The organism is Ruegeria sp. CDSB114 (genome assembly GCF_059611025.1).
Genome location: NZ_JBXWOT010000001.1, coordinates 1 through 56,702, shown reverse-complemented (window position 1 = coordinate 56,702; position 56,702 = coordinate 1). Strand labels below are relative to the sequence as shown.

The window sequence follows — 56,702 nt, the reverse complement described above, 5'->3', positions numbered from 1 at the left end:
TGCAAGCGCTGACGGCGGCCCATGCGATTCCGATCAACGAACTGGGCGCGCCCTATATCGTAACAACTGGTCGTCGCATCCGGGACGAAGGATGGCCGGAAACCGCAGAAAACGTGGCGGTGATGCTGGATGGCGAATGTTCCTTCCAAAACCTGGACATGGAAGACTTGGACATTTGGTGGGGCGCATATGTCGGCATGAAAGAGGAAATCCTGATCAAAGGCCCTTTGGCCGAGGTTGCGCAGCAGATTCTGGACCGTCGCGCCCATGCCCGTGCCGACCATGGTTGGATCATGGATATTTATTTGCTGAAAAAGCGCATAATCTGACACAATACGTCGCAAATGATGATTGCACCGCCACAGCTATAGCGGCTAAATGGGGGTGTCTGGTCCTGCCGGAGAAATCCGGATGCTAAGAGGGAATTTGGTGCGACTGCCTCGGTGGTCAACTCCAAAGCCGCCCCCGCGACTGTAAGCGGAGAGCCCCTGTTCAACCAGCCACTCCCGGTTCTCCGGGGGGAAGGCGAACAGAGGCATCGACCCGCAAGCCAGGAGACCTGCCAGGCGCAAAAACGAAACACCGGCCGTCGGGTGCGGCGGCAGAGGAGAATACAAAATGGCAACACAAACGAAAACAGCATCCGCCGCGCGTACAGGCTTTGTTCCGGTCATGTTTGCAGTGGTTCTGGGTCTGGGCCTCATCACGCTGACCGGTCACGTTCAGGCAGCGGCCCTGCATGATGCAGCGCATGACGTGCGTCACGCGACCGGCTTCCCCTGCCACTAAGACCGTGTTCAGTCGTATATTGACCAGCGCGTTGTTCGCTGGTGCTGCAGCGGGGCTGATTGCCGCCTTGCTGCAGTTGGTATTTGTGCAACCAGTATTGTTGCATGCCGAGCTTTATGAATCCGGAGAGCTGGTGCATTTCGGGGCCGAGACCGTATCGGCTCATCCCGAACTGCCGCGCATGTTCTCTGAACTGACGCGTGATGCGCTGAGTGTCATCTTTACCATGCTGACCTATACCGGCTATGCGTTGGTGATGGTTGCGCTGATGTCGGTAGCCGAAGGTCAAGGACATCAGATTGATGGCCGGACCGGCGTCCTTTGGGGGTTGGCCGGATTTATCGCCTTCCACCTTGCACCAGGTTTCACCCTGGCGCCCGAAGTGCCGGGTGTCGCGGCAGCCGATGTCTATGCACGTCAGGTCTGGTGGTTCGCAACAGTTGCAGCAGCCCTTGTCGCCATGTGGTTGATCGCCTTTGGAGGTAACCTGATCAGCTATGTGATCGCCGCGGTACTTCTGTTGGTGCCACATCTTATTGGTGCACCCGAGCCCGATGTTTTCACCGGCCCTGTGCCGACTGAAATTGGCGCGTTGTTCGCGGCACGAGCTTTTGGAATCGGTCTGGTTGCATGGGTTCTGGTTGGCTCGTTCGCTGGCTATTTCTGGCAGAAAGAAGCGCAACCTTCCGAAGCAACGGCCTGATCGCACTTCGATTGAACGCGCCGGGTGTAAACTTGGCGCGTTTCCCTATGTTTTCAAGGAAATACAATGACCCGTTCACTTGCTCTATTCGTGATCGGTCTGGTCTTTGGCGGCGGTGCAGGATTTGTAATCGCTGCTGCAAATGGCGTCACATTTGATGGCCACGACCATTCTGATCCGTCTCTTCACGGAGCCTCACACACTGAGACCATGGCCCACGATCATTCCACGGCCCTGAACCTACCGGCAGGCGCAGATGCACCTACACTGGACATCGCTCTGACACAGGATCCTATGTCTGGCTGGAACCTGCATGTCATGCCAAAAAACTTTACCTTCGCACCGCAGAACGCATCTACCGCTGACATGGCAGGCGAAGGGCACGCGCATGTTTACATCAACGGAGAAAAGCTCGCCCGGCTTTACGGCAGTTGGATGCATATTGATCAGTTGCCCAAAGGCGAGGTCGAGGTTTCGGTTTCGCTGAATTCCAACAGCCATAGCCCGCTTTCGGTCGATAACGTGCCGGTTCGTGCTGCGGTTACGGTTCAGGTCGACTAAAGCGCCGGAATACGCGCACGCAAACACATCCGAAGCCGCCCGCAGGGTCGGGCGTCTTCGATCCAGCCCTGTGGGCTGTTCAGGTAAGTACGGCAAGTTTCAGCGATATCCGCGGCATCCGCCACCACATCGACACCCGAAAACACATAAGATGCGCGCCCCTGCGCCTGTATAGCCAGCGCCGTGGGTTCCGCGCAGCCGCTGAAACAGGCGTGTTCGCTCACTTCGACCTGATCCGTCAATCCAGCCCTTTTCAGTGCGTCCTGCACAGCCTGTACCTCGGCCGCCCGATCGCGTGCGGTGCCACAGGTTTTGCAGATCATCAGGCGCATCCGATCCAGACCTTCCCCTTCGTCCTGCGCCCGTTTCTGCGGCTTTAAGCGGCGCGGCGCAATCCCGAATGCGCACAAGATTGTGAGTGCGACGCCCCCGCATTTCTGGCAGGATTCCTGCAGACACTTTAAAAGGAGGCCTCTGGATGAAACTGCTTTGGACTGTCTTCGCCCTGCTGGCCCTGCCCGCCTGGGCCGAGGAATCGCTCTCGGGATGGGCCGTGTATCCAACGGGCAAGAACTATGATGAATTGGTCTCGGACACCAAATCGGCGGTTAGAGCAAACGGTCTGATCGTGGTCACGCAGGCCGGCCCCACCAAAGCCGCCGCCGCGCGGGGAATTACAATCCCAGGCAATCTGGTGATCGGCGCCTTCAACAATGACTATGCGGTGCGCGTGCTGGAAACCTCGGTGCGCGCAATGATCGAAGCACCGATCCGGTTTTACGTGACCGAAAACGAAGACGGCACCGCCACCCTGTCCTATAAAACGCCCAGCTTTGTATTCGCGCCCTATATCTATGAGGGCGGAGACCCCCTGAGGGACATTGCCCAGGAATTGGATGACACCTTTCAGATCGTGGCCGAAGCCGCTGTCAAATAGTCACACTGGCGTGATGCGCCTTGCGTCCGGGTCTGTCCTCCGCAATCTGCGTTGAAACAGTTTTCGGAGCTTTACTGATGCAGGACTCGTCGCCCCGCGCTGCGGACATTCTGGCCCAACGGCTTTATGAGGCTGGCTGCCGTCACGCTTTTGGCATGCCAGGTGGCGAGGTGCTGACCCTAGTGGATGCGTTGGAAAAGGCGGGGATAACCTTTCACCTGACCAAACACGAGAACGCGGCCGGCTTTATGGCCGAGGCGGTGCATCACCGCGACGGCGCCCCGGCCATTCTGGTGGCCACGCTCGGTCCAGGCGCGATGAACGGGATCAATGTGGTCGCCAATGCGTTGCAGGACCGGGTGCCAATGATCGTGCTGACCGGCTGTGTCGACGCAGATGAGGCGCTGACATACACCCATCAGGTCATGGATCACGCACGGGTCTATCGCTCGATCACCAAAGGGACGTTCATGCTGACCGCCAAAGGCGCGGATATTATCGCAGACAAAGCGGTGTCGCTGGCCAATCAGCCGCGCCCAGGACCGGTGCATATCGACGTGCCGATTTCGGTTGCGGATGCGCCTGTGACCGATGTCAAACGCCGCCGTCTTGTCAAACCTGCCGCCGTCGCGCCCGAGGGGGATTGCGTTGAAAAAGCCCGCCGCTGGGTGGCACAGGCCGAACGGCCCATCGCGATTATCGGCCTGGATGTTCTGTATGACGACTCGCGCAAGTTGGTGCAGGCGTTCCTTGAACATTTTGGCATTCCTTTTGTGACAACCTACAAGGCCAAGGGCGTGGTTCCCGAGGATCATCCACTGTGCCTTGGCGGCGCGGGCCTGTCGCCGCTGGCTGACACCCATCTGGTGCCGCTGGTTGAACAGGCCGATCTGGTGTTGTGTCTGGGCTATGACCCGATCGAAATGCGCCCAGGCTGGCGCGAGATATGGGACCCCGAAGAAAAGCGCGTCATCGACATTTCGGCGGTTCCGAACGATCACTACATGCATCAGGCCGGGTTGAACCTGGTGGCTGATACCGGCGCGACCCTCGAGGCCATTGCAAAGGGCAACCCTGCCCGCGCCACCTGGCCCGGCGGCGAACCCGAACAGGTTCGGGCCGCCCTGGCGCGAGCCTTCCCTACTGATGACGTATGGGGCCCCGCCGCGGTAATTGCGGAAACCCGCGCGGTTCTTCCTGCCGAGACATTGGCCACCGCTGACAGCGGCGCACATCGCATCCTTCTCAGCCAGATGTGGGGATGTTCCGAAGAACGCGGGCTGATCCAATCTTCGGCGCTCTGCACCATGGGCTGCGCTCTGCCAATGGCCATCGGGCTGAAGCTGGCCGAACCCACGCGTCCGGTCATCAGCTTTTCCGGTGATGCCGGGTTCCTGATGGTCGCCGGAGAACTGTCGACCGTTGCCGAGATGGGTGGTAACCCGATTTTCCTGGTGTTCGTCGACGCCAGCCTTGCCCTGATCGAATTGAAACAGCGTCAGCGGCAAATGGGGAACGTAGGCGTCGATTTCGACCGCCACGACTTTGCAGCTATGGGCCGGGCCTTCGGCGGGAATGGTCACACGGTGCGCACCCGCGCCGAACTGAGGGATGCTCTGGAAGCGGCAACCAAGTCTGATAGGTTCACCGTAATCGCTGCTGAGATTGATCGCGGAGGATATGATGGCCGGATCTGAAGGACCGCTGAAGGGCGTCAAGGTTTTGGACCTGTCCCGCATTCTGGCCGGACCGACCTGCACACAGTTGCTGGGCGATTTGGGTGCCAGCGTTATCAAGATCGAAAACCCTGCCACTAAAGGGGACGACACGCGCCAGTGGGGCCCACCCTATGTCGCTGATGCCGACGGGGTTCCATCGGATCTTAGTGCCTATTTCATGTCAGCCAACCGCAACAAGAAATCGGTCGCCATCGACATCACCACACCCGAAGGTCAGGCGGAAATTCGGCGGCTGGCCTCGTTTGCGGACATCCTGATCGAGAATTTCAAACCCGGCGGGCTTGCGAAATACGGGCTGGATTACAAATCGCTCTCGCAGGAATTCCCTAGCCTCGTCTATTGTTCGATCTCAGGCTATGGGCAGGATGGGCCTAACGCATCAAAGCCCGGATATGATCTGATGGCGCAGGGCTATGGCGGTGTCATGTCTCTGACCGGCGATCCCCAAGGGGCGCCGATGAAAGTTGGAGTTGGTATCGCTGATGTCATGTGCGGTATGTATGCCTGCGTTGGCATTCTGGCAGCATTGCGCCACCGGGACCAGACCGGAGAGGGACAGCAAATTGATCTGGCTCTGGTCGATTCCCAGATTGCGTGGCTGATCAATGAAGGCGTGAATTATCTGACTTCCGGCAATGTGCCACAACGCCGTGGGAATGGTCATCCAAATATTGTTCCATATGACGTTTATGAAACCGCCGATGGCCATGTGATCCTTGCTGTAGGTAATGACAGTCAGTTCCGCCGGTTCTGCGAATTCATCGACCAACCTGATCTGGCGGATGACGTCCGCTTTGCGACGAATCCGGCGCGGCTGGAAAACCGGGATGCGTTGAACGCCCTATTGCGCTCTGCGGTTCAGTCATATGACACCACAACCGTCATCGCAGAACTGGAGGCACGCAAAGTACCAGTTGGGCCGGTCCAGACCCTGGATCAGGTTTTTGACACCGAGCAGGTCGCGGCGCGGCAAATGCAGATCGCGATGCAGGCCGCCCCGGCCGAGGTAAAACTGATCGGAAACCCGCTGAAATTGTCGCGGACACCGGTTACCTATCGGACGGCTCCGCCACAGTTCGGAGCGGACACTGCAGCAGTCTTGAACGCTAAGAACCCATTTGAAGATTGAAACACAATGCCTTACTAGGCGGCATATTGCTGAAACATGCCGTTGAATCGGCGGATTTTTTCACGTTTTCCACACACAGCTTTTCACCAATTCGAGAGCAGGGCCGATACTGATACGACCCCGCCTGACTCTCTGCTAAATCGAATAAAGTAATAAATCGCAAATGGATTGGATCCCGCGCATGAAACAAGATGTTTTCGGACAGATGAACACTCTTTGCCATTCGGCCAGTGTCGAGGCGTGGAATGGTGTTCTGCTTGGTTTCATGGCGCATTCAGCTGTCACACCCCAGCATCTGGGCAAAGTGCTAGAGCTTGAGCCCGATTTCGCGCTTGGTCACGCCATCAAAGGTCTGTTCCTGGTCCTGCTGGGCCGGCGCGAGATGATGCCAGTTGCAGCGGAAGCGTTGAATGCTGCCAACACCGCTATGGATCGCCAACCGGTAACTGAGCGCGAGCGGCTTTATGTCGACGCGTTGGCCCTTTACCTGTCCGACCTGCCCTCACATGCAATCCAGAAGTTCGAAGAAATTCTGCGCCTCCACCCACAAGACTCGCTCGCGATGAAACTCAGCCACGCAACACGGTTTGTCTTGGGAGATGCCGCTGGTATGCGACGGTCGATCGAACGTGTCCTGCCCGCTTATGAACCCGACCACGCCGGTCGCGGATATCTTCTGGGGTGCCATTCCTTCGCGCTTGAGGAAACCGGGGCCTATGAAAAAGCCGAAATCGCCGGACGTCAGGCCCTGTGGATGGTGTCGGATGATGCCTGGGGCCTGCACGCAGTGGCCCATGTGCACGAGATGACCGGCAATGCGCAGCAAGGTCTTGATTGGCTGGCCGGACGCGAGGATGCCTGGGCGCATTGCAACAACTTCCGCTATCATGTCTGGTGGCACAAGGCGCTGATGCATCTGGACCTGGGCCAGGTCGATCAGGTTATGGAACTGTATGACCAGTATGTCCGGCAGGACAAAACCGACGATTACCGTGACATATCGAATGCCACGTCGCTTTTGTCCCGGCTCGAGCTTGAGGGCGTCAAAGTTGGAAACCGCTGGGAGGAACTGGCCGACCTCAGCGCCGCCCGGACCGAAGATGGCTGCCTGATCTTCGCCGATCTTCACTATCTGCTGGCCCTGACCGGCGACAACCGGACCGAAGCGACCGGCAAAATGCTGCAACGCATCCAGAAAGATGCCCAGCGCAATCAGGGCGACACTCCGATCCGGATGTCGGATCCCGGTATTGCCGCAGCCAAAGGGCTTGAGGCTTTTGGCGACGGCCTTTACGGCGAAGCATTTGATTTCCTGTCGAATGCACGGGACGGAATGCAACTGGCCGGTGGTAGCCACGCCCAACGTGATGTATTCGAGCGCATCACTATTGATTCCGGCCTGCGTGCCGGCCGTTTGGATGCTGTCGAGCGCATTCTAGACGACCGCCGTGCCAAGCGGGCCGGGGGTGAGGACAATTATGCTATGGCGCGCCGCGCATTGATCGACGCGGCTCGCGATAACCAAGACGCACAAAGCGTTCCGGCAGAATAACAAAACAAAAAGACTGAAGAAGGACAGAACTCGTATGGCGACTCTATCGCCCGCTTCTGATTTTGCACCTGTGGCAGCCACCTCGGCCGCCCCTGTTAGTACGCGCGACCCGCGTCTGGATTTCTATCGCGGAATTGCGATGTTCATCATCCTGATTGCGCATATTCCCAACGACTCCTGGGCCAAGTGGATCCCTGCCCGGTTTGGTTTTTCGGATGCAACCGAGATTTTTGTTTTTTGTTCGGGCATGGCCTCGGCCATCGCCTTTGGCGGCGCGTTCCTGCGCAAGGGCTGGTGGATGGGCACTGCGCGGGTATCATACCGGATCTGGCAGGTTTACTGGGCGCATATCGGCCTGTTCTTCTTTGTCGCGATGACGATGGCTGCGCTGAATCAAACAGGCCTGTTTGAGAAGAACTACATCTCGTCCCTGAACCTGCAGCATTTCTTCAATGATCCTGCGCCGCAGATCGTCGGCCTGTTCACCCTGACCTACGTGCCGAATTATTTCGACATTCTACCCATGTATCTGGTGGTACTTGCAATGATGCCGCTGTTCATGGGCCTGTCCCGCATCGGATTCTGGGCGGTTGCAGCCACATCCGTTGCTATCTGGCTCGTGGCGCAGACCGACGTTCTGGACCTGCCTGCCGAGCCCTGGTCGGATCGTCAGTGGTTCTTTAACCCTTTTGGCTGGCAGTTGCTGTTCTTTACAGGCTTTGCATTCATGCGCGGCTGGATCCCGGCCCCTCCGGTGTCAAAAACGTTGATCTGGGCAGCGGCGCTGTTCCTGATCTTTTCAATGCCCTTCGGGTCGTGGAAAGTGTTCACATGGGTGAATGCCGCAGCCCCGGACTTGGCCGATGAAATCCGCAAAGTCTGGCCCATCACGAAGGAATTCCGCGACAAGACCGATTTCGGTCTGTTTCGCTACATGCATTTCCTGTCGCTGGCCTATCTGGGCTGGGTCGCTGCTGGCGAGCATGGACACCGCCTGATCGCAACCGGTCAGAGCGCAGGCGCCAAAGCTTGGCAAATCGTGCTAACCCTGGTCACCAAAGTGGGTCAGCAATCACTTGCCGTATTCGTATTTTCCATGGCAGCAGCACGACTTATCGGCGTTGGGCTCGATTTGTTTGGGCGGGATTTTGCCACTGTCTTTGTCGCTAATATGATTGGCTTTGCCATGATCATCAGCGTGGCCTATTTGGCCGCGTGGTTTAAGTCACAACCCTGGAAATCAAAGAAATGAAATTCACACGTCGCGCATTTCTGGCCACGACTTCGGCGCTTGCCTTCGCCCCGGCTACCTTTGCCGTGGGCGGAGAGGTCCCGTTTGACCGCAGTGACGTGATCTCGCTGGCCCGCGAGTTGGCCGCAAAGCCCTTTGCCGAGCGCGAGATGGTCCCGCAGGAATGGCAGGACCTGACCTATGAGCAATACCGCTCGATCCGGTTCCGCCTGGATCGTGCGCTTTGGTTCGAATCTGAGACGCCTTTCAACGTAGATTTCTTTACGCCCGGGCTTTATTTTCCGCGTACGGTTCAGGTCTCGACCGTCGAAAACGGCATGGCAAAACCCGTAGCCTTCGATCTGTCGATGTTTGACAAGTCGACCGAGGTTCCTCAGTTGCCCGTCGACGACACGCTGGGTTTTTCGGGCCTGCGCCTGCGGACTGAAATGCACCGCCCCGGAAAAACCGATGAGTTCTGTGTGTTTCAAGGCGCCAGCTATTTCCGCGCCATCGGCCTGCACGAGGTCTATGGCCTGTCGGCCCGCGGTTTGGCCCTGAAAACCGGCGACCCGGACGGTGAGGAATTCCCTGAATTCATCCGTTTCTGGCTGGAACGTCCCAAGCCCGGTCAGCGCAACATGGTGGTTCATGCCCTGATGGACAGCCCCAGCGTGACCGGTGCCTATCGGTTCAACGTCACGGCCGGCGCGGATTGCGTTATGGAGGTCGAGGCCACTCTGTTCCCGCGTACGGAACTGACCCATGTCGGCATTGCACCCGGCACGTCGATGTTCCTGTTCGATCAGACCAATCACAGCCGTTTCGACGATTTCCGCCCTGCTGTGCATGACAGCGACGGGCTGCTGATCCGCAACGGCGCTGGCGAGGTCCTGTGGCGGCCTCTGGCAAACCCGACCCGCCTGCAGTTCTCGTCCTTTGTCGACATGAACCCGCGCGGGTTTGGCCTGATGCAGCGCAAACGGGCGTTCTCGAATTATGCCGATCTTGAGGCGAGTTACCACAAACGCCCCGGCCTCTGGGTCGAGCCAACTGGCGATTGGGGCAAAGGCGCGGTCACTCTGGTCGAAATTCCGGCCGATCAGGAAATCTACGACAATATCGTCGCCTATTGGCGCCCGATGGAGCCCTATGCGGCCGGAAGCCAGGTGGACCTGTCCTACCGCCTGATCTGGGGTGAAGAACCACAGCGCACCCCGATGCCACGCGTGATCAACACCGCGATGGGTGACAACACATTTGGTCACGGCCGTCTGGCAGTGATTGACTTTGAGGCCAGCGAGCTATTCGACGAACCTGAGGCGATGACGATCTTTGTGGACTCGCCCCATGCAGAGACCTCGGAAGGCGTCCTGCAGCGCAACCCCGATACTGGCGGCCTGCGGTTGGCCTTTTCCTTCGAGCCGGGAGACCGGAACCATGTGGAACTGCGGGCACAGTTGCTGAAAGACAAGCAGCCTGCCTCCGAAGTCTGGCTGTATCGTTGGACATCATGAGCAACGATCTGCATATCATGCCGCCTGAGGCACCCCTGGCGATGCCGGAGCAGAATTTCAGCGCTGGGTTCCGTGACGCTCAGGCGCCCCGCAGTAGGCAGGCATCTGCGGGATTCTGGCGTGCGCTGGCGTTCTCGCCTGCGATGGCGGCTACGCTGGGCATGCTTTGGGTCATGACCGACTGGTTCGGAGCCGAAGGGATCAATCTAATCGAAGCGATTCTGTTGGCTCTGATCTCATTCAACTTTTTCTGGATCTCTTTCACGGTCTGCACCGTGTTGTTGGGTATGATTTCCCTGTCGCGGCAGGAACAGCCCAAACGTCAGGGCCGCCCACAGGCGCTGCGCGTCGCGCTTCTTATGCCGGTCTATAATGAAGTACCCTGGAACGTGCTGGGCAACGCCCGCACGATGCTGGAAGACCTGCGCGCGCGGGATGGTCAGCACCACTATGCGATGTTCATCCTCTCTGACACCCGCGACCCCGAGATCGCGGCACAAGAACAAGCCAGCGTCGAAGCGTTGCGCACCACCCTCGCGCCGGGACTGGAACTGTATTACCGTCGGCGAGAACAGAACACAGACCGCAAGGTCGGAAATATCGCAGATTGGGTCAGCTGTTGGGGTGCGGATTGGGATGCGATGCTCGTGCTGGATGCCGACAGCCTGATGACCGGCCGCGCCATCCTGCGCCTGACAAATTCTCTGGCGCGCGACCCCGGTGCGGGCCTGATCCAGAGTTACCCTCAGTTAATTGGCGCTCAGTCGGTTTTTGCCCGGATGCAGCAATTTGCCAATGGTGTTTATGGTATCGCCTTCGCCGAAGGTCTGGCCCGCTGGTGTGGTCAGGAAGGTAACTATTGGGGCCATAACGCGATCATCCGCACCAAGGCTTTTGCCAACTGCGCGGGGCTGCCAAGACTGCGCGCAATGAATGGTCAGGAACAACTGATCATGAGCCACGATTTCGTCGAGGCCGGCCTCATGCGTCGCGCCGGATGGGGCGTGCGGTTCCTACCGCGCATCCGAGGATCCTATGAAGAAACCCCACCAACGCTGATCGACCACGCGTTGCGTGACCGGCGCTGGTGTCAGGGCAATTTGCAACACCTGAAGTTGCTGGGCTCAACCGGATTCCGCGCTGTGTCGCGGTTCCACATGTTCCATGGAGCAGTCGGATATCTGATGTCGCCGCTGTGGTTTGCCTTGCTGGTGATGTGGGCGCTGATCGGTCAGGGCGAGGATGCCTCGGTCCTGCATTATTTCAGCCCCGACAATCCGCTGTTCCCGCAATGGCCCGAGATGTCGGAAACCCGCCACGTGCTGATCATTCTGGTCATGTATGCCATGTTGCTGGCCCCCAAGGTACTTGGCGTGCTTGCCCTGCCTCTTAGCGGTGTGCGCTATGCGGATTTCGGTGGCGCAGGTAAATTCATGACCTCATTCATCTCGGAAGTCATCCTGTCGATCCTCTATGCGCCGATCCTTATGGTGCAACAGATGATCGCCGTCTTCCGGACAATTCTTGGTATTCAAAAAGGCTGGTCTCCCCAGGCGCGCGATGGTGGCAGCTATGGACTGCGGACGCTGATCTTATGTCACACGTTGGAAACTATCAGCGGTACAGCCTTGGGCGCCGGCATCCTATCGGGTCTGGTGTCAATCTGGCTGGCTCCGATTGCCATAAGCCTGGCCTTTGCCATCCCGCTTTCCGCACTCAGCGGCGTTTCAACCTCACCGGCGCGGCGCATGGTCGGAATGAAAGAAGATGTTCAGGAACCGGCAATCACCCGGTCCGCCCGTCTCCACAGGGATGAATTGAAGCGCCTGGTCGAAGGCAAAACTGTCATGACTCCTGCCGAGTGATCAACCACCCGGCAGGCCCTCGTACCACTCTATCATCATATCCGACCACCCCTGCGGCACATTGTGACCACCGGGGAAAAGTGCGAATTCCAACATCGCCCCATCGGCGCATCCGGTCCATCTGCGGCGCATGAATTGCCCGGTCGTGGAAAATCCGCTGGGTTTGGTATCGGCGCATTCGTTTGCGACCCGCCAGATTTCCAGACCGGCAAAGATATCGCCCTGATGGAATCGACCACCGCCCAAAAGGCGCCCTTCCAGCGGGACTACATTGTCGGTCCAGCCATGGGTGTGAAACATACGCACCGGGCCATCGCAGGCCTCGGGATGCGGTCGCCAAAACCCACCTGAAACCGGAGCATAGGCCGAAAACGTATCCGGCGCCGCGCAAGCGAGGTAGTAGACCATGAAGGCCCCCGCAGAAAACCCGCCCAACACGACGCGGTCATCATCGACCCCGAACCGGTCCGACGCATCCTGAACCACCTCGCGCAGAAAAGCCGTTTCGTCACGCCCTTCCCAACCCGGGAAGAAATTCCAGCTTTGGCGGCCGTTACGCTCGGACCCCTCCGGTGCCATAACCGCATATCCGCGCGCAAGCAGAGGATCAACCAAGCTGCGGTTCTTCAGCGTTCCGGTCGCAGTCCCGCCATAACCGTGCAGAAACACCACCAGCGGTGGGTTTTCGGTTTCGGGAAGTTCGATATGGTACCCACCCGACGGCGTTTCGCACATGTCTTCCTGATCGACACAGGCGGCCATTCCTGCATTCGCGATCACGGCCATCCCAACCGACAGAAACAAGCTTCGGATCATTCTGCTTTCCCATCATAGTGTTGAACCGGCAGGCCTGCCCGGACCCAGCCCGGCCCTGCTGCTGAGCCTAACATACCCTCGGGCACGTCGATGATATTTGCGAACCCCGCCTCGGACAGCCGGTTGCTCAGCCGGGCCGAGCGCACACCGCGCGCGCAGATCAGGGCGATTGGGGCATCGAGGTCTCCGCCGACAATCTGCAGCAGCGCCTCATCAAAATCATCGCGACGCATGTCTAGGGGATGCGCGCCTTCGCCCACGCCTGAGGCATCCCATTCGCGTGGGGTACGGATGTCCACCAAAAAAATATCTCCCAGCCTAGCTTGCTGATGCGCATCCCCGACACTGATCCGACCGCCCGCATAGCTCTGCGGGATCAGGCGGTATTCACGGATTGCAAAACCGCCCAGAACAGCAGCCGCACCAAACAGCAGAACCTTTCGCCGTGTCCGGTTTGCCCCAGCAGCCACTGTAATCCCTCCTGATCCGATGCGGTCCTATGTATCACAGCAGCTTATCCAATTCCGTGTCGAAATTAACCTGCCTGTTCAAGTTCGTGTCATCGCCGCTTTACCTGTACCATCCTCTGCCTTGGGGCCCCTGAACAGGCAGAATGGCTTGCAATCGCTGGACACTCCGCGAATTATCCTTACAAAATCAATAGCACTTTTGACCGCCCAGACCGGAGTATCGCAGTTGTCCCTATTCCTCATCGCGGCCCTTCCCTTCCTCGGAGCTGTATTCCCAGCCCTTTTGATCCGGGCTGGACGAAACGCAGCAGCCTCGGCCGCTGGGTTGACCACTTTTCTGGCGCTGATGGGGCTGTTGATTCACATCCCAACCGTGATGCGCGGCGAGGTCGTTACCGCCCGGTTCGACTGGATTCCGGCACTGGGCCTAAACGCCAATTTCATGTTGGACGGCCTTGGGTTTCTGTTCGCGCTGCTGATCCTTGGCATCGGTTTGCTGATCATCCTCTACGCCCGGTTCTATCTATCGCGCGAAGACCCGATGGGGCAGTTTTACACCTATTTGCTGCTGTTTCAGGGAGCGATGGTGGGAATCGTTCTGTCGGACAATATCCTGCTTTTGCTGATATTCTGGGAACTTACCTCGCTTAGTTCATTCCTTTTGATCGGATATTGGAAACACCTCCCCGAGGGACGACAGGGCGCGCGTATGGCGCTGGCTGTGACCGGCTCTGGCGGCTTGGCGATGATTGCGGGGATGCTGATCCTGGGCAATATCGTTGGCTCTTATGACCTAAGCGTCATTCTCCAGAACAAAGAGCTGATCCAGTCTTCACCCTATTACATGCCAGCGCTGATCCTGATTTTGCTGGGGTGTTTCACCAAATCGGCACAGTTCCCCTTCCATTTCTGGCTGCCACACGCGATGGCCGCCCCTACGCCAGTATCAGCCTATCTGCACTCGGCCACGATGGTGAAGGCAGGGTTGTTCCTGATGGCCCGCATGTGGCCCGTTCTGGCGGGTACTGATGCGTGGTTCTACATTGTGGCCACAACCGGCCTGGTAACCATGCTGATCGGGGCCTGCATCGCCCTGTTCAAAGACGATCTCAAGGCGCTGCTGGCGTTTTCGACCGTGTCGCATCTGGGTCTGATAACCATGCTGCTGGGGTTTGGAACCAAGATAGCCGCCGTTGCTGCCATCTTCCACATCATCAACCATGCGACGTTCAAAGCAGCCCTGTTCATGACCGCCGGGATCGTGGATCACGAGGCCGGGACCCGCGACATCAAGCGACTGGGCGGATTGCGCCATTTGATGCCCATCACCTTCACCATCGGGACGATTACCGCACTTTCCATGGCCGGTCTACCTCCGCTGAACGGGTTTCTGTCCAAGGAGATGATGCTGGAGGAAACGGTCCACACAACCTGGCTGCATTCGCATTATCTTGTGCCCGGACTGGCGCTGCTGGCGGCCTTGTTCTCTGCAGCCTATTCGTTCCGCTTTGTTGGTCACGTGTTCCTTGGTCCAGTACGCGACGATTACCCAACCCATCCACATGACCCACCGGCCGGGCTTTGGCTTGCACCCGCTTTCCTGGTCGTGCTTGTCGTCCTGATCGGTCTTTATTCCAACGCCATCGTAGGTCCGCTGGTGGCGGTTGTTTCAAGTGCGGTAATCGGGGGCGAGAAACTGCCCTATTATTCGCTGAAACTCTGGCACGGGTTTACGCCTGCCCTATATATGTCCGCGTTCGCGACACTGGGTGGCCTGGCCTTGCTGGCACAGCATCGGCGCGGTGAGTTTATCTGGAATGCGCTGCCCAGACCCGAGGCGAAGACCATTTTTGACGCAGTGATCGCTGCGCTTACGACAACCAGCCGCTGGGTCACAGATACTCTGCATAACGGGGTCCTCAGCCGGTATGCCGCCATCCTGATCGTCTTTACAGTTGGGCTGGGATATTATGCATTCGCCACCGGATCTATTGGCGTTGAAACACGCACGCCCCTACCCGTTCAGATCATTCCGTTCATTGGCTGGATCTGCCTGATCGCCGCGACGCTGGCCATCATGTGGTTTCACCGCAACCGGCTGTTGTCCTTGGTGCTGATCGGGGTCGTGGGCCTGATCGTCTCGATGGCCTTCAACTATCTGTCCGCACCCGACCTTGCCCTGACACAGATTTCTGTCGAGGTAGTGACGATGATCCTGCTGTTGTTGTCACTGAACTTCCTGCCCACGGACACGCCCTGGGACAGCAGCGCGGCGCGGCGTTGGCGGGATGCGGCAATTTCGGTCGTGGCAGGCATCGGATCAGGTGCGTTGATCTACGCGTTGATGCTGCGGGATTTCGGTTTCCCGAGCATTTCCGAATTCCATCTGGCCAACTCCTATAAGGGCGGCGGAGGCACCAATGTGGTCAACGTGATCCTGGTGGATTTCCGTGGCTTTGATACCTTCGGCGAAATCATCGTTCTGGGCATTGCCGCCCTGATCATCTTTGCCCTGACCGAGGCGGTTCTGGAAACCAATGTCCGGGGGTATTTGCTGAACCGTAAACCGCACTGGCCGCAATCGGGTGACTCTCATCCGTTGATGATGGTCGTGGCGACAAGAGTGATGATGCCGATCGCGCTGATGGTCGGGGCCTATATCTTTTTCCGCGGCCATAACCAGCCAGGCGGAGGGTTCATCGCCGGTCTGGTCGTCGCCATCGCCTATCTGATGCAATATATGGCCAGCGGCTATACCTGGGCCATCGAACGGCAACGGTTCTATTATCACGGCACAATCGGCTGGGGCGTTCTGATCGCCGCAGCAACTGGAATTGGCGCATGGTTCAATGAACGTCCCTTCCTGACCAGTGATTTCGGATATCTGACCTGGCCGCCGCTGGAAGAGTTCGAATGGGCAACCGCCATGCTGTTCGATACCGGCGTGTTCCTTGCGGTTTTGGGCGCGGTGATGCTGGCACTGGATAGCCTGTCCCGCTTGGCCTGGCAGCCCGGCATGGCGCAGGAATTCCCGATGGATATCAACCCGCTGCGGGACGATCCGCCTGAAGAAGAACAAGAAGAAAAGGAGCAGGTCTGATGGAAGCGCTCGTAGCCTCTGCGGTTGGCGTGATGACCGCCGCCGGGATTTTCCTGATCCTGCGTCGCCGGACTTTTCCAGTCATTCTGGGACTGTCTCTACTGACCTATGCGGTGAACGTCTTTTTGTTTGCCACCGGGCGGCTGGCTTTGGACGCGCCGCCGGTTCTGAACAAATATGAAGAGGTCGCCTATACCGATCCCTTGCCGCAGGCCCTGGTGCTGACCGCCATCGTGATTTCATTCGGGATGACTGCGGTGATCGTGATGATCTCGCTTTCGGCTTACCTGTCGGCCAAGGATGACCACATCGACATGGCCGCTCATGACAATACGGACGCGCCGGGAGAAGACGCATGAACCATTGGATCGTTGCGCCAGTCGTCCTGCCCGCGATTCTGGCTCCGTTCATCATCATGGTCCTGCGGTACCACCTTGATTTGCAGCGTATATTCTCGGTCGCCGGTGTCGTGGCCCTGCTTGGCATCGCCCTGACAATCACCGCACAGGCCGCAGGTGGAGACATTCTGGTCTATGAGTTGGGCAACTGGCCAGCGCCCTTTGGAATCGTGCTGGTGCTGGATCGGTTATCTGCCATGATGGTCTTGCTGACCGCGCTTTTGGCCCTTCCGATAGTGCTTTATGCGATTGCCTCCGGATGGGATGCACGCGGCAAGCACTTTCATCCCTTATTCCACTTTCAGCTTATGGGCGTATGCGGTGCCTTTCTGACAGGTGACGCCTTTAACCTGTTCGTGTTCTTCGAGGTATTGCTGATCGCGTCCTACGGTTTGATGACGCACGGCGGTGGAGCCGTTCGGCTCAAGGCAGGCGTGCAATATGTCGCCTACAACCTTTTGGGCTCAACGCTGTTTTTGTTTGCCCTTGGCACGCTCTATTCAGTGACCGGCACGCTGAACATGGCGGATATGGCTGTGCGGATTGCCGAGCTTCCGCTCGAAGACACCGCTCTGATAAGAGTGGGTGCTGCCCTGTTGCTGCTGGTATTCTGCATTAAGGCTGCAGTTCTGCCGCTGCATTTCTGGCTACCGGCCAGCTATGCGAATGCTCCTATGCCAGTTGCCGCGCTGTTTGCGATCATGACAAAGGTCGGGGCCTACTCGATCTTGCGCATGTACACGCTTGGCTTTGGCCCCGAGGTATTGGTTGCGCATGATCTTGTGATCAACTGGCTGCAACCTGCCGCTTTGGTAACTCTGGCCGTTGGTACAATCGGCATATTGGGCTCACGACACATCGCGCGCCTTGTAGCCTTTTGTGCAATCGCGTCGATGGGTACCCTGCTGATCGCGATTTCCCTGTTCACCGAAACAGCAACCGCCGCCGCTTTGTTCTATATCTACCATTCGACGCTTGCGACGGCGCTGTTGTTCCTGATTGCTGATCTGGTGATCGAGCGGCGCGGAGGCGCAATTGCCCCAAAGCACCCTATGGCACAGACCGGACTGATTTCCGCACTGTTCTTTATTGGTGCGATTGCTTTGGCCGGGATGCCGCCCCTGTCTGGGTTCATCGGCAAACTGCTGGTCCTGGACGCCGCGCGAGATGCACCAGACGCAAATACGGTCTGGGCTGTGGTATTGATCGGCTCATTCGTAACCATAGTAGGGCTGGCCCGCGCCGGAACTTTGATCTTTTGGAAAAGCCATGACGCCAGCTTGGCCACCGACCAAGCCGATACAACTGACGGCGAGACCGCCTTTCAGACAGCCCCGGAACCTTCGCCCGGGTTGGCCTTCACGTCGGTATTTGCTTTGATCATCGGTCTGGTCATGCTGACATTGTTTGCCGGGCCTGCAATGAACTACGCTACCAGCACAGCGGAACAGTTGTTTGCACCCGAAAACTACATCTCGGCCGTGTTGGGAGTGGAAGAATGAAAAAACTGCTTCACCGGATATTCCCGCACCCGCATCTGACTTTCCTGCTGACGGTCGTGTGGATTTTGCTGGCAAACACACCATCGCTGAATTCACTGGTGTTTGGCCTTGTGCTGGGGATTATCATCCCCTTCGTCACACAGCCGTATTGGCCAGACCGGCCCGTTCTTCGGAATTGGCCGATGATCACCGAATACATATTGGTGGTTCTATGGGACATTGTTGTCGCCAATATGACAGTTGCCAGGATCATCCTGTTCAAACGGGATTCCGACCGTGAACCGAACTGGGTCTGCATTCCGTTGGAACTGCGCACACCCGAAGCGATTACGGTTCTGGCCGGGACAATCACCATGACCCCCGGCACCGTCAGTTGCGATCTGTCCGCGCAGGGTCACAACTTACTGGTACACTGCCTCGATGCGCCAAACCCGGACGAAGTACGGGATCAGATCAAGCAACGATACGAGCGCAGGCTAAAGGAGATTTTCGAATGATCGAGCTAGCAATCTACTTTGCCTTTGCCTGTTTCGGCGCAGCCATCATGATGTGCCTGTGGCGGATCATTACGGCCGATGGAGTGGGCACCCGGGTTCTGGCGCTGGACACGATGGTGATCAACACAATCGCCCTTATGGTGCTTTACGGGCTATTTCTGGGGACCGAAATCTTCTTCGAGGCTGCCATGATCATCGCCATGCTCGGCTTTGTCTCAACCGTTGCCTACGCGCGTTTTATGCTGCGCGGCAATATCATCGAGTGAGGGCGATATGTCGGTAATCTTCGAATTCCTGGTCGCCTTCTTCCTGGTTGTTTCAGGCATATTTGGTTTTGTCGGATCGTACGGGATGATCAAGCTAAAGGACCCGATGTCCAGGCTTCACGCCCCCACCAAAGCGACAACGCTTGGGGTGGGTGGCGTTCTGATCGCCTCAATCATCCATTCCGTATTGATCGAACATCACCTGTCTCTGCACGAGCTGCTGATCACGCTGTTTCTGTTCCTGACTGCTCCGATCACGGCCCTGTTTATTGCCAAATGGCATATTCACCGCCATGAAAAGCCGCAGGATCTGCCGGACGCGGGTGAGGACAAAATCTGGGCCACACATGCGGTCGAACAAGTCGAAGACGTTCCTGATCACAGAAACACCTGATACCTATGCATAGACCTCCGTTACCCCTGACCCGCGATCTGGTTCTTATCGGCGGCGGTCATACGCACGCGCTGGTGTTGCGAAAATGGGGGATGAACCCCCTGCCTGGCGCGCGCCTGACGGTCATCAACCCCGCGCCTTCAGCCCCCTATTCAGGGATGCTGCCCGGTTTCGTTGCCGGTCATTACCGCCGGGATGACCTGGATATTGATCTGGTGCGCTTGGCTCGCTTTGCCGGGGCACGGGTGATATTGGGTGCCGTCGAAGGGTTAGACCCTGACCGGCAAGAGGTACATGTGCCCGGCCGACCGCCCGTCGCCTATGATGTAGCCTCGGTTAATGTTGGCATTACATCCGACATGCCGGCCCTGCCTGGATTTTCCGACCATGCGGTCCCCGCAAAACCGTTAGGGTCTTTTGCCGCCAGGTGGGCCGAGTACCAATCTGGCGCAGGCGCCGCCTCGGTTGCCGTGATCGGTGGTGGTGTTGCCGGGGTCGAGTTGATCATGGCGATGGCGCACGCTCTGCGCTCTGCTAACCGCAGCGCCCGGCTGACCCTGATCGAAAGTGCTCGGGCCTTGAGCGCGATTGGCGCCAAGGCGGCTTCGATCATTCGCACTGCAATGGCTGAGCTGGGCATCGACGTGATCGAACAGGCCGCCATCGTTGAAATTCATGCGGATCACATCCGGTTGGAGGACGGGCGCCAGATTGCGGCTGAATTCGTAACGGGGGCGGCGGGGGCCAAACCCTATGGTTGGATGGCGCAGTCCGGGCTGGATCTTCACAATGGCTATATCACGGTGAATAGCAGGTTGCAGTCCAGCAATCCTTTTGTGTTCGCAGCCGGCGATTGTGCCCATCTGTCAGAAAACCCCAGACCAAAAGCAGGTGTCTATGCCGTCCGAGAAGCCCCGGTTCTTTACGACAATCTTCGGGCCTCACTGGGTGTCGGAAAGATGCGCCCCTATCATCCGCAAAAAGATTACCTCAAGCTGATATCGCTGGGTGGGAAATCCGCATTGGCCGAGCGATTGGGAACCTCGCTCAGTGGTCCGTTGATGTGGAAATGGAAGAACCATATCGACCAGAATTTCATGAATAAGTTCCGGAATCTGCCGCAGATGAAAGCAGCAGAGTTGCCCCGCGACCACGCTTTGGGCGTGCCCGAAGTCCTGGGTGAAAAGCCTATGTGCGGTGGGTGCGGCGCAAAGATTGGGCGTCGCGCTTTGCGCAGTGTTCTGTCTGATTTACCGCCCCCCGATCGGCAAGACGTAATACCGCTTTCAGGTGACGATGCGGCTTTGCTTCTCACCGGCGGCGCGCGACAGGTGATGACCTCGGACCATTTGCGCAGCTTTACCAATGATCCGGTTTTGATGACACGGATCACGGCCATTCACGCATTAGGTGATATCTGGGCGATGGGTGCGGCACCGCAGGCCGCCACCGCGACGATTATTCTGCCTCGGATGTCACCCGCACTGCAACAACGTACCATGTCAGAAATCATGGCCACCGCCAGTGACGTCATCCGCGCAACCGGGGCCGAAATCGTCGGAGGCCACAGTTCGATGGGGGATGAGATGACCATCGGGTTCACTCTGACCGGCCTGTGCGAAAACGACCCGATCATCTTGTCCGGGGCCCGCAAGGGCGACGCTTTGATCCTGACCAAGCCGATTGGCAGCGGCGTGATCATGGCCGCTGAAATGGCCGGTTTGGCCAATGGCATCTGGGTCGCAGAGGCGTTCCGCCACATGGTTCAGCCGCAAGGCGAAGCCGCGCGCATTCTGTTCAGCGCCCATGCGATGACCGATGTGACCGGGTTTGGTCTGGCAGGGCATCTGCAGGGTATTTGCGGTGCCTCGGGTTGCGGTGCGGTAATTGCTCTGGATGCGGTTCCCGTGATGGCCGGGGCCGTAGAGCTCAGCGCAAGCGGTGTTCGGTCCACGATCTTCGAGGACAACCGCGCCATCGCGCCTGAACTCGCCAACGGACCCAAGGCTGATCTTCTTTTCGATCCTCAAACCGCCGGAGGGCTATTGGCCGCTGTCCAAGCCGATGACGCGCCAGGCCTGTGTGCAGACCTACGTGCGGCTGGATATCCGGCAGCAATCATCGGCATGATCGACGATACGCCGGGTTTAAAACTTCAGAGCTGATCCAGGACCTGTTCGACCCGCACAGCGACCTCTTTCAGACCGGCACTTGCCAGCGAGGGCACCTGGATCGAGGCTACAATTTCGGCGCTGTGTACGCGCGCGGACTTGGCATAAGCCGGGTCGTAATGCTGTTCCATAAGTGACCGTGTAAGGGCCAACTTGTTATCCCCGTCAATAAGCGCAAACCAACTATCCACCACCTCATGCCCACGGTGAGACCTCAGCGGCGACAGGAGATCTTTCAACCGCTCGGCATCGCTGAGGACATCGTCATATGCCGAGACCAGATATTCCGCGCGCGCTTCTATCGGGGCATCAATCTGAATACGCACGGCCGCACACATGGCGGACCAAAGCCTCGGCGGCAGGATCAAAGAGCCGATTTTGGACGATTCCGCTTCGACTACGACAGGACGGGTGGGGTCAAAACCACAAAGTTCTGCGGCCAGCGCGGATTCGAATGCCTTTTGACTGGGTTGTCCGCCCGGTATTGCCCCCAGCAACGACCCCCGGTGATTGGCAAGCCCTTCGAGATCCAGAACCTGGACACCACGTTCCTGAAGGTGTGTAAGCAGCTCGGTCTTTGCTGTGCCCGTATACCCATCCAGAAGGACGAATTGAAACGGCAACGGATCGTCATACAGATACCGGCTCACCAAGCGGCGATAAGCCCGATAGCCGCCCTCGACAACCTCGGCCCGCCAGCCAATCTGTTGTAGCATCCAGGTAAACGAACCAGATCTCTGCCCACCGCGCCAGCAATATACAAGGGGTTTCCACCCTCCTTCGTGATGGGACAGGCTGTGTTCAATGTGGTTGGCCGCATTCCTGAAAACCAGAGCCGCCCCCAGCTTGCGGGCCAGAAACGGGCTTTCCTGGACATAGATCGTCCCGACGCGCGCCCGTTCGTCGTTATCCAGAACTGGCAGGTTGATAGACCCGGGCAAATGATCCTCCGCAAATTCAGCCGGGCTGCGCACGTCTATGGTTGTGTCGAACTCATGCGCGTATAACTGCTGAAGGCTGGTGATTTTCAGAACCATGTCAACGATCTAACCCGCGTTGAACCGGATGGAAAGGCACGGTGTCAATCTGCGATGGGATCGACAAGCGTCGGTCCACTGGCCCGATTGGAATTGACGCCCGGATCGACACGATGAAAGGTAAGAATATCTTCCTGCCCCGGAGACAGCAGCCGCGCAGCCCCTTTGCCCACTTCACCCAACCATAAAGGCCAGTTTTCGGGTTCAACAATCAGGGGCATGCGGTGATGAATTCTGCCCAAATTGCGGTTCGCTGGTGTCGTAACGATAGCGCATGTTCCCTTCTGGTCGCCCTCGGGGCCCCAATCTTGCCATACCCCGCCAAAAGCAATCGGGGCCCCGTCTTTTCTGAAAATATACCAGGGCAGCCGGTCTCCGCTCTCGGTTTTGGTCCATTCATAAAACCCGCTAGCAACGATCAGACATCTGCGTTCTCTGCAGACCGCCCTGAAAGCCGGTTTTTCAGCTAGCGTTTCGGCGCGGGCATTGATCAACAATGGCCCAGCGGTTTTAGACTTGTACCAGTGTGGTAAAAACCCCCAACGCAAGGCATCCAACTGACGCCCGGTTTCGCCTGCCCTGACCACATGCACCTGACATGTCGGACAAACGTTGAAATTCGGGACAACAGGCAGAGCATTGGCCGGGCGCGCAGAAAACAACTGGGCCATGGCATCATTTGGAAGGGTTATTGCAAACCGTCCGCACATAGGTAATGAACTTTCAACAATCGTTTTCTACAGGCACAGGTTCTCACGGGGTCATATGCAAAATCAAACGGCGAAAACCTTAAAAGTCAAAGCTGTCGCAGCGCTGGAAGAAGGCAAATTCCAGGCTGCGCTGAAAAAGGCTCAACTTGGCGTAAAAAAGTTTCCGACCGACTCGGATTTTCATGCCATTTCCGGTTTTGTTCTGACCGAGATGAAACAGTATAAAAGGTCGATCCCGCATTTTGTCGAAGCCGCGCGGATGAAACCTGACGATCCGCAATTCGTCGAAAACCTCGCCAATGCTCTTATGCAAACCGGCCAGATGGCCAAAGCCTTGGAATATGCCGAACTCAAGGCCGAAAAATTCCCAGCCAGCAAGGAACTGAACCGGGTCATTGATGAGATTACGCTGAAAGGACAGAATTGGCGCCTGATCATTGATCACGTGACCAAAAAACTTCAAAGCGACCCTGAAAATGTCAGCCTGTTGTCGACTCGTGCCCGCGCCTATGGCCGCATCGGTTATATCGAGCACAACTCACGCGATATAACCAAGGCGTATGAATTGGCACCGGACAACGAAAAGATAGCCTTTCAAAAAGCCGTAAATCTGCACCAGAGTGGCGACAAAAAGGGATGCGCCAATATTCTGCAGGGCATCTACGCCAAAGAACCTTTCCATGTTGCCACCCTTCTTCAGCTTTCGACAATGTCCAGCAAAGAGGGCGCCCCGAAACTGATGGAGGCGGTAGAAGCAGCGATATCCGAAAGCGTACACGAGTTGTCGGAACTGGAATTTGCCAAGGCCCACCTGATCCAAAAAGCCGATAGCCTTGGCGCAGCACTGCCGCAATTTGCACGTGCCAATGCCATCCAACACAATGTCAAACCCTATGATTTAGAGGCGGAAGAACAGAAGTTCGAACGTATCACTGGCCTGTTCCCTGTAGGGGGAAGAGTTCCTTGGTCCGAACAAACCGATCAGCCGGTTCCGATCTTCGTTCTGGGCCAGCCGCGCTCTGGCACAACGCTCATGGAAATGATGCTGAGCTCCGCGCCAGACATTGCTGGCTGCGGCGAACTGACGGTTGGGGCCGATCTTTCGCGCGACTACGCACAACATCGCAAGACCTTCGATTCCACTGCCGCAGCGAAATATGCCAAAGAGTTCCGAGAGTTGATGCCGCCGATCCCCGATGGCTCGACCACTTTTGTTGACAAGATGCCCCACAATTTTCAGCGGGTCGGCTTCCTGTTGTCGGCATTCCCAAACGCCAAGATAATAAACATGCTGCGTGATCCGCGCGATGTCGGTCTTTCGAAATGGATCCGCCGGTTCCCTGCGGGGGGCATGAACTATGCCTCGAATCTTGAAACCATCGCCCATTCTGCCAACCTGTATCGTCGCTATATGGCGCATTGGGATGCTGTTTTTGGCGACAAGATCCTGACCGTTCCATATGAAAAGCTTGTCGCGGACCCCGAAACCTATAGCAAGCAGGTCGCCGCTTTCTGCGACCTCGAATGGACCGAGACGATGATGCATCCGGAAGAGAATACCAAACAGGTCCGGACTGCCAGTATCGACCAGGTTCGCAACAAAATCTCAACCAAATCCATTGGGGGATGGCGATCTGTGTCGGAACATATCCAGCCCATGCTTGCGGGTTTTGATACAGGGCTTTGGCCGGAATACGACATTGATCAAGGCTGAAGGTTAGCTGAATGAAATAGGGCCGCATCCCAAGGTGCGGCCCTTTTCGTTTCGCTCTGGTCGCCTTACTTTTGCTTGATGCGACCGTCCAGATAAGGCTGGTAAGGCGCGTTTTCGGCTAGGTATTCCGCCGTGACATCCGCCAGATCCGGGCCAAAGTCATAGGCATTTTTATCGTCGCCTTCGAACATACTGTACCCGTCACCGCCATTTCTGACGTAGTTATTGGTAACGACAAGGTAAGTCGCCGCCGGATCAATCGGGGTAAGCCCATCGCCGTTAGATACCATGACCTCTGATACGCGCCCTTCGTTTGGTGCCACCGATGCGTCCCAAACAAAGGTCAGACCGGCAACCTGCGGAAAGCGGCCCTTGACCTCTTCTACCTGGCTCACGCCATTTTCAAGCGCGTCAACGATGCCTTGTCCGCTGATCTCAAAGGTTGAAAGCGTATTCTGGAACGGCAGCACGGTCAGAACTTCACCCATGGTCACATCGCCGGGGTCAATCGAAGCACGCAAGCCGCCAGAGTTCGCAATCGCGATATGAACGCCCTGATCTGCAACCCGCGCAAGCATGGCATCAGCGACCAAATTGCCCATCTGACATTCCTGAACACGACAGATCGAACGGTCACCCTCAATCGCCTCAGACGTGCTGGCCACGACCTTATTGCGGATTTCGTCCAAAGGAGCGGCCAGTTCCGCGATACGGTCCAGCGAGGCCTGATCTTCGGCCACGTTGTTGTCCATGATCAGCGGCTCACCAGCCGCCGCGACAACATTTCCGTCGTCATCAAAAGTGACATTCAGCTCGCCCAGGAATTTGCCATAGGCATAGGCCTGAATGATCTGCACGCCATCGACCACTGTCGGATAGGGGCCAACAGCCTTGTCAGAAACGTTGGACAAATATGTATTGGAATGCCCACCTACGATTACGTCAACGCCGGTCGTTTCCTGTGCAACACGCTGGTCGACAGCATATCCCGAATGGCTGAGAACGATGATCTTGTTCACGCCTTCCGCGGTTAGCTTGTCCACTTCGGCCTGAACCGCGGGAACCGGGTCCGAGAATGTGATGTTCGGGCCAGGAGAGGCCAGTTCATGCGTGTCTTCCGGCGTCAGGCCAACAAGGCCAACTTTTTCTCCGCCGACTTCAATCACTGTAGACTTTTTGATCTTGCCATTCAGCAATTCTTCGCCGGAAAAATCCGCGTTCGACATCAGCACCGGGAAATCAACCGTGTCGATAAAGCCGCGCAGGACTTCCGGGCCATCATCGAATTCGTGGTTGCCCACGGTCATAGCGTTATAGCCCAGTTTGTTCATGAACTCGGCCGCGACCTTGCCCTTGTAATAGGTATAGAACAACGAGCCCTGAAACTGATCGCCGCCATCTACCAGGATCGAGTTTTCGGCACGTCCGCGGGCTTCTTCCACTGCTGTCACGAGACGGGCAGATCCGCCAAAACACTTACCTTCGGCGTTGTCATCTGAACTACAGCCGCTGTCATATTTGTTGATCGGCTCGATACGCGAATGAAAGTCGTTGGTGTGCAGAATGGTCAGTTTATATTCGGCGGCGGCCATTCCTGCAGTCAAACCCAGCACAGCAGCCGAGGCTAGGAAACGGGTGAACATATTTTAACTCCCTTTGTTAATTGCCAAGATGTTGCGCCGCCTTCAGCAAAGAGTCAAAGGGGGAAATCCGGCTTGAATCTAGCCGCAGCGCGGGGCATGACCGTTCTATGCTGATTTACAAGATTTTCCGCGCCAACGAATGGACGGCGCTGCAGACCGATGGCGCCACGGATGGTGCTCCGATTGATGTTTCGGACGGTTTTGTCCACTTTTCGACAGCTGAACAAGCTGCGGAAACCGCTGCCAAGCATTTTGCTGGCGCCGAAGGTTTGACGCTGTTGGCCTGCGATGCTGACGCGATGGGCGAGGACCTGAAGTGGGAGGTTTCGCGGGGGGAGGCTCTGTTTCCGCATCTCTACCGTCAAATCCGTATGACCGACATTATCTGGTCTTGCCCCCTGCCCTTTGACGGCAAGGCGCATCACTTCCCGGACGACATGAAATGACGGGGTATATAGACCCGGATCGCGCCCAGTTTGAGGCCTTCAAGGTACTGGATCGTGACCAGCCTATTGAGATGCTGAACCTGGTGAGGTTCCGCGACCGGGCCGAATATCCATCGGGGCACGAACTGGCCAAAAGCGGTCTGTCGGGCGCTCAGGCCTATCGAAATTATGGGATCGAAACCGCGCCGATCATTACCCGCCTTGGGGCAAAGATCATTTGGCGCGGCGCGTTTCAGACTACGTTGATTGGCCCAAAGGATGAGCTATGGGACGCGGTATTTATCGCGCGTTACCCATCGGCCCATGCCTTTCTGGAAATGATATCCGACCCTGATTACAAACAGGCGGTCGTGCATCGTCAGGCTGCGGTGAAGACCTCTCGCCTGATCCGGTGCGCGCCGACCGAAGGCGGAGAAATGTTTGGATGAAACTGACTGAAAAGCTGGGGCTGGCTGCCCTGCACCGGCTGGATCCGGAAACCGCACATACCCTGTCGATCAAGGCCCTGAAAGCGGGGCTTACGCCTGCGCCGGGGCCGGTCACCTCGCCGCGTTTGCGGACCAAAATCGCCGGGCTGGATCTGCCCAATCCGGTTGGTCTGGCAGCTGGGTTCGACAAGAACGGAGAGGTTCTTGGCCCCCTGTCTCGCGCCGGGTTTGGGTTCATCGAAGTCGGTGCCGTTACCCCACGCCCGCAGCCCGGCAATCCCAGGCCGCGCCTATTCCGCCTGACCGAAGACCAGGCTGCCATCAACCGCTTTGGCTTTAACAACGAAGGGATGGAGGCAATGGCCCGTCGTCTGGCAGCGCGCCCCAGGGATGCGGTGATCGGACTGAACCTTGGTGCGAACAAAGACAGCGATGATCGACCCGGCGACTTTGCCAAGGTACTGGCCCATTGTGGGGCGCATCTGGATTTCGCTACGGTCAACGTGTCATCTCCGAACACTGAAAAGCTGCGGGATTTGCAAGGCAAAGCGGCGCTGAGCGCTCTGTTGAGCGGCGTGATCGAAACCCGAAACACCCTAATGCGCCCTCTACCAGTATTCCTCAAGATCGCCCCCGATCTGACCGAGGATGAGCTGCGGGATATCGCCGAAGTGGCCCATGCATCGGGCGTTGATGCGGTCATCGCCTCGAACACCACTTTGTCGCGCGATGGGTTGCGCAGCGCACACAAAGACGAAGCAGGCGGCCTGTCCGGCGCGCCTTTGTTCGAAAAATCCACCCGCGTTCTTGCCCGGTTTAGCCATTTGACCGACGGTCAGATTCCGTTGATCGGCGTTGGTGGCATCAGCACAGCAGAACAGGCCTATGCCAAGATATGCGCCGGTGCTTCGGCCGTGCAATTCTACACCGCGATGGTTTTCGGTGGTATCTCACTTGCGGCGGAAATCGCGCGAGGCTTGGATGACTTTCTGGCGCGCGACGGGTTTGAAACAGTTGCGCAGGCCGTTGGAAGCAAAAGACAGGACTGGATATGATCGAATACTGGCACAATCCAAGATGCTCTAAGTCTCGCGCAGGGCTCGCTTTGCTTGAGGAAAACGGAGCGCAGGTCGAAATTCGCAAATACCTTGAGGATACGCCCTCGGCAGACGAAATCCGGGCCGTACTTACACGCCTTGATATCCCCGCCATCGACCTGATGCGGACTAGCGAAAAGCTGTTCAAGGAACTGGGCCTAACCAAGAATACCGCTCAGGATGACCTGATCACAGCAATGGCGGCCTATCCGATTTTGATCGAGCGTCCGCTTGCAATCAAAGGGGACAACGCAGCCATTGGTCGCCCTACTGAATCCCTTCTGGACCTTCTTTAGGCGACCAAAGCCTCAAGCTTGGGGTATCGCCATCCCAGCGTGCAGGCACGCGCGATGTTCAAGATCATCAGCGCGGCCCAAAGGCCGTGATTGCCGAGCGCAGGCACCAATATGAACAGGGCCAAAACATAAATCGCAACCGAATGGATCATCGCATTGCGCATTGCGCGCGTCCAGGTCGCGCCTATGTAGATGCCGTCAAACATCCAGCTTGCCACACCGATCACCGGCGCCAGCGCCGCCCAGACCAGATACTCGCGTGCGGCTAGTCGCACCTCAGGTGCAGTTGACATCAGGTCGATCAACGCTGGCCCGGCCAGATAGAAAACCGCACCAAGTACAAATGCACCCCCTACCCCCCATTGCGAAGCCATGGCCGCGGCTCGGCGCACCTGATGCCGATCCCGCGCGCCAATGGCGCCGCCGACCAGTGCTTCGGCGGAAAAGGCGAACCCATCCAGTGCAAAGGCGGTGATTTCGAGAAACTGCAGCAAGACCTGATTGGCTGCCAGATTAACATCCCCCAGATCCGACCCGACGAAGAGGAATGTGGTAAAGGCGCCGGTCAGCAATACCGAGCGGACCATGATGTCACCATTCACCTGCATCATCCGACGCAGACGCGTGGGATCGAAAATTCGCGGCCAGTCACGCCATTGATTCCCGGTAAAAGCACTGCGGCAGAGCCAGAGACCCAGTGCCAGCCCGCTCCACTCGGCGATGAGCGTCGCGATGGCCACCCCCTCGACGCCCCAACCCAGACCAAGCACAAACCACAGATCCAGCAGAATATTCAGCCCGTTCATCCAGACCTGCAGGACAAAGACCCCACGCGTACGTTCAATCGCAATCAACCAGCCAGTGATGGCGAACAGCGCAATCGTTGCCGGCGCACCCCAGATGCGTATCCGCAGATAGTCGCGGGTCAGCGCCTCAACCTCGGGGCTGGCGGGGGAAAGGGCAAAAGCCCCTTTGAACAAAAGGACTTGGGCCAATATGAAAACCATACCTGCCGCACTGCCCAGCAATATGCCCCGCATCAGCAGCGCACCGGTTTCTGCAGTGTCACCTGCCCCGCGCGCCTGCGCCGCCAGGCCGGTGGTCCCCATCCTCAGAAAGCCGAATATCCAGTAGATCGAGGCCAGAATCACGGCCCCCATCCCAACAGCCCCAATCGGCGCAGCCAGACCCATCTGCCCGACTACGCCAGTATCCACGGCCCCAAGGATCGGAACCGTGGCATTCGACAGCACGATGGGTGCTGCAATTTTAAGCACGCGCCTGTGCGTGATGGGTGCCGAGGCGTCTTGCATGGAAATCTACTCAGCTTTCGATTTGGACTGCGGCATCAGAAAATGCCCGCTGGCCTGTGCGAAAGGACGCTGATGATTGTCCTGCCACGCTTCGACACGAACCGACGCATACCGGCGCCCTAATCGGCGAACAAAGGCACGCGCATAGGCATCCCGAGGCAAGCCCGATCGCAGGTAATCAACGGTGAAATCGACTGTTTTTGGAAACATGATGGTTTCATCTTGAAAGACCGTGCTGGCATCCAATTCGCCGTTTTCGATCCGGGGAAAGAAATACTCCCAACTCAGGGTGATAACCGCGGTTACTTCCAGAAAGGCAGCCGTCACACCACCATGAAGCGCCGGAAGCATCGGGTTTCCGATCAGCTTTTGGTCAAAGTTCAGTACCCCGGTCAACTCATTTCCCCGCCGGTCAAATTCGATTCCGAGAAACTGAATATATGGAACACCATCCACGATTGCCTTCAGTGCTGCATCGCGACGCTGTTCGATGAGCTGCATGGCTTCGGGCCGAGGTCGTGACATCATCGGCTCTCCACTGTGAATGAACCGGTGGCGGTTGCCACGGGCAGGTCCTTGTCCTCATCCATCGCAGTTGCGCGGACAAAGGCCACGTTTCTGGTGATGTGATAACAGACAGCATGTGTCGTAATGCTCTGCCCTGGCGTCGCCGGGCGCATGTAGTCTATCCGCAGATCTATTGTCGCGGTGGCGCCGGGCGAAGAAGGATGGCACATGACCGCGGAACCGCAGCAGGTGTCAAGCAGGGCAAAAACCGCCCCGCCATGGATCACACCCGTGCGTGGATCACCGATCAGTTCGGCCTTGTAGGGCATCGAAATCTCGGCCTCGCCATTACCCATTTTGGTGAGTGTCAAACCCAAAGCTTTGGCATGCGGAATGGCCTCAATAAACTGTCGTGCTATAGCAGCTTTGTCGACCATCTACTTGTGTCCTCTCTGTTTCTCCCTTTATGAGCGTCAGGCTAGCAAAAGAGCAAGCCCGCCTGTTGCGCTTGAAGTCGCCACGTCCTACGCTGTTTCGAAGGAGACCAGGAATGCCCGACAACCGTTTGTCATTCAAAGAGATGTGCGCCGAGTTTGACGTGACTCCACGTACCCTGCGCTACTATGAATATATCGAACTTCTGCAGCCTGACCGCGAAGGCCGAACTCGCTATTACGGGCCTAGGGAATGCGCTCGGATGACGCTGATCATGCGGGGACGGAAATACGGATTTCCACTGGAAGATATCCGCCAGTGGCTGCTGATCTACGAAGATCAGGGGAATCAGGCACAGATGAAGGCCTTCATCGAAATGGCCGAACATCAGCTTGTCGAACTGAACAATCAGAAAAAACAGTTGGATGAAGCCATAGATGCCTTGGAACAAATGCGTGACCAGACCGCGAAATTGTTAGACTAGGCATTGCTGCCCGGCTGACCGCGTTTACTATCGGATTTGCCAAAGCCAAAAACAGACCCTTCCTGGGCTCTTTTACCCTTTCAGCATGCTTTTTCGTGTTTGGAAAATTGCATCTGGAAGGTGATCTGACGTGACGTCCTGAAATTCCCTGCAGTAGAAACCTTGACGCGAACGGAAGTTACGTCAACTTATTTGTGACGCAGCGTTCGCGTTACGTGAACGGCATCTACGTGCTGTAAGACGCGCATCGACTGCGCAAATCAGCTTAACGAAGGCCAGTTGCAAGAGTGCAGAAACCATGACCGAAGATCTGATGACCATTCGTGAAATGTGCGAGACCTATGATGTAACGCCGCGCACATTACGATTTTACGAGGCAAAGGAACTTTTGTTTCCGATCCGCGAAGGGCAGAAACGACTGTTCACCAAAAGCGACAGGGCGCGTCTCAAGCTGATCCTGCGAGGCAAACGCTTTGGCTTCAGCCTGGAAGAAATTCGCCAGCTTCTTGATTTGTATCACGTAGGTGATCAGCAGGTTACGCAGATGACCCGCACCTATGAGATCGCGTGCGAGCGGCTTGCCGATATGGAATCCCGGCGTGAAGAGCTGACCCAGGCCATTGACGATCTAAAAGAACAGTTGAGATGGGGCGAGAAAGTGATCGCCTCGATCAAGAGCGACAAAAAGGCCGCAGAATAACCCCGGCGGCACCCACCCACCGGACAAGCGAAACTAAGGAAGTTCCCAATGCCCGTATACAATGCACCAACCAAAGACATGCAGTTCGTATTGCACGAAGTGCTCAATGTATCGGGATCGGACATCCCGGGTTATAGCGAGCTTGAACCTGATTTTACCGGCGCTGTTCTAGAAGAAGCCGGTAAGGTGGCGACAAATGTTCTGCACCCGCTGAATACAATCGGTGATACCGAAGGATGTCGTCTGGAAAACGGTGTGGTATATACCCCTACTGGCTTTAAAGACGCATTCGGTCAGATGAAGGAAGGCGGCTGGACCGGCTTGGACATGCCCGAAGAATTCGGCGGCCAGAACATGCCTTATGTCATCGGCTCTGCCGTGGCCGAGATGTTTTCCGCCTCGAACCAGGCGTTCACCATGTATCAAGGTCTGACCCACGGCGCAGCCTCGGCCATTCTGGCGCACGGCACCCAAGAGCAGAAAGAAACCTATCTGCCGAACATGGTTAGCTGCGATTGGACCGGCACCATGAACCTGACCGAACCGCATTGCGGCACCGACCTGGGTCTGATGCGCACCAAGGCTGAACCGCAGGCGGATGGCTCCTACAAGATTTCCGGTCAGAAGATCTTTATCTCGGCTGGTGAACACGACATGGCCGACAACATCATTCACCTGGTGCTGGCCAAGATCGTGGGCGGCCCCGAAGGCATCAAGGGTGTATCCCTGTTCATCGTTCCTAAATTCATGGTGAACGAAGATGGCAGCCTGGGTGAACGCAACGGCGTATCGGTCGGCAACATCGAAGAAAAGATGGGCATCCACGGCAACTCGACCTGCGTCATGAACTATGACGAGGCAACCGGCTATCTTTTGGGCGAAGAGCATAAAGGCATGCGCGCGATGTTCACCATGATGAACGAAGCTCGTATGGGTGTAGCCATGCAGGGTCTGTCCCAGGCCGACGCGGCCTATCAGAACGCGGTGGAATATGCCAAGGACCGCCTGCAGGGCCGCGATGTGACCGGCGCGAAAAATCCGGACGGTCCAGCCGATCCGCTGATCGTGCATCCCGACATCCGCCGCAGCCTGATGGATCAGAAGAGCTTTACCGAGGGTGCCCGTGCCTTTGTTCTGTGGGGAGCCACCATGATCGACAAGGCCCACCGCTCTGGTGACGATGACGCCGATGGCTTGATCTCACTGCTGACGCCGGTCCTCAAAGGGTTCCTGACCGACGAAGGCTATGACATGACGGTCAAGGCCCAGCAAGTCTATGGCGGCCACGGCTACATCGAAGAATGGGGCATGTCGCAATATACCCGCGACGCCCGGATCGCGATGATCTACGAAGGCGCAAACGGCGTTCAGGCGCTTGACCTTGTGGGCCGTAAACTTGCCCAGGATGGCGGCAAACACGTCATGGCGTTTTTCGAAATGGTCAAAAACTTCTGCAAGGAAAACGCAGGTCAGAACGAAGCCTATGATACGGCGTTTATCGAACCGCTGAAAGCGGCCTCCAAGGATCTGCAGGCCGCTGCCATGTACTTTATGCAAAGCGGCACCAAGAACCCCAACCATGCGCTGGCTGGGTCGAATGACTTCATGCACATGTTCGGTCATGTCTGCCTGGGCCTGATGTGGGCACAGATGGCAAAAGCCTCTTATGCCGCACTTGAAGCCGGGACTTCGGACACCGAGTTCTACGAGACAAAGATTACCACCGGCCAGTTCTACATGGTGCGTCGCTTGCCAGCCACCGGTCTTCATCTGACACGCATCCAGAGCGGTGCGGATACTGTCATGGGCCTGGACGCGGCAAGCTTCTGATCTCTGACCGGCCCCAAACCATCTTGGGGCCGGCCATTCGAAAGGCTCGATATGCCAAAACGATTTCGCCTGACTCGCCGTTTCCCGGTCGCCATGACCGAGGACGGCTATCGCAAACTCAGAGGGTTCGCGCGCGAGGCTGGTCTGGACGAAGGTGAGGCACTGTCATTCCTGTTCGAGAACTTCAACAGCGTCATCGACGAAGAGAGCCTGACGCACCGTTTGCGTATCTTCAATTCCGAACTTGAAGAGCGCAAACGATAAGAAAACAGACCCGCCCAAAAAAGGGCGGGCTACATGATACAGCACATCGCACTGACTCATGTGCCAAGGGAGGCAAATGATGACCATCAAACTGCATTGTTTCGGCGTCAGCGGAAACTCGTACAAGGCGGCGCTGGCTCTGGAGTTATCAGGGTTAGAATGGGAAGCCGTCGAAGTCGACTTCTTCAAAGGAGTGACACGCACTCCCGAATTTCGTGCCACTGTCAACGAAATGGGTGAAGCGCCCGTCATGACTGATGGCGACTTTCGCACCAGTCAGTCCGGGGCCATTCAGACTTATATAACTGAAAAGACAGGCATGTTCGGAGGAAAGACGCAGGAAGAGAAATACGAGGTACTGCGCTGGGTGCTGTGGGACAATCACAAACTCAGCTCGATGGCAGGCCTGACCCGTTTTTTGATCAACTTTCTGCCGGAAGAACATCGCAACCCAGATGTGATCGCATTCAACCAGGGTCGCCTGAAGGCTGCGTATCAAGTCCTGGATGCACATCTGAACGGTCGCGACTGGATCGTAGGGGACGGTGTAACCAATGCTGATCTCAGCTGCTGTGGCTATCTCTACTATCCTGAACCCTTCGGCTTTGACCGCACCGAATGGCCAAATATCGACGCCTGGCTGACACGCTTGTCCCAGCAGCCTGGCTGGAAACACCCCTACGACCTGATGCCCGGCTCTGTGCCGGATCGAGCTTAAGGAGAAAACTATGACCGACGCATATATCTATGACGCCCTGCGTACTCCGCGCGGCAAAGGCCGCAAGGATGGCAGCCTGCACGAGCTGACTTCGGCGCGCCTGTCCTCGCTGACATTGAACGCCGTAAAAGAGCGGAACAATCTAGAGGGCCACGCCGTAGAGGACGTCATCTGGGGCAACGTAACCCAGGTTATGGAACAGGGCGGCTGTCTGGCACGAACCGCAGTGCTGGGTTCTGATCTGGATGAATCGATCCCCGGGCTGGCGATCAACCGGTTCTGCGCCTCGGGCATGGAAGCTGTGAACCTGGCGGCCAACCAGGTCAAAGGCGGCGCAGGCGACGCCTATATTGCAGGCGGGGTCGAGATGATGGGCCGTGTTCCGATGGGCAGCGATGGCGCTGCGATTGCGGCTGACCCTTCACTGGCGATGAACACCTATTTCGTTCCGCAGGGTATCTCGGCTGATATCATTGCGACCGAATACGGGTTCACACGCGATCAGGCTGATGCGCTGGCGATGGAATCGCAGCGCCGTGCAAAAGCTGCGTGGGACGACAACCGGTTCTCGAAATCGGTCATCACCGTTAAGGATCAGAACGGCCTGACCATTCTGGACCATGATGAATACATGCGCCCCGGCACGGACATGCAAAGCCTGGGTGGCTTGAACCCCGCATTCCAAATGATGGGCGAGCAAATGCCCGGCTTCGACAACGTCGCAAAGCTGAAATACCCGCATCTGGAAAAGATCAATCATATCCACCACGCGGGTAACAGCTCGGGCATCGTGGATGGTGCGGCGGCAGTTCTGATCGGCAACAAGGAATTCGGCGAGAAATACGGCCTGAAGCCGCGCGCACGCATCAAGGCCACGGCCAAGATCGGCACCGACCCCACCATTATGCTGACCGGTCCGGTTCCGGTGACCGAGAAAATCCTCGCCGACAACGGCATGAAAATCAGCGATCTCGACCTGTTCGAAGTGAACGAAGCCTTTGCCTCGGTTGTTCTGCGCTTCCAGCAGGCATTCGATGTCGATCCGGCTTTGGTCAACGTCAATGGCGGCTCGATCGCAATGGGCCACCCGCTGGGCGCGACCGGCGCGATGATCATCGGCACCCTGCTGGATGAGCTTGAACGTCAGGACAAGGAAACCGGGCTGGCCACGCTTTGCATCGCATCCGGCATGGGTGCAGCAACGATCATCGAGCGCGTCTGATGCCCAAGCTGGATCTCTCTCAGATTCCGTTTCAGGGCGGCTCGGCCTATCCCGGCAAGCTGGCCGAGGCGACCGCAGGCCGTTTTGTTCAGCGCCTCGGTGATGCGGGCGGGCTAACCCAGTACGGGGTCAACATCGTACGGCTTGAACCGCAAGGCATGTCCTCGCTGCGCCACTACCATATGGAGCAGGACGAGTTTGCAATCATGCTAAGCGGCACCTGTACGCTGATCGACGACGATGGCGAGCATGAAATGCAGCCCGGCGATTGCGCCGCATGGCCCGCAGGTGAAGCCAACGGCCATCACCTTGTGAACAACACCGATGCGCCTGCGACCTTTCTGGTGGTGGGCACACGGACCCCGAACGAGACCGGCTATTACAGCGACTTAGACATGATGGTGAAGGATGATGAGAACGGATTCTCCTTCACCCGGAAAGATGGCAGCCCGCTAACGGCTGACCAGATTGGAGATGACAATGACTGATTTCACTCTGAGCAAAGGCGCGGACGGCGTCGCCATTATCACCTGGGACGTCCTAGGAAAGTCCATGAACGTGATGTCTTTTGACGGCTTCGCACAGTTGAGCGATTGCATCGATCAGGCACTTGCCGATGACGAGATCAAAGGCATCGTTATCACCAGCGGGAAAGAAGGTTCGTTCGCCGGTGGCATGGACCTGAACCTGCTTGCGGTGATGAAAGAACAGGCGGGCGACAACCCCGCCAAGGGCCTGTTCGAAGGCACCATGAATATGCACGGCGTGCTGCGCAAGATCGAGCTGGCGGGCATGGACCCCAAGACCAAGAAAGGCGGCAAGCCGATTGCAACCGCCCTGCCCGGTACAGCCGCAGGCATTGGCATGGAACTACCGCTGTCGACGCACCGCATCTTTGCAGCCGAGAACCCAAAGGCGAAATACGGCCTGCCTGAAATCATGGTTGGCATCTTCCCCGGCGCTGGTGGCACCACCCGTATGGTCCGCAAGGTCGGTGCGATTGCAGCCGCTCCGCTGTTGCTGGAAGGCAAGATGCTGGACGTCAAAAAGGCGAAAAGTGCAGGCTACATCGATGAGATCGCCGAGGATCCAGTTGCCGCAGCAAAAGATTGGGTGCTGAACGCCAAAGATGCGGACATTGTGAAGCCTTGGGATGCCAAGGGTTACAAAATGCCCGGTGGCGCGCCTTACCACCCTGCCGGTTTCATGAATTTCGTCGGCGCCTCGGCTATGGTGAATAGCAAAACCCAGGGTGCGTTCCCTGCCGCCAAGGCGTTGCTAAGCGCTGTTTACGAAGGTGCACTGGTCGATTTCGACACCGCGCTAAAGATCGAAGCACGCTGGTTCACCTCGGTCCTGCTGAACCCGTCATCGGGTGCGATGATCCGCTCGCTGTTCCTGAACAAGGAAGCGCTGGAAAAAGGCGCTGTACGTCCTGCGGGCGTACCGGATCAATCGGTCAAGAAGATCGGTGTTCTGGGCGCAGGCATGATGGGTGCGGGTATCGCGCTGGTATCGGCGCAGGCCGGTATGGAAGTGGTTCTGGTCGACCGCGATCAGGAAGCCGCAGACAAAGGCAAAGCCTATACCGAAACATATCTGGACAAGGGTATGAAGCGCGGCAAGGTTACGGCTGAAAAGAAAGAGGCCATGCTGGGCCGCATCACCGCGACCCCTGACCTTGATCATCTGAAGGGCTGTGACCTGATCATCGAAGCCGTCTTCGAAGACATGGGCGTCAAGGCCGAGATGACCAAAAAGGTCGAGGCGATCATCCCCGAGGACTGCATCTTTGCCTCGAACACCTCGACCCTGCCGATCAGCGACCTGGCCAAAGCGTCTGTGCGCGCGGATCAGTTCATCGGCATCCACTTCTTCTCGCCCGTCGAAAAGATGTTCCTGGTCGAGATCATCAAAGGCAAGGAAACCGGTGATCGCGCGGTGGCCAAGGCGCTGGACTATGTGCGCCAGATCCGCAAGACGCCGATCGTGGTCAACGATGCCCGCTTCTTCTACGCCAACCGCTGCATCATTCCCTACATCAATGAAGGTGCCCGGATGGTGACCGAAGGCGTCAGCCCGGTTCTGATCGACAACGCGGCACGCCAGTTGGGCTTCCCTGTCGGGCCTATCCAGCTGACTGATGAGACCTCGATTGATCTGGGTGCCAAGATCGCACGCGCGACCAAGGCCGCGATGGGCAACGAATATCCTGAAAGCCCGTCCGATAATCTGATCTTCTGGATGGAAGAACAGGGCCGTCTGGGCCGCAAGGCAAACGCGGGCTTCTTCGACTATGACGAAAAAGGCAAGCGCGTCGAATATTGGAAGGGTCTGCAGGACAAGTATCCGCTGGCAGAGGATCAGCCCGACCTGATCGAAGTGCAGGAACGCCTGATGTTCGCTCAGGTTCTGGAGGCCGTCCGCGCATTGGAAGAAGGCGTTCTGGAAGACATCCGCGAGGGTGACGTCGGCGCAATCTTGGGCTGGGGCTTTGCACCTTGGTCAGGTGGCCCACTGAGCTGGCTGGACATCATCGGCACCCCTTATGCGGCCGAGCGCTGCGATCAGTTGACCGCACAATATGGGGAACGGTTTACCTGCCCGCCGCTGCTGCGTGAGATGGCAGATAAAGGCCAAAGCTTCTACGGGCGTTTCAACCCCGAAGCCAAGGCTGCCTAAACAGTTGGTGCTGGCGTAAGAGACCTTACGCCAGCACCCTGCTTGTCGTGTTTGGTTGGTCTGCCGTTCAGATCACTGGGAGAGGCCGGCCCGGACGACCCGGGCGACGCGCGCCCCTGCTGGGTCTCAAAGGGACAACTTGTTCCAGTGAGATGGGTGCAGGCAGCGCACCCAACGGGTTGGCAAGGGCTGCCACGCGGCCCTCGGTTCGTATATCTTCGACCAATTCCGCCGCTGTTTCGCTTTCGGCAATTTGATTGCCCGCACTTGTGCCGCTGTGGCCGCCGAAACGCCCTGACGGGCAGAAGGCGCGCATGCCGCCTTCCATATAGACCACTTCATCCTCGTCAAAGAACAGTGCACTGACATCGAATGATGATGCCGGGACGTCCGACTTGATGCGGAACAAACCGCTCAACTTTCGTGCTGCCACGACAGTCAGATCTGCGGTGCCATGCTCCAATGCTATACCCTGTTCAGGCATGATCCAAATCGTACCCGGGCTGTCGACGGCACTTGGGGGTACGCGGACTGGCAAATACTCGATCCGACTTTCTTCAGTAGGAATCGAAATCGTATCGACAGAAATGCGCCTTACTGCCTTAAAGCCGTTCTCGACTGTCCGGATCAGATCACCAGGCTGAATGTCTTCAATCGGCGTCCAGCCGTCGACAGTTGCAACCCTGGTCCCGTGGATCAAGCCGCCACGGCGCGCGTTCAGTTCTACTCTGGTTTCGAATTGTGTCCGGCTTTCCGGAACATCTGAAATACCCATGTCACTCACTACTTCAAACACGTGCCTCCCCCCCTGCTGGCACCAAAAACAATAGATATTCATTAGCATCCAAACCGATCACGCGTCCAAATTTTGACACATTTGAGCCTGATTTGGGTCCCAAACCCCGTTGGACAACGCTAAAAACGGAACAACGATCTGTAATCGCCCGGTATTAAGTCCCGCAGGGAAACGATATTTCTGTCATCTAATCAAAAGAGTATCCGAATCTGTCTATATCTTCAGCGCAAGCCTCGGCGATGGCCTCCTGTGATGCGGCTGAATAATAGCTGCGGTAGTCTTGTGACCGCTCTGATCGGTTCAAATGCGGCAGCGTGATCCGAAACCCCAAATGGTCGAACAGAGGCTCTGCCCCCTGATCAAAGGCTTCGAGCCTGATGAAATGCTGGCATTGTTCAATACCATCGGCTCGCGTCACGTAGTGCCGCGCCGGATGCTGACGGAGCGACTGTTGCGTCGCGGGATGGCAGACAAATCCTTCAAACGAATGGGCGCGGGCCAGCGCGATTGCGGGATGATCAAAGCCTTGCACCTTGAGCCAGTGATAATAGCTGACAAGCCGATCCCAGGGATTTCGGACCAGAGTAAAGACTGTCATCCCCGAAAAGTCATCCGGTGAAAGAACACCTTCGATATCGGCGAGGGTTGAATGTTTCCAAAGGCGGCCACGCGCCGATAGCTGTTTGATCCGCCTATTGCGTTTCTTTGCCTTGGGCGTATCTCCCAGCAAAATATCATCCTTCATCGCGCGCTGTTCCAAAGCCAGCGACAAAGATGTCCCTCCAGTTTTGGGAATGTGGACGAAGATATAAGAGCGACCGCGCGAAATGATCACGATGCGGCCTCTGTAGCGGCGGGACGCGTGGACCGCCAGGCCAGCAGAACTCCGGCCGTTGCGATCAGGCATATGCCGAGGATCTGCAGAACACCGATATTCTGCCCAAAGACCCTCCAGGCGAACAAGGGTCCAAATATCATCACCGAATATTCAAACACCGCCACATAAGAGGTCTCACCGATCTGATAGGATTTGATCAGCATGAATACCGCAATCGTTGAACCAACAGCCTGCGCAATAATCCATGGAAGTGCCGGTCCCATCTGCCAGACCCAACCTCGGGTGACGAACCCGTCCGGCCCAGCGACCGGAGCCACTGGGAAAAGAGAAAACACGATTAGTCCCAACGCTCCAGCCAGTCCCAAAGTCACCACCATTGCCGCCAGCAATGCCGTCGTGCTCTCCTGCGCGCAGTGGCTTCGGGTGATGACTGAACTGAACGCGTAGAACAGCCCTCCGGCGACCGGCAACAGCGTTTTTGCATCAAACTCGCCGGGATTCGGCTGCAACACGCACAAAATCCCGGCAAACCCTACTGCAACGGCCAGAATACGCCATGGGCCTATCCGTTGCTTCATGGCGACGGTTGTAATCAACAGCACAAAGATCGGCGACGTGAACAACCCTGCCAGCGCCTGAGCAATCGGCATCAGCGCAAGCGAGGCAAAATAGAACAACATGGCCAATGTGATGAGAACACTACGCAGGATCACGGGGCCAAGCCTAATCGGGCGCAAGCGGCCCAGCCCAAGCAGTGACAGACCCATTATCAGTGGTAGCATGAGCAGTGCCCGGCTGAAATGGAACTGCCACAGACCGATCGTTTCGGCCACCAAGATGACCACATTATCAATCACGCCGATGATTGCCATAGCACTGACCATCAGCACCGAGGCCAAAACCGGTGAAGTCTGGGTGTCCGCCTGCATCATTTTCCCCGCGGCATGATGGAGAGCGGTAACAGAATATTCCGCTCGTCTAGGTATCCAGCACATTTCCTGAACGTCGCGCAACAGGTTTGCGCCGGTTGAATTTAGCGTGTTAAGCTGGCTCCAATTAAGAACGAGCAGACATCACCCCGATGACGGCACTGAAACAGTTCCAGCGGATCGAAGCCACCGGTCTGTGGCGCCCCTCGCCCGATGTTCAGCGGCGCGAGGTTGTTGTGTCGATTGGTGAAGCGACGCTGACGATATCGGATTTCAACGACCGGGCCCTGACGCATTGGTCGCTGGCTGCGCTAGAGCGCCAGAACCCCGGTGTTTTCCCTGCAATTTACCACCCGGATGGCGACCCACAAGAGACGTTGGAACTGGCCCAATCCGAAACCACGATGATCGAAGCCATTGACCGTCTGCAGCGTGCCATCGACTGGTCACGCCCCCACCCCGGGCGTTTGCGGTGGTTCAGCGTGGCCGGGGTTGTGGCTGCTGTGGCCGCGCTCATGCTGTTGTGGTTACCGTCAGCGTTACAAAACCATGTCGTATCCGTCGTTCCCGAAATCAAACGTATCGACATCGGCGACACAATCCTGAGGCGCATCGAAAGAGTGTCAGGCCGCGCCTGCGTGTCCGAGGGCACTCAGGAAGCACTGGATCATCTGGCGGCAAGAACGGGCGTGCGCGCAATTGTTATCCTACCCGCCGGAGTACAGACCAGCCTGACCCTGCCGGGTGGAATTGTCCTGTTGAACCGATCTCTGGTCGAAGATCACGAAGACCCCTCGGTCGTGGCCGGGTACATCCTTGCGGAACGTGCACGTGTGCAGGCACAGGACCCACTGGATGATCTGCTGGACCGTACCGGCATCAGATCTGCGTTCCGCCTGCTGACAACCGGTGAGCTGACACCTCAGATTGTCGACAGTTATACCGAAGAAGTTCTATCAGAACCCCGTCCGGCTGTACCCGACGAGAACCTGCTGGAAATTTTTGCCGAGGCAGCTTTGCCCTCAGTCCCCTTTGCTTATGCGACGGACGTCACAGGTGAAACCGTGCTGGGCCTGATCGAGGCCGACCCGATGGCGGGCCAGCCCCTGCAACAGATACTTCCAGATCGCGAATGGGTCCGGCTGCAGAATATCTGCGGCGGATAAGCCCGCTTACTTGGTCCCGAACATCCGGTCACCCGCATCGCCCAAACCTGGCATGATATAGCCTTTTGAGTTCAGCTCACGGTCCAGTGCGGCGGTGACGATGTGAACATCCGGGTGCGCCTCTTTCATGCGGGCAACACCTTCGGGGGCGGCCAACAGGCAGAGGAAACGGATATCCGTCGCGCCAGCCTCTTTCAGCAAATCAATCGCAGCGGCCGAGCTGTTGCCGGTTGCCAGCATCGGGTCGACGGCTATGACCAGACGGTCCTTCAGCCCCTCGGGGGCTTTGAAATAGTACTGCACGGGCTTCAAAGTCTCTTCATCGCGGTACAGGCCAACAAAGCCAACACGGGCCGAGGGGATCAGTTCCAAAACGCCGTCCAGCATTCCGTTACCGGCGCGCAGGATAGAAACCAGCGCCAGTTTCTTACCTGCCAGGATGGGGGCGTCCATCTCTTCCATCGGGGTTTCAATATGCCGGGTGGTCAATGGCATTTCCCGCGTGATCTCATAGGCCAGCAGCAAGGTGATCTCACGCAGCAACTGCCGGAATTCGGCGGTCGAAGTGCCCTTGTCCCGCATGAGCGTCAGTTTGTGCTGCACCAACGGGTGGTCGACGACGGTCAAGTGTTCGCTCATGATATCTCCAGTCTTTTCTTGACCCGCGCACGGGTCGCTTCATCGCAAAAAGCCGCATTCAGGGCGGTTTCATTCAGGGCGGCAAAATCCTCGGCCTCCCAACCGAAAGCTTTGGCCAACATGTCATATTCACGCCGCATTGTGGTATGGAAAAACGGCGGATCGTCGGTGGACACGGTGACCTTGACACCTGCCTCGCGCAACTTGGAAATCGGGTGGCTGGCAAAGTCAGGAAACAGGCCCAGAACCACGTTCGAGCCCGGGCAAACCTCGAGCGTCACACCACGATCAACGATCTCATGCACAAGGTCGGGTTCTTCGATCGCACGCACGCCATGGCCGATGCGTTCAACTCCCAGATCACGGATCGCATCGCGGACACTATCCGGCCCGCCGAACTCTCCGGCATGGGTGGTCAGGCGCAGTCCGGCCTCGCGCGCGCAGTCAAACGCCCACTTATAGTCGCCCTGAACCCCCATGGATTCATTGCCCCCCATACCGAACCCAGTAATCCAGTCGCCAGCTGTTTCAGCGGCACAATATGCACTGAGCTTGGCCTGTTGGGGTCCGAAATGCCGGACACAGGTCACCACGCCGCGCAGAGTGATATCGTATTTCCGCTCGGCTTCATCAGCGGCATCCTGAATGGCACTTAGATAGTCGCGCCAGGCCACCAAATCGCCACCGCCACAGAAATCGGGGCTCAGAAAGCTTTCCGAATACACCACCCCATTCGCCGCGCTTTCTTCAAGAATAGCCAACGTCAGACGGCGGAAATCCTCGGGCGATTTCAGCACCTCACAGGCGGCCTCATATACGCTGAGGAAATGGGCGAAATCCCGGAAATCATAAGACCCGTCATGTTTGAAAATCCCGCTCAGGTCGATGCGCTTTTCATGCGCCAGCTGACGGATGAAGGCAGGCGGCGCGGCACCTTCGTGATGCAAGTGCAGTTCGATCTTGGGTAGGTCAGCGACAGTCATAGAAAGCTCCGCCCCGGCCCTTGTGCCGGGATATTCAGGTGATGTGCGATACTGGCGGCAATGTCGGCGAATTTGACCTGACCGATCTGCCCCGCACCCTGCCCTGCAATCAGGACAGGTACTTGCTCACGCGTGTGGTCGGTGCCGATCCAGCTTGGGTCATTGCCGTGATCAGCGGTCAACAACATCAGGTCATCGGGGCGCAACCGGGTCAGAATTGCACCTATCTCTTGGTCAAACCATTCCAGCGCGCGGGCATAGCCGCTGATGTCGCGCCGATGGCCATAGAGGCTGTCGAACTCGACAAAATTAGCGAATGTCAGGCTGCCCTCTTCGGCCTCATCGACCAGATCGGACAGATGACCCATCAACTCGGCGTCTGACCCCTTGCGCAGCGTGTCGATCCCCTGCATCGAGAAAATGTCACCGATCTTGCCCACCGCATGAACCCGGCGGCCCGCATCCTGGCACCAGTTCGTCAGAACCGGAGCGGGCGGCACGATGGCAAAATCCTTGCGGTTGGTCGTGCGCGTGAACCCCTGTTCGGGCGAACCGACAAAGGGCCGCGCGATCACGCGCCCCACTTTCATCTGGTGCAAACGTGGGGCCAGCGCGCGGCAGAGGTCAAGCAGACGGTCTAGGCCGAAACTATCTTCATGCGCGGCGATCTGAAAGACACTGTCGGCCGAGGTATAGCAGATCGGCCAACCGGTTCGCATATGCTCGGCCCCCAATTCGGCGATGATCGTGGTGCCCGAGGCGTGGCAATCCCCTAAAATCCCTTCGGTTCCGGCGGCCTTGGCTGCGGCCTTGCTCAGATCAGCCGGAAATGATGGTGTTGTATTGGGAAAGTAATGCCAGTCCCACGGCACAGGCAGCCCTGCTAGCTCCCAATGCCCCGATGGCGTGTCCTTGCCCGGTGAATCCTCACAGGCGCAGCCCCACAGACCTGTCGGCTGGGCCAGCAAACCCGGCGCTTCCGCACCCGAGGCCAGCCGTGCCGCAGCACCCAACCCCAGCGCATCCAAATGCGGTAGATGCAAAGGCCCGGATCGCCCCTCTTCCGCCTGACCTTGCGCACAAGCCTGCGCGATATGGGCCAGAGTGTTTGCCCCAGTATCCGGCATGTCGCCATTAAAGAACTGATCAGCATCAGGCGCGCCGCCGATACCCACAGAATCCATCACCACAAGGAAGGCGCGGCTCATGGCGTGATCCTCTCGTGGACAAGGGATGGCACCACTGGTTTACCCGTTCCAAGCGTGATCGCCTTTTGAACAGCATCAGCCGCACGTCGCGCGGCATCCTCGCGGGCGGCATGGACGACAGCCAATGGAACGCCTTTTTCGACCCGGTCGCCCAGTCGCACCAGATCTGACAGCCCGACTGCAGGGTCGATCACATCGCTTTCAACCTGACGTCCGCCACCCAATTCGACAACCGCAAGGCCCAGAGCCTCTCCGTCTATCGTGGTTACATAGCCCGCAGCGGGAGCGGACACTTCGAGGATCACGCTGGCTTCGGGCAAATAGCGCGACCAATCGTCGACAAAGTGAATGGGTGCCCCAACTGCGGCCATCATGCGGCCAAACCGTTCTGCGGCACGGCCATCGCGGATGACCTTGGCGATTTTGTCCCGGCCTTCTTCCGAAGTGGCAAACATACCGGCGTCAGCCAACAGAACCCCACCCAGTTCGGCAGAGATCACAGCCAACGGCGCGTCAGGCGCTTGGGTCAATACCTTCATGACCTCATCCACCTCAAGTGCATTGCCCAGCGCAGAGGCAAGCGGCTGGTTCATATCGGTTATGACTGCCGAAGTCCGACACCCTGCAGCGTTGGCGGTTTCCGTCAGCGCCTGTGCCAGATTGCGCGCGTCATCAAGGGTTTTCATAAAGGCCCCACTGCCAACCTTAACGTCCAGCACCAGTGCATCCGGGCTGGCTGCAAGCTTTTTCGACAGGATCGACGCGGTGATCAGGTCGAGGCTTTCAACTGTCGCCGTGACATCCCGAATGGCGTAAAGCCGTTTGTCCGCCGGCGCGATTTGCCCGGTGGCCCCGACGATGGCCGCCCCCGTTTCGTTCAGCACCTGCACCAGTCGGTCCTGGCTGATCTGGGTGGTCACACCGGGGATGGATTCAAGTTTGTCCAACGTGCCGCCCGTATGTCCCAGTCCCCGGCCAGAAATCATTGGCACATAAGCCCCAAGCTCGGCCAGTGCGGGGGCGAGTACCAGGCTGACGCTGTCGCCCACACCCCCAGTCGAGTGTTTATCGATTACCGGACCTTCCACATCCCAGTTCAGGACATCGCCGCTGTCGCGCATCGCAATGGTCAGATCGGCGCGGCCCTGCGCGCCCAACCCGCCCATGCAAACCGCCATGGCAAAGGCCCCTGCCTGCGCGTCACTGACCCCACCATCGGCAAGCCCCTGGGCAAACCAGTGCAGTTCCTCGGCGGAGGGTATATCCTTGCGGCGCAACTTTGCGATGATCGAGCGGGCGTCCATGGGGTCAGACATCCTCCATATGCGAGGCGTCAAATGCGCCTGGCAGCAGATCCCCGATAGTGGTCTTCAACTCCGCCCCGTCCAAGCTGGCCAATACCACCTTGACGTCACGCTTGCCGAACTCGGCCAGTTTCTGGCGGCACCCCCCGCACGGCGGTACTGGCTGAGGAGACGACGCGACCACGTAAACCTCGGTCAGTTCCTGCTCGCCAGCAGCGACCATGGCGGCAATGGCTCCGGCCTCGGCGCAAGTGCCTTCGGGATAGGCCACGTTTTCCACATTGCAACCGGAGTAGATCTGCCCCGACAGGGACCGGATCGCCGCGCCGACCTTGAAATTGGAATAAGGCGCATAGGCGTTTTCCCGCACGGACAAGGCTGCGTCTTTCAAGCTCATGGCGATTCCCCATTTTTTGATCATCTGGTCAGAAAGTCATACCCTAAATGAAAGCCCCCGGGGAATTGAAGCCCCGAGCGCAGAATTCCTGAGCCAAAATGCTTAATCCAGAACCGTATTGAACACGCCAGGCAGCGTGACCTCAAGCAGTTCAACATCATCGGTCGGATCAGACAGGCGTGTCCGCATGCCCGGTGGAATGACAAAGGCATCACCTTGTTCCAGCCGATACGGGTCGCGCCCCTCGCCTTCGAGCGTCAACTCACCGTTCATAACGAAGGTGAAATGAATATCGGTATCATGTGTAGCCCAGGCGGTGTCACCCTGCCCCCGACGCACCACCTGAACGCCTGCGACACCCATCGTGTTCTGGGCAATCGTGGTGTCGCGACAGATGTAGCCCGGCAAACGGAACGGCCCCCATTCTGCCCCCTCGGCCCGGTTGTAGACAAAGCGCTGGCCCTGCCATTCGCGATCCGGGCGGTATTGCGGGGTCGGCAACTGCATTTCGTGGTCGATTTCGGTGACATGTTCGGCAGGAACACCAATTTCGATCACCTGCACATTGTCCGATGCTTCCAACACACGATGACGGATTTCGGGCGGCTGGATAAAGCAATCACCGGCGGTCAGGCGCATCTTGTCGCCCTGATCCTCGTAAACCACATCGACCCAGCCATGGATGCAGAAAATCAACTGAAACCCGACCTTGTGGAAATGCACCATGTCTGGAACCGGACCGCCATCAGGAATGCGGATATGGCTGGCAATGATCGACCCGCCCAAGCGATCGGGTACCAGATCGCGATAATGCATTCCGGCGCGCCCGATGACCCACGGGGCCTGATCCTTGAGTCTGCGCACGACAAAGGAATGCACGGTATCCGGCATCACCATCGGCGGGTTCAGCTCATCAATTTCGACACGCGTCCCGTTCGGCGCGACCAAACTGCGCTGGCCAGCCGCAAACTCATCCGGATTTTCGGTCAGAATGCGCAACATTCCGGGCGCCTCGGGTGCATCCTGTTCGATCCGTAATCGCAATCCATGCCCCGAGAACACGGCGACCCGAGGGTCATCAGCCGGATAGATCATATCCATCCGCATCCCCAGTACCTTGGTAAAAAACGGGATGTCGTCACGTAATTCCTGCGTCGGCAGACGAATCTCAGCTTTGGTCTGATTGCTGGTCATTCAAGTTCTCTTCGGTCGTGGCTTTGGGCCATCCGATCAGAACAGAAGCCAAAATGCCAATCGAAAAGAACATCTCAAGCGTTTCTTCCAACACAAACAAACGCATGATCATCTGGTCCGACAGGTCGTCTTTCAGTGCGCCACTGACCTCTTCCAACCCCTGTGCAACCACCGCACACATACCGGCCAGAAAGAACACCATTAGAAACGGGACCCGTTGCTTGAACGCACGCCACCCGTTTGGCACCCCGTGCCAGAGCAAGCCTCCCAGAACCAAAACAGCCAGGATGACGCGAACCGCGTTCATATCAAGCAGCGTGTCCAGCCCATTCAGAATCCCATATGGCAGGCTATCTACGGCATAGATATCCGCAGCTAGTTCGCGCTCTGCCAGCAGCAAACAGACGAGACCGATATAGAGACGGGAAATCCCGCGATACCGGAAAAGCGCAATGCCCCCGGCCAGAACAAGCGCCGCGGCCGAAATGGATTCGAACGGGCCGCCCTCATGGCTGAGGGACATCGCCTGCACTGGCCAGATACAGAGGACCACCAAGATCAGCAACGCAACACCAATCGCTGCACGAAACAGCGGCTGGTCCAGCCCAAAGGACCGCTTGGTATCGGTTGTGACGGGTATCGACTGAGATTGTTTTTCCGGGGTCATCTTGGGCCTTCGATCTCCTGTGGAAGCGGTGCCGAATATGAAGATGCGAGACCGTAACCATATTGGAACAAAATTCAACCTACGGCCGTGTTTGGCAAAAATCCATTTATGAAGTGACGTCACGTAGCCAAGGCGCCAGAAATAGTTTAACCCTTCAACCAAATTCGGAACGGAGATGAATTGCCTATGTCTGACACTCCCAACCTGCGACAGGCCGCGCTTGATTATCACGCTCACCCAAAGCCTGGAAAGCTCGAAATCAGGGCTACGAAACCCATGGCCAACGGTCGGGATCTGGCGCGCGCCTACTCGCCTGGCGTCGCCGAGGCCAGCCTGGAAATCAAGGCCGACCCATCCAACGCCGAGCTTTACACTGCGCGGGGCAATCTTGTTGGCGTGGTCTCGAACGGAACAGCAGTGCTGGGCCTGGGCAATATAGGCGCTCTGGCTTCAAAGCCGGTGATGGAAGGCAAAGCGGTTCTGTTCAAGAAATTCGCAGGGATCGACTGTTTCGACATCGAGGTTGACCAATCCGACCCCGAAAAGCTGGCCGATATCGTTTGCGCGCTGGAACCCACGTTCGGTGCGATCAACCTTGAAGACATCAAGGCACCCGATTGTTTTATTGTCGAAAAACTGTGCCGCGAGCGGATGAACATCCCCGTTTTTCACGATGACCAGCACGGCACCGCAATCGTCGTGGGCGCCGCTGCCAAGAACGCGCTGTACGTTGCCGGGAAAAAGTTCGAGGATATCAAAATCGTCTCGACCGGCGGAGGCGCGGCTGGGATCGCCTGCCTGAACATGCTGGTGAAGCTGGGTGTGAAACGCGAAAACATCTGGCTGTGTGACATTCACGGGCTTGTCTATGAAGGGCGAGCCGAGGACATGAACCCGCACAAGAGCCAATTCGCGCAAAAGACTGATCTGCGCACGCTGGATGACGTGATCGGGGATGCCGATCTGTTTCTGGGGCTTAGCGGACCGAATGTCCTGAAACCCGAAATGGTCGCGAAAATGGCCAACAGACCAATCATCTTCGCGCTGGCCAACCCGACGCCCGAGATTCTGCCGGACGCAGCTCGCGAAGTGGCCCCCGATGCGATCATCGCAACGGGTCGCAGTGATTTTCCCAATCAGGTGAACAACGTTCTGTGCTTTCCTTTCATCTTCCGGGGCGCCCTGGATGTTGGTGCGACCGAAATTAACGACGCTATGCAGATCGCCTGCGTGGACGGTATCGCTGATATGGCCCGGGCAACGACCAGTGCAGAAGCCGCCGCCGCCTATAAGGGCGAGCAACTGACATTCGGACCTGACTATCTGATCCCAAAACCTTTTGACCCGCGCCTCGTCGCTGTTGTGTCCTCGTCAGTGGCCCGGGCGGCTATGGACAGTGGCGTTGCCAGGCGTCCGATTCCAGATATGGAGGCCTATAAAGAGCGCCTGAACCAGACGGTTTTCAAATCCGCCCTGATCATGCGCCCGGTTTTCGAGGCCGCAGCAGCTGCGTCGCGCCGCATTGTATTTGCCGAGGGCGAGGACGAACGTGTGCTGCGTGCCGCTCAGGCCATTCTGGAAGAAACCACGGAAACACCGATCCTGATCGGACGTCCCGAAGTCATCGAAGCGCGATGCGAGCGCCTGGGCCTGACCGTGCGTCCCGGCGAGGATTTTCAGATCGTGAACCCTGAACATGACAATCGCTACTATGATTACTGGACCTCATATCACCAGATCATGCAGCGCCGCGGTGTCACCCCTGATCTGGCCAAGGCCATCATGCGCACCAACAGCACAGCCATTGGGGCGATTATGGTCCAGCGTGGCGAGGCCGACAGCCTGATCTGCGGAACCTTTGGCGAATACCGCTGGCACCTAAGCTATGTCGAACAGGTGTTGGCCAATGGCGACCTGCGCGCACATGGCGCTTTGTCTCTGATGGTTCTTGAGGACGGCCCCTTGTTCATTGCCGATACACATGTGCGGCAATTACCAACGCCTGCAGAGCTTGCCGAAACCACCCTGGGCGCGGCCCGTCATGTCCGGCGTTTCGGGTTGGAGCCAAAAATCGCGTTCTGTTCGCAATCTCAATTCGGCAATCAGGCCGAAGGCTCGGGCAAGCGCCTGCGGGCCGCTTTGGAGATTCTGGACTCGGAGCCGCGCGATTTCACATATGAGGGTGAGATGAATCTGGACGTAGCGCTTGACCCGGAACTGCGGTCGCGCATTTTCCCGCATTCACGTCTAGAAGGTGTCGCCAACGTCCTGATATTTGCCCACGCAGATGCCGCCAGCGGTGTGCGCAACATCCTGAAGATGAAGGCCAACGCGCTGGAAGTTGGCCCGATCCTGATGGGTATGGGCAACAAGGCACATATCGTGACCCCCTCGATCACCGCACGCGGGTTACTGAACATGGCGGCGATCGCAGGAACGCCTGTCGCTCATTACGGGTAAAGGGTCACGGATCCCCTCCGGGCACCGAAACAGGTGCCCGGACTGATTCCTTCATATTTGCACCAATACATTTGCAGTTTTGCAAAACTGTGAATTCGGCGCGCAAAATCCATAAATTGCCGACAGGTTTGCAAAAATTTGCAGGGAAATTCTTATACATCTGCAAATATTTTGCGATAAAGTGACGCCCCGTCACTTCGACCGCTTGTCTGCCCCCTATACCCCGCCCTAGACACGGTGCAGGGATTTTTCGGAGGAGACCAAAGTGGCATATCAGGACGTTTACCAGAGCTGGAAATCCGATCCAGAGGCATTCTGGATGGAAGCTGCAAAAGGAATTGATTGGGTTCGGCCACCCAGCAAGGCTTTGTTTGACGACAATGCTCCTCTTTATGAATGGTTCTGTGATGCCAGGGTCAACACCTGCTGGAATGCAGTTGATCGCCATGTCGAGAATGGTCGCGGTGAACAGACGGCCATCATCTATGACAGCCCAATCACCCACACCAAGCGCGAGATCTCATATGTCGAACTGCGCAATCGGGTCGCTACTTTGGCCGGGGCATTGCGGGCAAAAGGTGTCGAAAAGGGCGACAGGGTTATCATCTATATGCCGATGATCCCCGAAGCGCTTGAGGCGATGTTGGCCTGTGCCCGGCTGGGTGCGGTGCACACGGTTGTGTTTGGTGGCTTTGCAAGCAACGAATTGGCGGTCCGTATTGATGACGCCAAACCAAAAGCAATCATCGCCGCTTCTTGCGGGATGGAGCCGGGCCGTGTGGTGCATTATAAACCGCTGCTTGACGGTGCCATCGAACTTGCCAGCCACAAGCCCGATTTCTGCGTGATATTCCAGCGCGAACAAGAGGTTGCGCATTTGATCGAGGGGCGTGATTTCAACTGGCACGGGTTCCAGTACGGTGTTGAGCCTGCGGAATGTGTTCCTGTCGATGGCAATGATCCAGCTTATATCCTGTATACATCGGGCACGACCGGAGCGCCCAAAGGGGTCGTACGGCCGACGGCCGGCCATCTGGTCGCCCTGAACTGGACGATGAAGAACATCTATAACGTGGATCCCGGCGACGTGTTCTGGGCGGCTTCTGATGTCGGCTGGGTCGTTGGCCACTCATATATCTGCTACGCGCCGCTGATCCACGGCAACACCACGATAGTGTTCGAGGGCAAGCCGGTTGGAACCCCAGACGCGGGCACCTTCTGGCGGGTGATATCCGAGCATAATGTTCGCAGTTTCTTCACTGCTCCCACCGCAATCCGCGCGGTCAAACGTGAAGATCCCAAGGGGGAATTAATCCCTGAATACGACCTCTCCTGCCTGCGAGCCCTGTTTCTGGCCGGAGAGCGGGCGGATCCCGACACGATCGAATGGGCCAAAGACGCGCTGAAGGTTCCGGTCATCGACCATTGGTGGCAAACCGAAACCGGTTGGACCATCGCGGGCAATCCGCTGGGGATTGAAGAGCTGCCAACCAAGCTGGGCTCACCTGCCAAGCCGATGCCCGGCTACGACGTGCAGATTCTGGACGAAGGCGGCCACCCGATGAAACCCGGAGAGCTGGGCGCGATTGCGGTAAAGCTGCCCCTGCCCCCCGGCACTCTGCCAACGCTGTGGAACGCCGAAGACCGGTTCAAAAGCTCGTACCTGAATCACTTTCCCGGATATTATGAAACCGGCGATGCGGGCATGGTTGATGAGGACGGGTACCTCTACATCATGGCGCGCACCGATGACGTGATCAACGTCGCGGGCCATCGTCTGTCCACCGGCGGCATGGAAGAGGTTCTGGCCGCGCACCCTGACGTTGCCGAATGCGCCGTGATCGGTGTGTCGGATCAGCTGAAGGGCCAGATGCCGGTTGGCTTCTTATGCCTAAATGCGGGCTGTGATCGGGACCATGGGGACGTCGTTCAGGATGTCGTCAAGTTGGTTCGCGAAAAGATCGGACCGGTCGCTGCCTTCAAGCTGGCCGTGGTTGTCGATCGCCTACCCAAAACGCGGTCGGGCAAAATATTGCGCGGGACCATGGTCTCGATTGCGGATGGCAAGGACTACAAGATGCCCGCCACCATCGACGATCCGGCGATTCTGGACGAAATCACCGAAGCCCTGAAATCCATAGGCTACGCCCAGTAGAATATCGGCACAGCTGCCGCCTCTTGCAACCTGACACTGGGCCTCTACTGTCTGACCAAGACAGTGAGGCCCCATGACAGTGACCGACATCTGGCGTCTGAGCGCCACCGATCTGACCGCGTTGACCCGCAACCGTAAACTCAGCGCGGAAGAGGCCGCAAAAGCCGCAATCGAGCGGATGCATCAGGTCAACCCTTCGTTGAATGCGGTTGTCGAAGATCTGAGCCTGCAGGCGCTGGACCGTGCGCGATATCTGGACAAGGCGGTCGGTGGCGGAGAGCAGCCCGGCCCCCTGCATGGTGTGCCGGTCACCATCAAGATCAACGTCGATCAAAAAGGACATGCGACCTCGAATGGGGTCGTTGCCCTGAAAGACGTGATCGCCCCGGATGATGCGCCGGTTGTATCCAACCTGCAAAAGGCGGGCGCCATCGTCATCGGTCGCACCAACACGCCCGAGTTTTCGTTCCGTGCTGACACAGACAACGAACTGCACGGCCGCACGTATAACCCCTGGGGGCGTCATATCTCGCCCGGGGGATCTTCTGGTGGCGCGGGCGCGGCTGTGATGGCTGGGATCGGTGCGCTGGCCCATGGCAACGATATAGGGGGCAGTCTGCGATTTCCAGCCGCCGCCAATGGGGCGGTCACCGTCAAACCGGGTCTGGGTCGTGTTCCGGCGTGGAATCCCAGCCAATCGGCAGAACGGGGCATATTGGCACAATCGATGTCGGTGCAGGGTCTGATCACGCGCTCCGCAGCGGACCTGCACCTGTCCATGCCCAGCTTGATCGCGCCCGATCCGCGCGATCCGTTTCACGTGCCGATGCCGTGGCGGGGTGAGGACCAAACCGGCCCGATCAAGGTCGCCTTCACCAAGCAGACCTTTGGATACGATTTGCATCCCGAAGTCGACAAGGCTCTGGATACTGCATGCGATGCATTGATCGATGCAGGCTATGTAGTGGAAGAGGTCGCACCACCCGATATCTTTGAAGCTGGTCGTGGTGGGTACCGCGCCCTGATGGGTGAAGTTCTGACCTTGTTGAAAGCCGATATCGAGGCTGCGGGATCAAAAACAATCCGCGACATATTCGAGGTCTACTTTCAGGAATTCCCACCCATAGTTGGCACAGACCTTATCGAAATGCTGGCCAAGCGCAGCCACTATGCGCGCGAGTGGTCTCTGTTCATGCAAAACTATCCTCTGGTCCTGTCACCATTCCTGCCACAGCCGTTCTTCAAACCGGACCGAGATACCGAGGGCGCCGAGGGCGTGCATGAAGTTCTGGGCTGTGCGGTCTATTCCTATGCGATGAACTTCATCGGCCTGCCCGCGGCATGCGTTCCGGCGCGGCTGGCCGAGCTGCCGCATGGGCCGCAGCCGATCAACATCCAGATCGCAGCCCGCAGATGGCGCGAGGATATGGCCGTAGACGCCGCCGCGGCGATCGAAGACCGGGTGGGGCAAATGTGCCTGCCATTGTGGAAGAAAATGGGAACGTCCTTCTAAATAGACGTTGTCCAAAAAAATTGACCCCGGGGTTTTGTACCCGGGGTCCGCTTTCTAAAATATGCCTAGAAATCCGATAACGAGCGTAGCACCACCTACCCTCGCCCGCACATAAACTGCACGTTCATTTCGAAACCGCCGTTGATGGCCACTCACTTCCACCATGGCGTGTTCTCCAGGCAAGTTCACAGTACCTTAATGTTAATCGGATTCGTGTGAACTGGTTCACACAAGCGCGATTAATTCATACCTGGCCTTTCATTTAGGTGAACTGCTCCGAAATCAGACGCTCTTCCAGGCCGTGGCCCGGGTCGAACAAGATACGGTGCCGGATCGCCGGTTCAGATCGAATTTCGACCCAATCAATATCCGGAAATGAATTTGAATCCGCATCCGCCATGACCGGCCGCTTATCCGCATCCAGCACATCGAAGCGCACCTGGGCGATTTTGGGCAGCAGCGCCCCCCGCCAGCGTCGCGGACGAAAGGCTGCAATCGCTGTCAGAGCTAGAACATCCGATCCAATCGGCAGGATTGGCCCATGCGCGGAATAGTTATAAGCCGTCGATCCTGCTGGCGTTGACAGCAAAGCGCCATCGCAAACCAATTCATCCATGCGCACGCGACCGTCCACACTGATCCTCAGCCGCGCCGCCTGAGGGCCTGCCCTTAGCAAAGAGACCTCATTGATGGCTAGCGCCTCATGAATCTTGCCGGACTGATCCATCGCGCGCATTGCCAGCGGGTTGATGACCTCTTCTTCAGCGGCGGAAAGACGGTCCATCAGGTCTTCTTCGTGGAACTCGTTCATCAGGAACCCGATTGTTCCACGATTCATGCCATATACGGGCGTATCGAGGTGCTGCATGTTGTGCAAAGTGTGCAGCATAAAGCCGTCCCCACCCAGCGCGACAATTACACCGGCATCACGCGGCGCCGCATTGCCATAGCGCCTGACCAGTTTGTCGCGTGCGGTTTGAGCCACCTTGGCGTCGCTGGCAAGAAAAGCGATTCTTTGAATCATCTATTGTGGTTTCCAGTGCTGCACATTTGGTTCCGAAACAATCATACCTTTCCCCTATAGACCAGACTTGACGCCACCGCTGGCCAAATCGTCGCTTTAAGCCTTTTGCCGATGTCCCGTTTCCGATAGGAAATCCGCAAGAAATCCCAGCATTGTGGAGCCCCCATGAACGCCAATCTACGTGATACCGGTTTTTTCACCCAGTCTCTCTCAGCGCGCGACCCAGAGCTGTTCGGCTCGATCACGTCCGAACTGGGCCGTCAGCG

General features: G+C 57.5%; 55 protein-coding genes and 1 riboswitch (1 of these 56 running past the window's edge). Of the genes, 35 read left to right on the top strand and 20 right to left on the bottom strand.

The annotated features are described in order from the left end of the window. The 4 genes from cobF to AC2FIP_RS00260 all read left to right on the top strand — a co-directional run. Positions 1–329, top strand: partial view of a precorrin-6A synthase (deacetylating) gene (gene cobF / locus AC2FIP_RS00275; protein WP_496784740.1) — the end only. It extends 415 nt beyond the left edge of the window; 329 of the gene's 744 nt are visible here — the last part of the coding sequence; the start codon falls outside the window, past its left edge; its stop codon occupies positions 327–329. A 43-nt stretch (positions 330–372) separates the two neighbouring features. After that, positions 373–581, top strand: a riboswitch (cobalamin riboswitch). Between the two features lie 37 nt (positions 582–618). Next, positions 619–789: a CbtB domain-containing protein gene (locus tag AC2FIP_RS00270; RefSeq protein WP_142632876.1), complete on the top strand. Its 171-nt coding sequence runs from the start codon at positions 619–621 to the stop codon at positions 787–789. 4 nt (positions 790–793) lie between these two features. Continuing rightward, complete coding sequence (locus AC2FIP_RS00265; RefSeq protein WP_496784738.1) at positions 794–1,492, top strand: CbtA family protein; 699 nt, start codon at positions 794–796, stop codon at positions 1,490–1,492. A gap of 66 nt (positions 1,493–1,558) precedes the next feature. After that, on the top strand, positions 1,559–2,053 hold the full coding sequence (locus AC2FIP_RS00260; protein ID WP_496749456.1) for a hypothetical protein: 495 nt from the start codon (positions 1,559–1,561) through the stop codon (positions 2,051–2,053). Here AC2FIP_RS00260 and AC2FIP_RS00255 read toward each other — a convergent pair. Next, positions 2,050–2,376 (bottom strand): DUF1636 family protein, encoded by a 327-nt coding sequence (locus AC2FIP_RS00255; RefSeq protein WP_496784736.1) that lies wholly within the window; start codon positions 2,374–2,376, stop codon positions 2,050–2,052. The genes AC2FIP_RS00260 and AC2FIP_RS00255 overlap by 4 nt on opposite strands. 155 nt (positions 2,377–2,531) lie before the next feature. Between AC2FIP_RS00255 and AC2FIP_RS00250 the strand changes: the two genes are divergently transcribed. From AC2FIP_RS00250 to mdoH, 7 genes are all read left to right on the top strand, one after another. After that, positions 2,532–2,990, top strand: coding sequence for a DUF302 domain-containing protein (locus AC2FIP_RS00250; protein ID WP_496784734.1), 459 nt, complete (start codon positions 2,532–2,534; stop codon positions 2,988–2,990). Positions 2,991–3,067: 77 nt separating this feature from the next. Beyond that, entirely contained in the window at positions 3,068–4,687 is a 1,620-nt protein-coding gene (locus tag AC2FIP_RS00245) for a thiamine pyrophosphate-binding protein (protein ID WP_496784732.1), read from the top strand. Then, positions 4,674–5,858 (top strand): CaiB/BaiF CoA transferase family protein, encoded by a 1,185-nt coding sequence (locus tag AC2FIP_RS00240; RefSeq protein WP_496784730.1) that lies wholly within the window; start codon positions 4,674–4,676, stop codon positions 5,856–5,858. Before AC2FIP_RS00245 ends, AC2FIP_RS00240 begins: the two co-directional genes overlap by 14 nt. Positions 5,859–6,039: 181 nt before the next feature. Continuing rightward, positions 6,040–7,410: a tetratricopeptide repeat protein gene (locus AC2FIP_RS00235; RefSeq protein WP_271947985.1), complete on the top strand. Its 1,371-nt coding sequence runs from the start codon at positions 6,040–6,042 to the stop codon at positions 7,408–7,410. Positions 7,411–7,444: 34 nt separating this feature from the next. Further along, positions 7,445–8,662, top strand: a complete 1,218-nt coding sequence (locus AC2FIP_RS00230) for an OpgC family protein (RefSeq protein WP_496784728.1) — start codon at positions 7,445–7,447, stop codon at positions 8,660–8,662. Then, the gene (locus tag AC2FIP_RS00225; RefSeq protein WP_496784726.1) at positions 8,659–10,158 is read left to right on the top strand and encodes an OpgD/OpgG family glucan biosynthesis protein; all 1,500 of its coding nucleotides are present in this window, start codon (positions 8,659–8,661) and stop codon (positions 10,156–10,158) included. Before AC2FIP_RS00230 ends, AC2FIP_RS00225 begins: the two co-directional genes overlap by 4 nt. Continuing rightward, positions 10,155–12,023, top strand: a complete 1,869-nt coding sequence (gene mdoH / locus AC2FIP_RS00220) for a glucans biosynthesis glucosyltransferase MdoH (RefSeq protein ID WP_496784724.1) — start codon at positions 10,155–10,157, stop codon at positions 12,021–12,023. The genes AC2FIP_RS00225 and mdoH overlap by 4 nt, the downstream gene beginning before the upstream one ends. Here the strand turns inward: mdoH and AC2FIP_RS00215 are convergent, their stop codons facing one another. Beyond that, positions 12,024–12,839, bottom strand: coding sequence for a CE1 family esterase (locus AC2FIP_RS00215; protein WP_496784722.1), 816 nt, complete (start codon positions 12,837–12,839; stop codon positions 12,024–12,026). It lies immediately after the preceding gene. Beyond that, positions 12,836–13,309 (bottom strand): rhodanese-like domain-containing protein, encoded by a 474-nt coding sequence (locus AC2FIP_RS00210; RefSeq protein WP_496700614.1) that lies wholly within the window; start codon positions 13,307–13,309, stop codon positions 12,836–12,838. The genes AC2FIP_RS00215 and AC2FIP_RS00210 overlap by 4 nt, the downstream gene beginning before the upstream one ends. Before the next feature lie 226 nt (positions 13,310–13,535). Here AC2FIP_RS00210 and AC2FIP_RS00205 point away from each other — a divergent pair, with 226 nt between their 5' ends. Genes AC2FIP_RS00205 through selD form a run of 7 tightly spaced genes read left to right on the top strand, consistent with a single transcriptional unit; the run spans position 13,536 to position 21,631 of the window. Then, positions 13,536–16,409 (top strand): monovalent cation/H+ antiporter subunit A, encoded by a 2,874-nt coding sequence (locus AC2FIP_RS00205; protein ID WP_496784720.1) that lies wholly within the window; start codon positions 13,536–13,538, stop codon positions 16,407–16,409. Further along, on the top strand, positions 16,409–16,768 hold the full coding sequence (locus AC2FIP_RS00200) for a Na+/H+ antiporter subunit C (protein WP_142632852.1): 360 nt from the start codon (positions 16,409–16,411) through the stop codon (positions 16,766–16,768). The genes AC2FIP_RS00205 and AC2FIP_RS00200 overlap by 1 nt, the downstream gene beginning before the upstream one ends. Further along, a complete protein-coding gene (locus tag AC2FIP_RS00195) occupies positions 16,765–18,309 on the top strand; it encodes a monovalent cation/H+ antiporter subunit D (protein WP_496784718.1) in 1,545 nt (514 codons plus the stop codon). The genes AC2FIP_RS00200 and AC2FIP_RS00195 overlap by 4 nt, the downstream gene beginning before the upstream one ends. Then, complete coding sequence (locus tag AC2FIP_RS00190) at positions 18,306–18,806, top strand: Na+/H+ antiporter subunit E (RefSeq protein ID WP_496692434.1); 501 nt, start codon at positions 18,306–18,308, stop codon at positions 18,804–18,806. Before AC2FIP_RS00195 ends, AC2FIP_RS00190 begins: the two co-directional genes overlap by 4 nt. Beyond that, complete coding sequence (locus tag AC2FIP_RS00185) at positions 18,803–19,072, top strand: K+/H+ antiporter subunit F (RefSeq protein WP_142632846.1); 270 nt, start codon at positions 18,803–18,805, stop codon at positions 19,070–19,072. The genes AC2FIP_RS00190 and AC2FIP_RS00185 overlap by 4 nt, the downstream gene beginning before the upstream one ends. A 7-nt stretch (positions 19,073–19,079) precedes the next feature. Then, entirely contained in the window at positions 19,080–19,466 is a 387-nt protein-coding gene (locus AC2FIP_RS00180) for a Na+/H+ antiporter subunit G (protein WP_142632844.1), read from the top strand. Between the two features lie 5 nt (positions 19,467–19,471). Further along, entirely contained in the window at positions 19,472–21,631 is a 2,160-nt protein-coding gene (selD, locus tag AC2FIP_RS00175; protein ID WP_496784716.1) for a selenide, water dikinase SelD, read from the top strand. Here selD and mnmH read toward each other — a convergent pair. After that, positions 21,622–22,674, bottom strand: a complete 1,053-nt coding sequence (gene mnmH / locus AC2FIP_RS00170; protein WP_496784714.1) for a tRNA 2-selenouridine(34) synthase MnmH — start codon at positions 22,672–22,674, stop codon at positions 21,622–21,624. The genes selD and mnmH overlap by 10 nt on opposite strands. Before the next feature lie 44 nt (positions 22,675–22,718). Further along, the gene (locus AC2FIP_RS00165) at positions 22,719–23,384 is read right to left on the bottom strand and encodes an SOS response-associated peptidase (RefSeq protein WP_496784712.1); all 666 of its coding nucleotides are present in this window, start codon (positions 23,382–23,384) and stop codon (positions 22,719–22,721) included. A gap of 55 nt (positions 23,385–23,439) precedes the next feature. Between AC2FIP_RS00165 and AC2FIP_RS00160 the strand changes: the two genes are divergently transcribed. Next, positions 23,440–25,098 (top strand): tetratricopeptide repeat-containing sulfotransferase family protein, encoded by a 1,659-nt coding sequence (locus AC2FIP_RS00160; RefSeq protein WP_496784710.1) that lies wholly within the window; start codon positions 23,440–23,442, stop codon positions 25,096–25,098. Positions 25,099–25,163: 65 nt separating this feature from the next. On the opposite strand, the gene AC2FIP_RS00155 is transcribed toward AC2FIP_RS00160, so the two are convergent. After that, positions 25,164–26,741 (bottom strand): bifunctional metallophosphatase/5'-nucleotidase, encoded by a 1,578-nt coding sequence (locus AC2FIP_RS00155; protein WP_142632834.1) that lies wholly within the window; start codon positions 26,739–26,741, stop codon positions 25,164–25,166. 107 nt (positions 26,742–26,848) lie between these two features. Here AC2FIP_RS00155 and AC2FIP_RS00150 point away from each other — a divergent pair, with 107 nt between their 5' ends. The 4 genes from AC2FIP_RS00150 to arsC are packed head-to-tail and all read left to right on the top strand — an operon-like array spanning position 26,849 to position 29,008. Further along, positions 26,849–27,187 carry a DUF952 domain-containing protein gene (locus AC2FIP_RS00150; protein WP_496693347.1) on the top strand — a complete coding sequence of 113 codons (339 nt, stop codon included), beginning with the start codon at positions 26,849–26,851 and terminating at the stop codon, positions 27,185–27,187. Further along, the gene (locus AC2FIP_RS00145; RefSeq protein WP_496784708.1) at positions 27,184–27,615 is read left to right on the top strand and encodes a DUF1330 domain-containing protein; all 432 of its coding nucleotides are present in this window, start codon (positions 27,184–27,186) and stop codon (positions 27,613–27,615) included. Before AC2FIP_RS00150 ends, AC2FIP_RS00145 begins: the two co-directional genes overlap by 4 nt. Next, positions 27,612–28,670 (top strand): quinone-dependent dihydroorotate dehydrogenase, encoded by a 1,059-nt coding sequence (locus AC2FIP_RS00140; protein WP_496784706.1) that lies wholly within the window; start codon positions 27,612–27,614, stop codon positions 28,668–28,670. The genes AC2FIP_RS00145 and AC2FIP_RS00140 overlap by 4 nt, the downstream gene beginning before the upstream one ends. Next, positions 28,667–29,008 carry an arsenate reductase (glutaredoxin) gene (gene arsC / locus AC2FIP_RS00135; RefSeq protein ID WP_496784704.1) on the top strand — a complete coding sequence of 114 codons (342 nt, stop codon included), beginning with the start codon at positions 28,667–28,669 and terminating at the stop codon, positions 29,006–29,008. The genes AC2FIP_RS00140 and arsC overlap by 4 nt, the downstream gene beginning before the upstream one ends. On the opposite strand, the gene AC2FIP_RS00130 is transcribed toward arsC, so the two are convergent. Genes AC2FIP_RS00130 through AC2FIP_RS00120 form a run of 3 tightly spaced genes read right to left on the bottom strand, consistent with a single transcriptional unit; the run spans position 29,005 to position 31,265 of the window. Further along, the gene (locus AC2FIP_RS00130) at positions 29,005–30,321 is read right to left on the bottom strand and encodes an MATE family efflux transporter (protein ID WP_142632825.1); all 1,317 of its coding nucleotides are present in this window, start codon (positions 30,319–30,321) and stop codon (positions 29,005–29,007) included. The two genes, arsC and AC2FIP_RS00130, sit on opposite strands and share 4 nt — an antisense overlap. Before the next feature lie 6 nt (positions 30,322–30,327). Further along, positions 30,328–30,846, bottom strand: coding sequence for a PaaI family thioesterase (locus AC2FIP_RS00125; protein WP_271948008.1), 519 nt, complete (start codon positions 30,844–30,846; stop codon positions 30,328–30,330). Beyond that, positions 30,846–31,265, bottom strand: coding sequence for a PaaI family thioesterase (locus tag AC2FIP_RS00120; RefSeq protein WP_142632821.1), 420 nt, complete (start codon positions 31,263–31,265; stop codon positions 30,846–30,848). Before AC2FIP_RS00120 ends, AC2FIP_RS00125 begins: the two co-directional genes overlap by 1 nt. 113 nt (positions 31,266–31,378) lie before the next feature. Here AC2FIP_RS00120 and AC2FIP_RS00115 point away from each other — a divergent pair, with 113 nt between their 5' ends. The 8 genes from AC2FIP_RS00115 to AC2FIP_RS00080 all read left to right on the top strand — a co-directional run bounded on the left by AC2FIP_RS00115 (position 31,379) and on the right by AC2FIP_RS00080 (position 39,163). Beyond that, positions 31,379–31,747: a MerR family transcriptional regulator gene (locus AC2FIP_RS00115; protein ID WP_496784702.1), complete on the top strand. Its 369-nt coding sequence runs from the start codon at positions 31,379–31,381 to the stop codon at positions 31,745–31,747. 298 nt (positions 31,748–32,045) lie between these two features. Beyond that, positions 32,046–32,447, top strand: a complete 402-nt coding sequence (locus AC2FIP_RS00110; protein WP_142632817.1) for a MerR family transcriptional regulator — start codon at positions 32,046–32,048, stop codon at positions 32,445–32,447. A 48-nt stretch (positions 32,448–32,495) separates the two neighbouring features. Further along, positions 32,496–34,277 (top strand): acyl-CoA dehydrogenase C-terminal domain-containing protein, encoded by a 1,782-nt coding sequence (locus AC2FIP_RS00105; protein WP_496749438.1) that lies wholly within the window; start codon positions 32,496–32,498, stop codon positions 34,275–34,277. Positions 34,278–34,328: 51 nt separating this feature from the next. Then, positions 34,329–34,541 carry a hypothetical protein gene (locus AC2FIP_RS00100; RefSeq protein ID WP_142632813.1) on the top strand — a complete coding sequence of 71 codons (213 nt, stop codon included), beginning with the start codon at positions 34,329–34,331 and terminating at the stop codon, positions 34,539–34,541. 79 nt (positions 34,542–34,620) lie between these two features. Continuing rightward, the gene (locus AC2FIP_RS00095) at positions 34,621–35,259 is read left to right on the top strand and encodes a glutathione S-transferase family protein (RefSeq protein ID WP_496784699.1); all 639 of its coding nucleotides are present in this window, start codon (positions 34,621–34,623) and stop codon (positions 35,257–35,259) included. A gap of 10 nt (positions 35,260–35,269) precedes the next feature. Further along, positions 35,270–36,481 carry an acetyl-CoA C-acetyltransferase gene (locus AC2FIP_RS00090; protein WP_142632809.1) on the top strand — a complete coding sequence of 404 codons (1,212 nt, stop codon included), beginning with the start codon at positions 35,270–35,272 and terminating at the stop codon, positions 36,479–36,481. Then, a complete protein-coding gene (locus tag AC2FIP_RS00085) occupies positions 36,481–36,969 on the top strand; it encodes a cupin domain-containing protein (RefSeq protein WP_142632807.1) in 489 nt (162 codons plus the stop codon). The genes AC2FIP_RS00090 and AC2FIP_RS00085 overlap by 1 nt, the downstream gene beginning before the upstream one ends. Continuing rightward, complete coding sequence (locus AC2FIP_RS00080) at positions 36,962–39,163, top strand: 3-hydroxyacyl-CoA dehydrogenase NAD-binding domain-containing protein (RefSeq protein WP_496784697.1); 2,202 nt, start codon at positions 36,962–36,964, stop codon at positions 39,161–39,163. The genes AC2FIP_RS00085 and AC2FIP_RS00080 overlap by 8 nt, the downstream gene beginning before the upstream one ends. A 67-nt stretch (positions 39,164–39,230) precedes the next feature. Here the strand turns inward: AC2FIP_RS00080 and AC2FIP_RS00075 are convergent, their stop codons facing one another. The 3 genes from AC2FIP_RS00075 to AC2FIP_RS00065 all read right to left on the bottom strand — a co-directional run bounded on the left by AC2FIP_RS00075 (position 39,231) and on the right by AC2FIP_RS00065 (position 41,726). Beyond that, positions 39,231–39,959 (bottom strand): Hint domain-containing protein, encoded by a 729-nt coding sequence (locus AC2FIP_RS00075; protein WP_496784695.1) that lies wholly within the window; start codon positions 39,957–39,959, stop codon positions 39,231–39,233. Positions 39,960–40,146: 187 nt separating this feature from the next. Continuing rightward, complete coding sequence (locus AC2FIP_RS00070) at positions 40,147–40,794, bottom strand: sulfotransferase family 2 domain-containing protein (protein ID WP_496696042.1); 648 nt, start codon at positions 40,792–40,794, stop codon at positions 40,147–40,149. Continuing rightward, positions 40,791–41,726 carry a DMT family transporter gene (locus AC2FIP_RS00065; protein WP_496696044.1) on the bottom strand — a complete coding sequence of 312 codons (936 nt, stop codon included), beginning with the start codon at positions 41,724–41,726 and terminating at the stop codon, positions 40,791–40,793. The genes AC2FIP_RS00070 and AC2FIP_RS00065 overlap by 4 nt, the downstream gene beginning before the upstream one ends. 152 nt (positions 41,727–41,878) lie before the next feature. Here AC2FIP_RS00065 and AC2FIP_RS00060 point away from each other — a divergent pair, with 152 nt between their 5' ends. Continuing rightward, a complete protein-coding gene (locus tag AC2FIP_RS00060; protein ID WP_496692449.1) occupies positions 41,879–42,892 on the top strand; it encodes a hypothetical protein in 1,014 nt (337 codons plus the stop codon). Positions 42,893–42,898: 6 nt separating this feature from the next. Here the strand turns inward: AC2FIP_RS00060 and upp are convergent, their stop codons facing one another. The 7 genes from upp to AC2FIP_RS00025 all read right to left on the bottom strand — a co-directional run bounded on the left by upp (position 42,899) and on the right by AC2FIP_RS00025 (position 49,284). Next, on the bottom strand, positions 42,899–43,531 hold the full coding sequence (upp, locus tag AC2FIP_RS00055; protein WP_142632797.1) for a uracil phosphoribosyltransferase: 633 nt from the start codon (positions 43,529–43,531) through the stop codon (positions 42,899–42,901). Next, entirely contained in the window at positions 43,528–44,514 is a 987-nt protein-coding gene (locus tag AC2FIP_RS00050) for an adenosine deaminase (protein WP_496784692.1), read from the bottom strand. Before AC2FIP_RS00050 ends, upp begins: the two co-directional genes overlap by 4 nt. Beyond that, positions 44,511–45,722, bottom strand: coding sequence for a phosphopentomutase (locus AC2FIP_RS00045; protein ID WP_496784691.1), 1,212 nt, complete (start codon positions 45,720–45,722; stop codon positions 44,511–44,513). The genes AC2FIP_RS00050 and AC2FIP_RS00045 overlap by 4 nt, the downstream gene beginning before the upstream one ends. Then, on the bottom strand, positions 45,719–47,026 hold the full coding sequence (locus AC2FIP_RS00040; RefSeq protein WP_496784690.1) for a thymidine phosphorylase: 1,308 nt from the start codon (positions 47,024–47,026) through the stop codon (positions 45,719–45,721). The genes AC2FIP_RS00045 and AC2FIP_RS00040 overlap by 4 nt, the downstream gene beginning before the upstream one ends. A 4-nt stretch (positions 47,027–47,030) precedes the next feature. Continuing rightward, positions 47,031–47,423 carry a cytidine deaminase gene (locus AC2FIP_RS00035; protein ID WP_142632791.1) on the bottom strand — a complete coding sequence of 131 codons (393 nt, stop codon included), beginning with the start codon at positions 47,421–47,423 and terminating at the stop codon, positions 47,031–47,033. A gap of 102 nt (positions 47,424–47,525) precedes the next feature. Continuing rightward, positions 47,526–48,617, bottom strand: a complete 1,092-nt coding sequence (locus AC2FIP_RS00030) for a cupin domain-containing protein (RefSeq protein ID WP_142632789.1) — start codon at positions 48,615–48,617, stop codon at positions 47,526–47,528. After that, entirely contained in the window at positions 48,592–49,284 is a 693-nt protein-coding gene (locus AC2FIP_RS00025; protein WP_496692455.1) for a hypothetical protein, read from the bottom strand. The genes AC2FIP_RS00030 and AC2FIP_RS00025 overlap by 26 nt, the downstream gene beginning before the upstream one ends. A 186-nt stretch (positions 49,285–49,470) precedes the next feature. Between AC2FIP_RS00025 and AC2FIP_RS00020 the strand changes: the two genes are divergently transcribed. From AC2FIP_RS00020 to AC2FIP_RS00010, 3 genes are all read left to right on the top strand, one after another. Then, the gene (locus tag AC2FIP_RS00020; RefSeq protein WP_142632785.1) at positions 49,471–51,744 is read left to right on the top strand and encodes an NADP-dependent malic enzyme; all 2,274 of its coding nucleotides are present in this window, start codon (positions 49,471–49,473) and stop codon (positions 51,742–51,744) included. Between the two features lie 265 nt (positions 51,745–52,009). Then, positions 52,010–53,899 carry a propionate-CoA ligase PrpE gene (gene prpE, locus AC2FIP_RS00015; RefSeq protein ID WP_496784688.1) on the top strand — a complete coding sequence of 630 codons (1,890 nt, stop codon included), beginning with the start codon at positions 52,010–52,012 and terminating at the stop codon, positions 53,897–53,899. A 73-nt stretch (positions 53,900–53,972) separates the two neighbouring features. Continuing rightward, positions 53,973–55,412, top strand: coding sequence for an amidase family protein (locus AC2FIP_RS00010; RefSeq protein ID WP_496784686.1), 1,440 nt, complete (start codon positions 53,973–53,975; stop codon positions 55,410–55,412). 262 nt (positions 55,413–55,674) lie between these two features. Here the strand turns inward: AC2FIP_RS00010 and AC2FIP_RS00005 are convergent, their stop codons facing one another. After that, entirely contained in the window at positions 55,675–56,436 is a 762-nt protein-coding gene (locus tag AC2FIP_RS00005; RefSeq protein ID WP_142632779.1) for an NAD kinase, read from the bottom strand. Between the last annotated feature and the right edge of the window lie 266 nt (positions 56,437–56,702).

What these genes read in the sequence shown, in the direction of transcription:
- AC2FIP_RS00085 (WP_142632807.1), top strand. Translation starts at nt 36,481, where the DNA reads ATGCCCAAGCTGGATCTCTCTCAGATTCCGTTTCAGGGCGGCTCGGCC.
- AC2FIP_RS00185 (WP_142632846.1), top strand. Translation starts at nt 18,803, where the DNA reads ATGATCGAGCTAGCAATCTACTTTGCCTTTGCCTGTTTCGGCGCAGCC.
- selD (WP_496784716.1), top strand. Translation starts at nt 19,472, where the DNA reads ATGCATAGACCTCCGTTACCCCTGACCCGCGATCTGGTTCTTATCGGC.
- AC2FIP_RS00145 (WP_496784708.1), top strand. Translation starts at nt 27,184, where the DNA reads ATGACGGGGTATATAGACCCGGATCGCGCCCAGTTTGAGGCCTTCAAG.
- AC2FIP_RS00165 (WP_496784712.1), bottom strand. Translation starts at nt 23,384, where the DNA reads ATGTGCGGACGGTTTGCAATAACCCTTCCAAATGATGCCATGGCCCAG.
- AC2FIP_RS00065 (WP_496696044.1), bottom strand. Translation starts at nt 41,726, where the DNA reads ATGCAGGCGGACACCCAGACTTCACCGGTTTTGGCCTCGGTGCTGATG.
- AC2FIP_RS00115 (WP_496784702.1), top strand. Translation starts at nt 31,379, where the DNA reads ATGCCCGACAACCGTTTGTCATTCAAAGAGATGTGCGCCGAGTTTGAC.
- AC2FIP_RS00180 (WP_142632844.1), top strand. Translation starts at nt 19,080, where the DNA reads ATGTCGGTAATCTTCGAATTCCTGGTCGCCTTCTTCCTGGTTGTTTCA.
- AC2FIP_RS00130 (WP_142632825.1), bottom strand. Translation starts at nt 30,321, where the DNA reads ATGCAAGACGCCTCGGCACCCATCACGCACAGGCGCGTGCTTAAAATT.
- AC2FIP_RS00125 (WP_271948008.1), bottom strand. Translation starts at nt 30,846, where the DNA reads ATGTCACGACCTCGGCCCGAAGCCATGCAGCTCATCGAACAGCGTCGC.
- AC2FIP_RS00155 (WP_142632834.1), bottom strand. Translation starts at nt 26,741, where the DNA reads ATGTTCACCCGTTTCCTAGCCTCGGCTGCTGTGCTGGGTTTGACTGCA.
- AC2FIP_RS00020 (WP_142632785.1), top strand. Translation starts at nt 49,471, where the DNA reads ATGTCTGACACTCCCAACCTGCGACAGGCCGCGCTTGATTATCACGCT.
- AC2FIP_RS00060 (WP_496692449.1), top strand. Translation starts at nt 41,879, where the DNA reads ATGACGGCACTGAAACAGTTCCAGCGGATCGAAGCCACCGGTCTGTGG.
- AC2FIP_RS00110 (WP_142632817.1), top strand. Translation starts at nt 32,046, where the DNA reads ATGACCGAAGATCTGATGACCATTCGTGAAATGTGCGAGACCTATGAT.
- AC2FIP_RS00230 (WP_496784728.1), top strand. Translation starts at nt 7,445, where the DNA reads ATGGCGACTCTATCGCCCGCTTCTGATTTTGCACCTGTGGCAGCCACC.
- AC2FIP_RS00035 (WP_142632791.1), bottom strand. Translation starts at nt 47,423, where the DNA reads ATGAGCTTGAAAGACGCAGCCTTGTCCGTGCGGGAAAACGCCTATGCG.
- mnmH (WP_496784714.1), bottom strand. Translation starts at nt 22,674, where the DNA reads ATGGTTCTGAAAATCACCAGCCTTCAGCAGTTATACGCGCATGAGTTC.
- AC2FIP_RS00245 (WP_496784732.1), top strand. Translation starts at nt 3,068, where the DNA reads ATGCAGGACTCGTCGCCCCGCGCTGCGGACATTCTGGCCCAACGGCTT.
- AC2FIP_RS00120 (WP_142632821.1), bottom strand. Translation starts at nt 31,265, where the DNA reads ATGGTCGACAAAGCTGCTATAGCACGACAGTTTATTGAGGCCATTCCG.
- AC2FIP_RS00030 (WP_142632789.1), bottom strand. Translation starts at nt 48,617, where the DNA reads ATGACCAGCAATCAGACCAAAGCTGAGATTCGTCTGCCGACGCAGGAA.
- AC2FIP_RS00195 (WP_496784718.1), top strand. Translation starts at nt 16,765, where the DNA reads ATGAACCATTGGATCGTTGCGCCAGTCGTCCTGCCCGCGATTCTGGCT.
- arsC (WP_496784704.1), top strand. Translation starts at nt 28,667, where the DNA reads ATGATCGAATACTGGCACAATCCAAGATGCTCTAAGTCTCGCGCAGGG.
- mdoH (WP_496784724.1), top strand. Translation starts at nt 10,155, where the DNA reads ATGAGCAACGATCTGCATATCATGCCGCCTGAGGCACCCCTGGCGATG.
- AC2FIP_RS00150 (WP_496693347.1), top strand. Translation starts at nt 26,849, where the DNA reads ATGCTGATTTACAAGATTTTCCGCGCCAACGAATGGACGGCGCTGCAG.
- AC2FIP_RS00200 (WP_142632852.1), top strand. Translation starts at nt 16,409, where the DNA reads ATGGAAGCGCTCGTAGCCTCTGCGGTTGGCGTGATGACCGCCGCCGGG.
- AC2FIP_RS00010 (WP_496784686.1), top strand. Translation starts at nt 53,973, where the DNA reads ATGACAGTGACCGACATCTGGCGTCTGAGCGCCACCGATCTGACCGCG.
- AC2FIP_RS00005 (WP_142632779.1), bottom strand. Translation starts at nt 56,436, where the DNA reads ATGATTCAAAGAATCGCTTTTCTTGCCAGCGACGCCAAGGTGGCTCAA.
- AC2FIP_RS00255 (WP_496784736.1), bottom strand. Translation starts at nt 2,376, where the DNA reads ATGATCTGCAAAACCTGTGGCACCGCACGCGATCGGGCGGCCGAGGTA.
- AC2FIP_RS00160 (WP_496784710.1), top strand. Translation starts at nt 23,440, where the DNA reads ATGCAAAATCAAACGGCGAAAACCTTAAAAGTCAAAGCTGTCGCAGCG.
- AC2FIP_RS00240 (WP_496784730.1), top strand. Translation starts at nt 4,674, where the DNA reads ATGGCCGGATCTGAAGGACCGCTGAAGGGCGTCAAGGTTTTGGACCTG.
- AC2FIP_RS00235 (WP_271947985.1), top strand. Translation starts at nt 6,040, where the DNA reads ATGAAACAAGATGTTTTCGGACAGATGAACACTCTTTGCCATTCGGCC.
- AC2FIP_RS00025 (WP_496692455.1), bottom strand. Translation starts at nt 49,284, where the DNA reads ATGACCCCGGAAAAACAATCTCAGTCGATACCCGTCACAACCGATACC.
- AC2FIP_RS00040 (WP_496784690.1), bottom strand. Translation starts at nt 47,026, where the DNA reads ATGGACGCCCGCTCGATCATCGCAAAGTTGCGCCGCAAGGATATACCC.
- AC2FIP_RS00215 (WP_496784722.1), bottom strand. Translation starts at nt 12,839, where the DNA reads ATGATCCGAAGCTTGTTTCTGTCGGTTGGGATGGCCGTGATCGCGAAT.
- AC2FIP_RS00100 (WP_142632813.1), top strand. Translation starts at nt 34,329, where the DNA reads ATGCCAAAACGATTTCGCCTGACTCGCCGTTTCCCGGTCGCCATGACC.
- AC2FIP_RS00095 (WP_496784699.1), top strand. Translation starts at nt 34,621, where the DNA reads ATGACCATCAAACTGCATTGTTTCGGCGTCAGCGGAAACTCGTACAAG.
- AC2FIP_RS00250 (WP_496784734.1), top strand. Translation starts at nt 2,532, where the DNA reads ATGAAACTGCTTTGGACTGTCTTCGCCCTGCTGGCCCTGCCCGCCTGG.
- AC2FIP_RS00140 (WP_496784706.1), top strand. Translation starts at nt 27,612, where the DNA reads ATGAAACTGACTGAAAAGCTGGGGCTGGCTGCCCTGCACCGGCTGGAT.
- AC2FIP_RS00080 (WP_496784697.1), top strand. Translation starts at nt 36,962, where the DNA reads ATGACTGATTTCACTCTGAGCAAAGGCGCGGACGGCGTCGCCATTATC.
- upp (WP_142632797.1), bottom strand. Translation starts at nt 43,531, where the DNA reads ATGAGCGAACACTTGACCGTCGTCGACCACCCGTTGGTGCAGCACAAA.
- AC2FIP_RS00045 (WP_496784691.1), bottom strand. Translation starts at nt 45,722, where the DNA reads ATGAGCCGCGCCTTCCTTGTGGTGATGGATTCTGTGGGTATCGGCGGC.
- AC2FIP_RS00050 (WP_496784692.1), bottom strand. Translation starts at nt 44,514, where the DNA reads ATGACTGTCGCTGACCTACCCAAGATCGAACTGCACTTGCATCACGAA.
- AC2FIP_RS00105 (WP_496749438.1), top strand. Translation starts at nt 32,496, where the DNA reads ATGCCCGTATACAATGCACCAACCAAAGACATGCAGTTCGTATTGCAC.
- AC2FIP_RS00225 (WP_496784726.1), top strand. Translation starts at nt 8,659, where the DNA reads ATGAAATTCACACGTCGCGCATTTCTGGCCACGACTTCGGCGCTTGCC.
- AC2FIP_RS00090 (WP_142632809.1), top strand. Translation starts at nt 35,270, where the DNA reads ATGACCGACGCATATATCTATGACGCCCTGCGTACTCCGCGCGGCAAA.
- AC2FIP_RS00260 (WP_496749456.1), top strand. Translation starts at nt 1,559, where the DNA reads ATGACCCGTTCACTTGCTCTATTCGTGATCGGTCTGGTCTTTGGCGGC.
- AC2FIP_RS00270 (WP_142632876.1), top strand. Translation starts at nt 619, where the DNA reads ATGGCAACACAAACGAAAACAGCATCCGCCGCGCGTACAGGCTTTGTT.
- AC2FIP_RS00190 (WP_496692434.1), top strand. Translation starts at nt 18,306, where the DNA reads ATGAAAAAACTGCTTCACCGGATATTCCCGCACCCGCATCTGACTTTC.